This is a genomic window from Pseudoselenomonas caprae (assembly GCF_008271345.1).
Taxonomy (GTDB): domain Bacteria; phylum Bacillota; class Negativicutes; order Selenomonadales; family Selenomonadaceae; genus Selenomonas_A; species Selenomonas_A caprae.
Window position 1 is genome coordinate 1 of sequence record NZ_VTOZ01000006.1, and the last position, 57,671, is coordinate 57,671.

The window sequence follows — 57,671 nt, forward strand, 5'->3', positions numbered from 1 at the left end:
TCAAATATTTAAGAAAACCTTGTTAAAATGGGCTCATTACGCGCATGAGAAAGGACGAAGTTATGCAAATGACAAATAAGACGCGCTTGTGGCTGACGGTGTTTCTGGGCATCATGTCGGCAATGGCGCCGCTTTCGACCGATATGTACCTGCCAGCCCTGCCGACCGTGCAGACTGACTTGGGGATTTCGGCTTCGCTGGCACAGCTGACGCTGACGATGACCATCATCGGCATGGCCATCGGCCAGATCTTCACGGGGCCGCTCAGTGACCGCTATGGGCGGCGGGGGCCGCTGTTCATCGGCATGATCCTGTTCATCCTGGCAACGGCGGGCTGCGTCTGGGCGCAGGATATCCGGCTGTTCCTGCTCTGCCGCTTCCTGGCCGGCTTTGCAGGGGCCAGCGGCATCGTCATCGCGCGCGCGATTGCCCGCGATGTCTGCGAGGGCGCAGAGCTCACGCGCTTCTTTGCCCTGTTGATGATGGTGAATGGCCTGGCCCCGATCATTGCACCGGTGCTGGGCGGCCAGATCCTCCTGTTCACGAGCTGGCGCGGCGTGTTCGTGGTGCTGGTGTTCATCGGTATCTTGCAGGCGCTGGCCACGCTGGCCTACAAGGAGACTTTGCCGAAGGAGCAGCGGCTCAAGGGCCTCAGCGAATCGTTCCGCAAATACCCGCAGCTGTTGCGCGACCGCTATTTCCTTGGTCATTGCCTGCTGCAGTGTTTTGTCTTCGGCGCCTTCTTTTCGTATCTGGCCGGCTCGTCGTTTGTCTTCCAGAATATCTATCAGGTTTCGCCGCAGACCTTCAGCTTGATCTTTGGCTTCATCGGTCTCGGGCTGATGCTGGCCGGACTGCTGCCGGCACGCCTGGCAGGCCGGGTGCCTGATGAAAAGCTATTAAAGGCGGGAGTATTGCTTCCGCTGGCAGGTTCGCTTTTCCTGCTGGTGGGCTTCGTGCTGGATGCGCCCATTGGCTATACGGTGGCGGTACTGTTTGTCACGGTCGTGCCGCTTTCTGTCATGGGCTCGGCGAGCTTTTCGCTGGCGCTCTCAAGGCAGGGGCAGAATGCCGGCAGTGCCAGTGCTCTCGTGGGCTTCTTCTCGATGATCCTCGGCGCTTGCATGATGCCGGTGGTCGGCATCATGGGCGACCATACGGCCATCCCGATGAGCCTCCTCATGGTGGCTGGCTACGGGCTCGGCGTCCTGTGCTTCTACACGATGATTGTGCCAGAGCATAAATAAGAAAGAAAAAAGAGGTGTGACAAAATGCTTCCGCATTTGTCACACCTCTTTGCCATCTGCAAGGGGCTTATTTTTATTTTCCGCCCTTTCTCCACGGGCATACGCCGTCCTTGCAGCCATCATCACTTTGCTGATAATTGCTGCCAGTGGGCGTATCGCTCGCTGCGGCCATGGCCGGAACTGCTGCCGCCATAACCAGCAACGCCAGCAGCAGGGCACAGAATTTCTGCTTCATACGCATACCTCCTATATCCTGATTCAAGCATCTGCAGCAGGCTTAGCTGCCGGTGCCTTGATACCCAGATGCAGGGCCTTTTGCGGACAGGCTTCCACACATTGGCCGCACATGATGCACTCCGGGGAATGGAGCTGCGCCACCGGGTCGATGTCCATGGGGCAGCTCTTGTGGCACCGGCCGCAGGACACACAGCGCGTTTTGTCCAGATGCAGCCGGCAGATGCTGATGGCGTTCAGCAGGCCGTAGGCTGCTCCTAGCGGACATAGCATCTTGCAGAAGAACCGGCTGATGAACAGGCAGCCAATGACCACAGCGGCCAGGATAATGGCTTTCCAGACAAACAGCCCGCCGGCGGCCTGCCGGTATTCTGGATGTGTCAGCAGCAGCGGTACAGCAGCCTCCAGTGTACCTGCCGGGCAGATGTACTCGCAAAAGGCCGGCGCTCCGATGCCATTGATCATGAGGAGCAGCACGGGCAATAGCAGGACAAAGACCACCAGCAGCAGGTATTTCACATAGCGCAGCGGCGGAAACAAGCGCCGTTTCGGCACGGGCAGCTTGCTCAGCAGGTCCTGCAGCAGGCCGAAGGGACAGAGAAAGCCACAGGCCAGTCGTCCCCAGAGCACGCCCAGCAGCAGCAGGAAACCGCCAGCATAAAAGCTGAAACCATAGCCGGCTGTCCCGCCGGCGGCCTGCAGGGCGCCTAGCGGGCAGGATAAGGTGGCTGCCGGGCAGGAGTAACAATTAAGTCCTGGCGCACACAGATTCTTGGCACTGCCCTTGTAGAGCTTGCCGGAGGTGAGATTCAGCAATTCCTGATTGGTGATCACGGCTGCCAGCAGCTGCACGAAGCGGCGGTTGAAGGAACGGGTGATATCCATCGTCTCACCCCAATCCGATACATTCCATGCAAACGCGCACGGCCTTATGGAAAATGATACGGGCCTCACCGCGCCACAGTCCCCACAGTATGCAGCCGGCCGCCAGAGCCAGCAGCAGGCTGCGGAGCTGGGCAAGCCGGGTCATTTGAGATACCCCTTGACCTGCTGTTTGTACTTAGCGACATCGGCACCGATGACCTTTTCCCCGATGATGTTGCCATCAGAATCCACAAAGATGGTCGTGGGGACGGCGTCGATGCTTTCCAGATACTTCAGCAGATTGTCGTCCGGCAGGATATTCACAAAGCTGGCATTGGCATCCTTCAAGATCTTGACAGCAGCTGCCGTTGTTTCTTTATCGCTGGGGCCGATGGCATCGCATACGAGGCCGATGATCTGCGCATCCTGCGGCATTTCCCGGGCCCATTTCCCCAGTTCCGGCATCTCTTCGATGCAGGGCGGGCAGAAGGTGCCCCAGATATTCACGACAGTGATTTTCTTCCCTTTGAAAATATCCTGCGTGACAGGATTACCAGCTACATCTACCGTCTGGAATGCCGGGAACTTATTGCTATTTGCCGTTTCCTGGGCAGGTTTGCCAGTTTCTGCCGAACAGCCTGTGGCCAGGAAAATGGCCGAAAAAGCTACCATTGACATCAATAGGGCCTTGAACAGTTTGTGCATACCGATTCCTCCTCTTTCTTACCAGCAAGATCCTCTCATCCTGAAAAATACCTTCTATCCATTATTATCGACGAAAAAATTTTTTCCTTAAAAAAAACAGGCAGCCAACAAGCCTTGCGGTGCCGGCTGCCTGAGCAGATCGATCAGCTGTCTGTTCTTTATATCCCGCAACTGCGAAAAGTGTGTAGGGGAATATAAAGTTTTTTCAGTACGTTATCCTTTTTCTGCCTTGCCTAGGATATTTCAGGAAAGAGAACCAGCAGGAGCTGGGGATTCGAGCTTGCCTTTGAGGTCGTGGTCGGTCATGGCGCAGACCGAAGAGTCGGACCAGACGTTTTCTGCCGTCTCGATCATGTCGATGATCGTGTAGATGGGCAGGATGACACCCATAAGGCCAATCGGTGCTCCGATGGAGCTCATGAGCGAGAGCGTCAGGAAGTAGCAGCCCATCGGCACACCTGCGTTGCCGACAGCCGCGAGGACGGCGATGAAGAGCCAGGAGACCATCGTGCCGAGCGTGAGCTCGATGCCGGCATTCTGCATGACGAACAGGGAGGTCACGAGGATGAAGGCCGCGCAGCCATTCATATTGATGGTCGTGCAGATCGGCAGGACGAAGCGTGATACGCGCGTATCCGCCTGGAGATTCTGTTCAGCGGAAGCCAGCGTCACGGGCAAGGTGCCGGCCGAGCTTTTGGTGAACAGGGCGACGGCTATCGCCGGGCTCATCTTCTTGAAGACGTCGATGGGGTTCAGGCCGCGCAGCAGCAGGAACAGCGGCAGCACGACGAAGAACTGGATGGCGTTGCCGCCGAGGACGACGGCAACGTATTTGCCAAGGGCGCCGACGATGACACCTGCCTGGATCTGGGCGGCGAGCTGGCCGGAGAAGGCCAGGATGCCGGCAGGCAGGGCCCAGAGAATCGCCTTGATCAGCGTGAACAGCAATTCCTGTATTCCGTAGAGCCCTTTGATCAGGACGGCGCGGTTCTCAGTCTGGGGCATAAAGGCCAGGGCCAAACCCACGGACGCCGCGATGATCATGACCGAGAGGACATTGCCGGCCAGGAAGGGCTGCAGGATATTGTTCGGGATGACCGAGAGGATATGGTCATAGTAGGAAAGGGAGCCGACCTTGTCGAGGGGGACGGCGGCTGTGCCGGCGCCGACTACTTCGGCGGGCAGGTTGCCCGGGGCGATCCAGAGGTAGAGCGCGAGGCCGACTGCGGCGGCGGAAAAGGTCGTCAGCAGGGTATAAGTCACTGCATGGGCGAAGATCGTCTTGGTTTCCCGCTTGCCGCCGAGGGCCGAGAGCGTCGTGATGACGGCAAGTGCGATGGTCGGCACGGCAATGAACTGGAACAGCCGCGTGAAGACCGTGGCGATGAAATCAAACAGTTCATTCAAAGGAGCCAGCCCGAGGGAGCCGAGGATGCCACCGAGGATCAGCGCACCGAACCAGAGGATCATCTGCTGGCGGCTGGCGCCGGGATTGTGCTGGCGCAAAGCCTCTTCGCGGGCCTGGTCGACCCGGTTATGTTGTTCGTTTGCCATAAGGATACCTTCTTTCCTGCATTGATGATTGATAAATCATACATGTTTAATATGTTTACATTATATCCGCCAGCAAGGCATATGTCAATATGAATTGTAAAAATAATAGTTGTGTGGACGGGAAGTGTATAAGAAAAACTTATACATTTTATAAGTATAAAAGAATAGTGCGCTTTTTTTTGCAATGGTACAATAAAATTGATATAATAGAAATCTATCATTTTAGGAGGTGCGAGAAATGGGATTATTTGATAATTTGAAGGTAGCTTACAAGCTGATGCTTATCGTGGCGGTCGCTGCGATTGCCATGCTGGGTATCAGCTTTACGGGGTATCGTTCCCTGAGCAATGCTGACCATGCGATGAACAGCATGTACCAGCATGAGATGAAGGGGGTGCAGCATTTGGGAACTGCTGTCGAGTACAGCCGTGTCATGATGGTCAAGACGCTGCAGATGATAACACTCCACGACAATGCCGACCGCTTGAAGACGGTGTCGAAGCAGCAGAAGGAAGCTGCGGACAACGTTGAGAAGGCTCTGGCTGAGTACAAGGAAACCGTCAAGGGCATGCCGATCGAGGATACCAGCGAGATCGATGCGCAGTGGGCGAACTACAAGAAGGTCATGACGCATGTCATCGAGCTGTCGAATCAGGGCAAGGCGGCCGACGCCTTGGCTTATTATGAGAAAGAAGGCTCGCCGGCAACGCGCGGCCTGCGCGATGCTTTCCATGGCCAGCAGCAGCGCGTCAACGAGCAGGCGGAGGCCAGAGAGCAGGCCAGCCGCGATGCGAACAGCAGTGCCTTGATGCTCATCATGATCGTCACGCTGGTCGCACTGGTGGTGCAGGCCGGCGGCAGCCTGATGACGGCGCGTAATATCACGTCGGCCCTCGATTCGATGCGCGCAGTCTGCGAGAAGCTCCGCGATGGTGATTTCCGCGGCTCGGCGATGGCTCTGGACCGTGGCGATGAGTTCGGTCATCTCTCCGGTGTCCTGGCTGACATGCAGCATAAGCTGGCTGCTTATATGAAGGGTGTCTATAAGTCCATCCAGGATATCAGCGACTCCTCGGGCAACCTCAAGGAGGCTTCGCTGCAGTCGGCCCAGGCTTCGGTGCAGTCGGCTGAGGCTGTTGGCGAGGCAGCGCATATCGTCATCGAGCAGGAGGAGAAGCTCAAGGCCAGCCAGGAACTGCTGGACAAGGTGAATGCTTCCATCCAGACGATGCGCGCCCATGCTGGCGAGGTATCGGAAAACTCCCTGACGGCTGCTGGTGAGGCAGCACAGGGCAACAAGGCACTGGCTGACTCGGTGCGTGAGATCCGCGATGTCGAGTCCACGGTCAGCAGCACGGCTGAGATGGTCAGCCGTCTGGGCAGCCGCTCGGGCGAAATCGGGGCTATCGTCGATACAATCTCGGAGATTGCCAGCCAGACGAACCTGCTGGCACTCAATGCCGCCATCGAGGCAGCGCGTGCTGGTGAGCAGGGCCGCGGCTTCTCCGTCGTAGCGGAGGAGGTCCGCAAGCTGGCTGAGCAGTCCGAAGAGGCAGCCCAGAAGATTGCCGGCCTTATCAATGCGATGCAGCAGGATACGGCTGAGGCTGTCGATTCGATGAAGCAGGGCTGCGACGCTGTCGTCACCGGTGCGAAGTCGGTCGAGGAGCTGCAGGCAGTATTCGAGCGCATCCATGATCTCGTGCAGTCCGGTGCGGCCAAGACCAAGGAAATGGATGCGGCCATCCGTCAGGTCAATGCGGATGCGCAGAACATCTCCGATTCGGTGGCGGAAATCAACGCCAAGGGCCGTGAGATTTCGGAGCATATGGAGTCGGTTTCGGCAGCTACCGAGGAGCAGTCCGCTTCGTCGGAGGAAATCGCCTCGGCCAGCGACACGCTTTCGCATATGGCTGCAGAGCAGAAACAGGCACTTAAGCAGTTTAATTTTTAATCATAAATGAAAAACGAGCATGATCGCATAGCGATTGTGCTCGTTTTTCATTAGCGGTACGGGAGGTTTTTTGCTTATTTTATCAAATAAGGCACTTCTTTTAACACCAAGGCATTTTTAGGGCAGACAAAAGAGCAGACATCACAGTACCAGCAATCATCTCGATGTTTCATATACGGGACGCCATTATCGTCTTTAGCCAGCACATCCCTGGGGCAATAATTGACACAGATTCCACAATGTACGCATTTCCCGGGGTCTATTTTTATCCACTGATAATCATTTTTCTTATTGATACTCATGCGATTGCTCCTCCGTTTGGTACAATTCGTTTAGGCGTTTGCATTCCCTCGCGCTTCACTTTTTCGTTAATCCAGGGATCAAGTACACCATTTTGGGGATGTTCATAGCCATGACCGATATCAAGGTGTAATGACGGATACTCATATTCTAAACGCGCATGGAATCGCCATCTTGGTGCGGGAACTTTTTCTTTATGGAGCTCCATTTCCCCCGATTGCTGATTTTTACGGACAACTACCCATTTATCATCCCATTCTTTATCCCGTTTCGGATAGGAAAGACGATAATGGCATAATCCCCATCGGCTTTCTGTACGGTAAAGGGATGCTTTCGCAGCCATTTCTGCACAATCCAGGATACTTTTGACTTCTGTAACCTTGATCAGATCATGGTAATCATCTACTTTGATACGAGGAATATCTTCTTGGCGAATCCGCTTGATCCACCAGAGAAGTTTTTTCATCAAAGGATCGCTCTTTGGCGGTGTAAGATACTGACTGATACGAGAACGGATTTTGAATTCTACTTCCTCTACGGTAAGCCCTTCTGCGCGTTGTAATGGGGCAACTATTTCAGCAACAACCTGCTTTATGTCAACATCTGTTGCTGGTGCTGGATTCTTTTTGGCGTATTCTACTGCCTTTTCGCCGGCAATACTGCCAAAAACGAAGGCTCCAGTTAAATACTGATGGGGAACAGCGGCACAATCTCCAGCGGCATAAAGACCCGGCACGGTAGTTTCGGTATCCTTATTGACTTTTATGCCAGACATACTATGTCCACTGCAAAGCGTAATTTCTTCCATACCTTGCTCTACAGAGTCCCATTTACGATAATTTTCGCCACGTGCTTTATGGAATAGTCCTCGCGAAGTACGCTCTGTTCCCCAAAGGACTTTTTCCAAGCCTTCGACCGTTTCTTCTGGCAGATGATCCATTTTGAGGAATACTGGTCCTCTGCCTTCCTGCAGTTCACGCCAAACGGCTAAGAACATATCTCCAGACCAATACCCATGAGACCAATAACGATCTCCTTCCGCATTGACGCCATATCCGCCACGTGGGATAACAACATAACCGCAAGCCGGACCATTGAAATCTTTCATCAGTAAGTTTGTCTGGAAACATTCCAAATTGATGAGTTCTGCACCAGCATGGTAGGCCATGGCAAATCCTTCGCCCGTATTGCCTGGAAATTCATAGATTCCGCTAAGATAGCCGTCTCGCGGCAAGCCGAATTTTCCAACGGCTCCAGCTGTCAGGATAACCGTAGGTGTTTTGATGAAATAGAATTTTCCTGTGCGGATATTGAAAGCCAGGATTGCGGATACACGTCCTTTTTTTGTGAAGAGACGGACTGCTGGGGTGAAGTCAAGAACCGTGGTTCCCAAATTGCGCACCCTCTTGGCCAAAGCACGTTTGATGTCTTCTCCATCCATTGCCAGATAAAGGGGATGGTCTACTGGATGCAGATAGCTCGTTTTATAGTTTCCGTTCTCATCGATAGGGAATAGATCTCCCGGTTCCCGGCCGGTGTAATCTTCTAAGTCTTTGACCACCTGAATGCTATTCTTGCCTAAAACATAGGCTGTTTCCTGATCAAGGATACCCTCGGTAACTTTGGTCAACGCCTCGACCACATCTTCGGGCGTTGAATAGCCAGGAGATGCCATGATATTCAACGCATCCATACCTCTTCCGATAGCACCGGAAGTTTCAATCGGGCCTTTATCCAGAACTACCACTTCGGCTTCGGGATTCTTTTCTTTGGCCTTGATTGCCGCAATAGTGCCAGCACTGCCACCACCTAAGATAACAACATCCGCTTTCAGTTCATGTATAGCCATAGGGCCCTCCTATTTTAAATATAATATTCAACTGCATACTCATTCACTAAAGAAAACTCTTTATATACTTTGTCCCGATAAAAATTGAAATCCGGGCCGGTTCTGTGTCGTGGTTTGCCCACAGGGATTTCTACTATAGAGTGGACTTTTCCAGGATTTGGTGTCATGATGACTACCTTATCGCCTAGAAAGATAGCTTCATCGATGTCATGGGTAACAAAAACGATGGTTGGCCGTTTAGCCTGCCATATTTTTACAAGCTCTGACTGGAGTTCCATTCTGGTAAAAGCATCTAAGGCACCGAAGGGTTCATCCATCAGGAGGATGTCTGGCTGCTGTACCAAAGCTCTGGCAATGGCTACACGCTGACGCATGCCTCCGGACAGTTGATGAATGTAAGCATCGGCAAATTTTTCCAAATGCACAAGTTTTAAATATTCCTGTGCTTTTTCTTCGCGATCCTTGCGGGAAACATGGGCAAGTTCCAAGGGAAATGCAACATTTTCCCGGACCGTCCGCCAGGGAAGCAGGGCATAATCCTGAAAAACTACAGCCCGTTCTCGGCCTGGACCATTGACTTTTGTTCCATCAATCTCTAGCGTGCCTTCATCAGGTCTTTCCAAGCCGGATAATATTTTTAGCAGAGTGCTCTTGCCGCAGCCCGATGGTCCCAAGAGGCAAACGAATTCATGGCTGGCTATATGGAGATCCACATGGCGGATGGCATGAACATTTTTATCTGGTAAATGGTATGTCCTGGTCACATTGGTTATATCAATGCTCATGATTATCCCTCCAAACGCCAACGCAACAGGTATTTTTCCACTCGCTGGATAAAAGTAAAGCAGAGGATTCCCATTACGCCAATGGTAATCATTCCAACAATCGTCTCGGAATATGCCATTAATGTGTAGGAAGTCCAAGTGTAGTAGCCGATTCCATATTTGCCAGAAATCATCTCTGCTGCAATTACGCTCATCCAGGAAATGCCGACACCTACGGAAAAACCCGTCAGGATATTGGGAATTGCATCGGGCAAATAGATTTTCGTTAGCATCTGCCACTTCGTTGCCCCCATGCTTCTGGCAGCTAGAATATAGGAAGGATTTACCTCGCGAATACCAGCTATGGTGTTAACCAATATGGGGAAAAAGGCTCCTAAAAAAGTGATGAATATAATGCTGCCCTCAACTGAGGGAAATAGCAAAATAGCTACCGGAATCCAAGAAATTTGAGGGATTGGACGCAGTGAATCAAGTATTGGCAAGATAAAATCCTCAGCCCATGCTGTTCTGCCAATCAGTATCCCCAATAATACGGCCAACGGCAATGCCAATGTACTGCCAATGAAAATGCGCACAAAACTCGCTGCAATATGATAATAAAAAGTTGTTTCGCCTAATGCCTTAATCAAGGTTTTTCCGACATCCACCGGTGAGGGCAGATTTCCAAACATTAACGGCACCATGACATTGTTTGTTACCAATGCGTGCCAAATGGCCAAAAATATAAGAAAGGCGGTGGTTTTTCTTATCCATCTTATTCCGCTGTTCATTGGTATGCGCCTCACTTCAATGGCAACCATTCGCCTTGTAGTTCCTGATCCGAAGGATATTCTTTCTTCAGTTCGCTGAATGCTTTTTTCAGATAGGAGTCATCCACGAACTTATCGAGATCGATCTCTTTGAGTTTATCAATCTTTTTCAGGAAATCACGGCTGCCTGCCAACGTATTGATATCTTTGCGATAAATGACCGAATCGAATCGTACGTTCTTGACGATTGCTTTTGTTACCTCCAATGGATACTGTGTTTCCTCTGCGAAAATCTGTGCAGCTTCCTCTGGATTCTGGCGGATAAATTCATGAGCTTCAAGCAGAGCTTTTAAGAAAGCCACCGTGTATTCCGGATTCGCTTCAACCCATTTACGATCTGCTACAACGCCATCAAGATAGTCTACGCCTGTATCACTGCCATCCAGCAATACTTTGCCTGTTTTTTTGCTAAGAATCAAAGAGGGATATGGTTCCCAAGTAGCATGAGCATCTATTTTATCCTGCTCAATATTAGTCATGCCAACGGTTACATCCTGATTGACAATATTCACCTGATCCGTAATCCCACGTTTGTCCAGGGCTTCTAACAGCATACGGTGTGCGCTAGAGCCTAACGGCGTAGATACTGTTTTCCCTTTGAGATCATCAATCGTCAGCGTACTGTTTTCTGGAGCCATGATCGCTTGATTATGGCCTGATTTTCCTTTGCCATCGAAGGCAAGAAATACCGATTGATAATTTTTGGCTTTTTGGCCTTGTTCGCCATTGATTAGAATGGGCATGTCGCCCATTAAGGCAATCTGAAGCTTTCCTGCTACCATGTTATTGGTAAGTGGCGGGCCAGATGGAGAATTAGACCATTCTATTTCAAAATCCTTATCAGGAGCAGCCGCTTTCAAATGTTTTTCAAAAAGATGTTTATTTTTTACAATGAGAACACCCCAGGTTTGTGCGGTTGGAATTTGATATCCAATGCCAATAGTTACCTTATCTTGTCCACTGTTGGCAGCTGTGGTTTGGGCAATATCATCTTTTCCGCAACCTGTAACGAAAAGACTGAGTATTAAAGTTAAAATTGCCAAAAGATTCCATCTTTTTCTCATAATACATGCACTCCTTTTTAGCAGTATAAATGTATATATAAAAAAGGCTGAGCAAATAAAATGCCCAGCCTTTATGTTGTCATAATCAGCTATTCAAAGAATCTATGTCGTTGTCGTTGAAGCAATAAACAAAAATCTCTCTATCAAGTAATCTTGTTTATTCATATAATTTTTATATGAATAATATACTAAATTAAAATATGGTTTTTGTCAATAGCTTTTTTATGAATTTTATTTTTTTTGTATACTAGCACCGGGGCCGTCACTGGCGACGGCTACTTTTGTTTCCGCGAAGGTGCGCATGCCGTTCAGCATATGCATGGCCGCTTCGGTGATGCCAAGGCCGAGGCTGGCGATGATGCCGCCGGGCAATGTGATGCCGGTCTGCAGCATTGCTGGCTGGACATGCAGGATATAGGGGCGCACAGCGGGGCATAAGAGCTCGGTGTAGCGTGCGATGATTTCTGTGGCTTCGTCGTCTAGCAGGATAAAGCTGCTGTTATGCGCGGCGGCGATTATCGCACCGATTATGGCGCTGACTGCAGGCTGATATGTTTCCGGTGTTTGCTGCAGGAACTCGTCAGCAGCGTAGCGCAGGCTGCCGTCTTCCTTGAGCAGCGCGGCGCGCAGCTCGCTGGCAGCCGTACCGAAGGGCGCATCCTCGTCGATCTCGGTCAGCGACAGGCCGAGCAGCGGATAGGACAGGGAGAGGAGCTCGGCGTGCTCACGGCCGAAGTCAAAGGCCGCGGTGGGCGGCAGGCCATCGCGCAGATGGGCCAGGGTGACTTCGGCACCGGCATGGGTGGCAAAGGCAGCAGTGAGCTGCGACTGCAGCGGGCTCGTGTGCCGGCCGGTGAAGACCAGCAAGGCCCTGTCCATGCCGCATTCGGGCAGTTCGTCGCCAATGATGCCGGCGAGCTCGACGGCAATCTGCTCAAGGTAGCCGAGGCTGTAGATGGGCTTGGCGAGGTTGTCGATGCGCTGCTGGCAGAGCTCCATCGCGTCCCGGTCGAGATCCTGCATCGTGCGCAGGTAGAAGTCGAAGGTCTTATCCGTGATCTTCGGGGCTGCATGGCGCATGTATTCCTGATGGAACGGTGTCTCGATCGGGTCCTGGGGCAGCTTGTCGAGTACATCCCAAGCCGTGAGCACGGCGTCGAGCATGGTGGCCGCCAGGCTTGAGCCGCAGGCTTCGCCGAGCTTGAGGTCGAGGTCCATGAGCGGCTCCAGTCCGAGCTTCTTGAGACTGTGGACATGGGATTTTTCTGCGCCTTGATGGGAGGCGAGCAGGTAGTCCACACAGTCGGGCGCAAGTGCCTGGGCGATGAGCGCGGCGGCTGCGGTGTTGGCACCGTCGAGGATGACGGTGCGCTGGCGGGCGGCTGCGCCGAGGATCATCCCGGCGATAGCGCCGAGCTCGAAGCCGCCGACTTTCGCGAGGATATCGAGGCCGTCATGCGGCTGGGGCTGGTTGAGGGCCAGCGCCTGTTCGATGATTCTTGTTTTTTTCTGCAGGCGTTCGTCGGAGATATTCGTGCCGCGCCCGGCGACGTCGGGCGCGGCCAGGCCGCAGCAGACGGCCGTGATGGCTGCACTGGCCGTGGTATTGGCGATGCCCATCTCGCCGGGCAGCAGGCAATCGAAGCCTTCGTCGATGACCTGATTGGCAATGTCGATGCCCGTCTCGATGGCCTGACGGGCCTGCTCGCGCGTCATCGCCGGCCCCTGGGCCATGTTGGCTGTGCCGCTGGCGATGCGGGCGTCGATAAGATCGGGGATGTCGCTGGTGTCAGCGGCGATGCCCATATCGACCACGAGGAGCTCGGCCCCGCAGTAGTCGGCAAAGGCGTTGGCGGCTCCGCCGCGGCTGATGAGGTAGTTGCGCGTCATCTGCACGGTCGTTTCGGCCGGATAGGCACTGACCCCCTCGGCGGCGACCCCGTGGTCGGCGCAGGCGATGATCGTGCATTTCTCGGGGGCCTGGGGATGGCGCTCTCCGGTTATGGCCAGATAGCGCAGCAGCAGGCTGCGCAGGCGGCCCAGGGCGGTATCGTCTCCCTCGAGCACCTGTTGGAGGCGGGTGGCGGCGGCGCTGGCGGTCTCATGGCTGGCCGGGCGGATGATGGCGATGGTTTGTTCAAGCAGGCTCATCCGATCTGTGCCTCCTTTGGTACTTGTTTGAGCGATAAGCCGATGCGGTTGCGCTTCTCATCGATGCTGATGACCATGACGTTTATGACATCGCCGATGGAGAGCACATCGAGCGGATGCTTGACGCGTTTCTTGGACAGCTCGGAGATATGGATGAGGCCGTCCTGATGCAGGCCGATATCGACAAAGGCGCCGAAGTCTGTGATGTTGCGCACGGTGCCGCGCATGATGGTGCCCGGCTGGATGTCGGAGAGCTTGACGATGGCCTGCCGCGTCAGCGGGGCCGGCAGATCCTCGCGCGGATCGCGGCCTGGCTTGACAAGGGCCGCGAGGATATCCTTGACCGTCGGCTCGCCGGCGTCGAGTTCCTTGGCGAGCTTGGCACAGTCGACGAGCTTGCTCTTGGCGGCGAGCAGGGCGAGCTGGTCTTTGTCGCCCAGGTCGCTCAGGGCAAAGCCGAGCTTGGCCAGGATGGCCTCGGCGAGCTGGTAGGACTCGGGATGGACCGGCGTGTTGTCAAGGGGGGACTTGCCGCTGGCGATGCGCAGGAAGCCGGCGCACTGCGTGAAGGCCGCAGGGCCGAGACGTGGCACCTTGAGCAGCTGGCGGCGGGTGCCAAAGCTGCCGTTTTCGTTGCGGTAGGCGACGATGTTCTTGGCAATCGTCGCGTTGATGCCAGCGATGTGCTTCAAGAGGGCGGCCGAAGCTGTATTGAGATCGACGCCGACATGGTTGACGGCACTTTCGATGGTCGCATCCAGGGTATGGGAGAGCTCCTTCTGGTTGACATCGTGCTGGTACTGGCCGACTCCGATGGCCTTCGGGTCGATCTTGACGAGCTCTGCGAGGGGGTCCTGCACGCGGCGGGCGATCGATACCGCACCGCGGATGACGACGTCGTATTCGGGCAGCTCTTCCTTGGCCAGTGCCGAAGCTGAGTATACCGAAGCGCCGGCTTCGTTGGCGATGATATAGTGGACATCGCGGAGAGCATTTTCGCGGATGAGCTCTGCGGTGAACTGCTCCGTCTCATAGGAGGCGGTGCCATTGCCGATGGAAATCAGCGTGACGTGGTGCTTCCGGATGGAGGTGAGCACGGTCTGGGCTGCGGCGGCCTTGGCGCGGTCGCTCTGGGTGATCTGCAGCACACCGTAGTCGAGCACCTGTCCCGTGGCGTCGACGACGGCCATCTTGCAGCCGTTGCGGTAGCCAGGATCGAGGCCCATGACCGTGTGTCCGGCAAGGGGGGCCTGCAGCAGGAGCTGGCGCAGGTTCGCGCCGAAGACCTTGATGGCTTGGGCTTCGGCTGCTTCGGTGAGCTGGCTGCGGATCTCGCGCTCGAGGGCGGGCAGCAGCAGGCGCTTGTAGCCGTCGGCGATGGCCGCTTGCAGGCATTCCTCCCAGATGGAAGGCTGGCGGTGGATGCTGTCATAGATGCGGCGGCAGTTCTCCTCGTGGCTGGTTTCGAGCTTGACCTTGAGGGCGCCCTTCTTCTCGCCGCGGTTGATGGCGAGGATGCGGTGGGAGGGCAAAGTATGTACAGGCTCGCGGTACTCGGCGTACATCTCGAGCACCTGCTTGTCCTCTTCAGCGGCATCGTCGGCAAGGCTGGTCGTCAGGACGGCCATGTTCCAGAGCCGGGTGCGCATCTTCTTGCGCAGGGCCGCATCTTCCATCGTGGTTTCGGCGACGATATCCATGGCGCCAGCCAGTGCGGCGTCCGCTGTCTCGATGCCCTTGGCGGCGTCGATGAACTTGGCAGCCTCAGCGAGGGCAGTGCCCTTGGCCTGGGCCTGCAGCATCATGGCATTCGCGAGGGGCTCGAGGCCTGCCTCGCGGGCAATCTGGGCGCGCGTGCGTTTTTTCTGCTTGTAGGGCAGGTAAAGGTCCTCGAGGTCCTGCAGCTTCGTGGTCTTCTCGATGGCCGTGCGCAGCTCGTCCGTGAGCTTGCCCTGCTCCTCGATCTTGCCGAGGATCTCCTCCTGGCGCTTGACGAGGTTGCGCAGATAGGCAAGGCGCTCTTCGAGCACGCGCAGCTGCTCGTCTTCGAGTGAGCCCGTGGCTTCCTTGCGGTAGCGGGCGATGAAGGGCACCGTGTTGCCGTCATCGAGCAGCTCGATGGCCGCCGTGACCTGTTTCGGGCGGACGTTCAATTCTTTCGCGATGACCGCGCTGATATCGTTTGTAAGCATAGCGTAACTACCAACTTTCTGTCGTAATGTCTTCATTATAACACAAATAACGTGGCGGCCGATGGCAGGTTTTTGGCAGGGCGATGTCGAATTAAAGAGCAAACACCGAGAGGATAGTCTATGCGGCCAATGAGGTGGAGCTATGAAAACGATAAGGATGATTTTGGCTGCTGTCCTGGCCGGGCTGTTCAGCCTGCTGGCCGTGGATGCATCCCTGGCAGCAGCCAAGGGAAAATTGCTATTTGTCCCCTACGATAACTGCGCGCTGGCAGATCAGGCGGCGGTGGAGCGCCTCCGCGCCCGCGGCTATGAAGTCCTGCTGCCACCGGCTGAGCTCCTGAGCGATGGCGCTGCTTGTCCGGGGCAGCCGGATAAGCTCTGGGCCTGGGTGCGGGCAAACATCGGCACCGCCGATGCCGCGATGGTGTCTGCCGATGCCCTGCTCTACGGCGGCCTGGTACCGTCGCGCCGCCATGAGCTGCCAGAGCCCTTGCTGGCGGCGCGCGTAGCGCAGTTTGCCGTGCTGCACCAGAAGTATCCGGACATCCGGTTCTATGTGTTCGGGTCCCTCATGCGGACGTCGGAGGATGCTGCGGCAGGCCGCGGCGGTCCCGACTACTATCTGGAGTACGGGGATGATATCGTTGCGGCTACGGCGCTGGTGGACAAGCAGGAGACCCAGGGGCTGACCCGGGCCGAGCAGGCCGAGCTCAGCCGGCACATGAATGCCGTTCCGCCGGATGTCTGGCAGGACTGGCAGGCGCGCCGCGACAAGAATCTGTCGATGAACCGCTGCCTGATCGACTATACGCGCAAGGGGGTAGTGCGCCATTTCGTCATCGGGCAGGATGATACGGCACCACTGTCGCAGACCCAGCGCGAAGGACGTATCCTCACGGCCTATGCCCAGGGATTGCCAGCGGGGAAATTCCAGCTGCTGGCGGGTGATGCGCCGGTGGATGCGGTGCTCGTATGCCGGGCCGTCCAGGATCTTGCCGGCAGCAAGCCGGCCAGATGCCTATGCTTGCCGGCTGTTTCCATTACTGAATTTTATCGTGACAATACTTTTGAAACATGATAAAATAACTCCAAAGTCAGGGAGACTTATTCATAGGGATTTATACGTACATATTGTGAACATGGAGGGATTGCGATGAAGAAGATGAGGAAGAGCATCAACTGGAATCATGACTATGTTTGCTATGAGCGCAAGGTACAGACGCGGCGGGCCGAATGGCTGATGCGTCGTGCGGCCGCAGTAGAGACTGGTCAGGTTGAGCGCAAGAAGACGAAAGTTGCATAAAACACAAGGGAGCTGCGGCGCGCGGCTCTCTTTTCTTTTGCCTGGATATTGACAAGGCGTGCGGAGATAAGATAGAATAAATACAAATAGATAATCATTATTTGTTAGTTCGTGAGCAAGAAAGGATTTTGTCATGAAGGCGATGCTCAAACCCCAGGAAGTGACGGCGCTGCTCCGCGAGCGCGGCTTCAAGGTCACACCCCAGCGGCTGGCTGTCTATCGGGCGCTTTCGCATACCACGGCGCATCCGAATGCCGAGATGCTCTACCGGGAGCTGCAGCCTTACTATCCGACGATGAGCCTGGCGACGGTCTATAAGGCCTTGGCGATCCTCTGCGAGGTCGGGCTGGCGCAGGAGCTCAATGTGGGCGAGGATGCTTTCCGCTATGATGCCAATACGGCGGCCCATCCGCATGTGCGTTGCACCTGCTGCGGCCGCGTCGACGATATCATGGGGGATCTGGATGCGGCAGGCGTCGAGCAGCAGGCGGCTGCTGCGACGGGCTATGACATCACGGCGCATCAGCTGTACTTCTTCGGACTCTGCCCTGCCTGCCAGAATGCGAAGAAACACTGATCGGTGATGGATTTTCCCTTGCATCCACTGTTTCTGCGTGATATAATATTCCAGTACTGGACGTACTGACGTCTGGTTCCAAGTCAAAAACTTGACTGGCTTTACCCCGACGGGGAGCTAGGTCTAAACCAAGCTTGCGCATAGCTTGCTTGTATCAATTCCCAGTTTCTTGGGGTGAAAGCGAGGTGTAATAATGAAACAGGGTATTCATCCGGAATACTTCGAGGCTAAGGTAACTTGCGGCTGCGGCAACACGTTCACGACGGGTTCCACGGTTCAGGAGCTTCGCGTCGATGTCTGCTCCAAATGCCATCCGTTCTTTACGGGTCGTCAGCGTGACGTACAGGCAGGCGGTCGTATCGAGAAGTTCAACAAGCGTCTGGCCAAGAAATAATCGCACGAACGGTAAAGCAGAGCAGAGCAATCTGTTCTGCTTTCTTTTATTATGCGGCTACTATGAGGCAATTCATAATATTGAAATAATCGGTATTCCCGAAAAAAGGAGGAAGTACCATTGAGTGATAGATTGATGGTTGGCGGCCAGGCCGTCATCGAAGGAGTCATGATGCGCGGGCCCAAGCTGACGGCGACGGCTGTGCGCGACCCGAATGGTAGGATACAGGTGGATGTGAATCCCGTCCATTCGATCACGGAGCGGTTCCCCATCTTGAAGCGTCCTATGCTGCGCGGTTCGGTAGCGCTTATCGAGTCGCTGGTCATCGGCATGAAGTCGCTGTCCTATTCGGCCCAGATGGCCGGCGATGAGGACGAGAAGCTCTCGGACCGGGAGATGGCAGGTACTATCGTGTTCGCGCTGGTGCTGGCGAGCATCCTGTTCATCGCCATTCCGACCGGGGCGGCAAAATTTTTCCATGACATCACCAGCGACCCGTTTTGCCTGAATCTGCTCGAAGGGTTCCTGCGGCTGGCGATTTTCCTGCTGTATATCTGGGGGATTTCGCGTATGAAGGATATCCGCCGTGTGTTCCAGTATCATGGGGCTGAGCATAAGACCATCCATTGCTACGAGGCAGGGCTGCCGCTGACGGTGGAGAATGTGCAGCAGTTTTCGCGGCTGCACCCGCGCTGCGGGACGAATTTCCTGCTGATTGTCATGCTCGTGTCGATTTTCGTGTTTGCGTTTTTGGGCTGGCCGTCGCTTATTGAGCGCATCGCGAGCCGCATCCTGCTGCTGCCAGTGGTCGCAGGCATCTCGTATGAGCTCATCCGGCTGGCCGGCCGCAGCCAGAATGCCATCATCCAGACGGCCATCAAGCCGGGCCTGTGGCTGCAATATCTGACGACGCGGCCGCCGGAGGATGATATGGTCGAGGTGGCCATCGAGTCGTTGAAGGCCGTGCTGCCTGCCGAAGAGATCATGGCGGGGACCGGCGAATATATCAGAGTAGAGGGAGAATGTTGTGCTGAGTAAACTTCAGGCTGTTGAGGACAAATATTTGGAGCTCGAGTCGCTGATCAGCGATCCTGACACCATCCAGGACATCGACCGCTGGCAGCGATACAGCAAGGAACACGCGAGCCTGACACCGGTCGTCGAGAAGTTCCGCGAATACAAGCGCGTGGTCACAGGCATCGCTGAGGACAAGGCGATGTTTGACGAGCCCCTTGACGATGAGATGCGCAAGATGGTCGAGGAGGAACTGGCGGAGCTCACGGCCCAGAAGGAAGTCCTGGATCAGGAGCTGCCCATCCTGCTACTGCCGAAGGACCCGAACGATGACAAGAATGTCATCGTCGAGATCCGCGGCGGTGTTGGCGGGGAGGAAGCGGCCTTGTTTGCCGGCGACCTGTTCCGCATGTATTCGCGCTACGCGGAGAAGCAGGGCTGGCGCACGGAGCTCATCGATGCGAATGCGACCGAGATCGGCGGTTTCAAGGAAGTCTCGTTCATGGTGACGGGCTTTGGGGCGTACAGCCGTCTCAAGTATGAGAGCGGCACCCATCGCGTGCAGCGCGTGCCGGTCACGGAGTCGGGAGGGCGCATCCATACCTCGGCGGTCACGGTGGCTGTGCTGCCCGAGGTCGAGGATGTCGAAATCGACATCAACCCGAATGACCTGCGCATCGATACCTACTGCGCTTCCGGGGCAGGCGGCCAGTACGTAAACCGTACGGAGACGGCCATCCGCATCACCCATCTGCCGACGGGCATCGTCGTCCAGTGCCAGGATGAGAAGTCCCAGCTCAAGAACAAGGAGAAGGCGATGAAGGTGCTGCGCGCGCGCATCCTCGACCAGGCACGCCAGCAGCAGGAGGATGCCGTGGCCGCTGACCGCCGCAGCCAGGTGGGGTCGGGCGACCGCAGCGAGCGCATCCGTACATATAATTTTCCGCAGGGCCGCGTGACCGATCATCGCATCGGCCTGACCCTGCATAAAATCGATGCCGTGCTCGGCGGTGAGCTGGATGAGATATTGAATGCGCTCATCACGGCGGATCAGGCTGAGCGGCTGAAACAGGTGAAGTAATGGCAGACAGCAATCAGATATGGACCATTGGCAGAATCCTCAAATGGACGGAGCAGTACTTTGAGCAGAAGGGCGTGGAATCTCCGCGCCTCGATGCGGAGGTACTGCTTTCCCATCTGCTGGACAAGCAGCGCATCTATCTCTACGTGCATTTCGATGAGCCGCTGCAGGCAGAGGAACTGGCCGCGTATCGCGAGATGGTGAAGCAGCGTGTGAATCATGTGCCGGTGGCGTACATCATCGGCGAGCGCGAATTCATGGGGCTGACGTTCAAGGTGACGCCGGATACGCTCGTCCCGCGCCCGGATACGGAGATACTGGTGCAGGCGGCCGTCGAGCGGCTCAAGGCTATGCCGGCAGGCGAGGTGCGCTTTGCCGACATCGGTACCGGGACAGGCGCAGTCTGCCTGTCGGTGCTGAACTTCACGCCGCTGGCCAAGGCGGATACCGTCGACATCAGCCCTGCGGCGCGGGCCGTGGCTGAAGAGAATGCCGCAGCCCTCGGGCTGGCAGACCGCATCGTCTTCCATACGGGCGACCTGCTGGCCCCCATCAAGGAAAACAGCTATGCGGCGATTCTGTCCAACCCGCCCTATATCCCCGAGGCAGACATTGCGGGGCTGGCTCCGGAGGTCCGCTGCAAGGAGCCGCTGACGGCCCTGTCTGGCGGTACGGATGGGCTGGATTTCTACCGCCGTCTCTGCCAAGAGGCACCGGCGATGCTCGTGGACGGCGGATTCATGGCCTTCGAGGTCGGCATCCATCAGGCACAGGATGTCGCGGCTCTGGCCGCAGCGAACCCGCTGATCGGCAGGACAGAGATCATCAAGGACTACGCCGGCATCGAGCGCGTGGTCGTAGCATGGAGACAAGCGGAATAAGGAGCGCCCATCCCTGGAGCGGGACGAGCGCCGGCTTGGTAAGCGAGGTGTGGCATTTTGGATACGAGAATTGTGAAGATAGAAGATGTGAAGGCGCAGAAGGCCACTTTGCAGCAGGCAGGCGAAATCCTGCGGCAGGGCGGTCTTGTGGCCTTCCCGACGGAGACGGTCTACGGGCTCGGCGCCAATGGCCTTGACGGTGATGCCTGTGGGCGGATTTATGATGCCAAGGGGCGTCCGTCGGATAATCCGCTGATCCTGCATGTGGCGAACCGTTCGATGGTCGATCAGGTCGCCGTGCAGGTGACGCCACTGGCGGAGAAGCTGCTCGCGGCCTTCTGCCCCGGGCCTATCACGCTGATCTTGAAGCGCCGCGCCCTCGTACCGGACCGCATCACCGGCGGCCTTGACACGGTAGGCGTCCGCATGCCCGAAAACGATGTTGCCCGGGCGATGATAAAGGAGGCTGGCGTGCCGGTCGCTGCGCCCTCGGCCAACATCTCAGGCCGGCCCAGCCCGACGACTGCTGCGGCCGTGGCCCGCGATATGGATGGGCGGATCCCGCTGATCCTCGATGGCGGCGCCTGCCGCTTCGGTGTCGAATCGACAATCGTTGATTGCACGGGCAGCAAGGCCGTCATCCTGCGCCCTGGCGCGGTGACGCGCGAGATGCTCGCCGAGCTTATCGGCGAGGAGGCTGTCGCTCTCGACCCTGCGCTTGTCGGGGCAGACGCAGTGCCCAAGGCGCCGGGCATGAAGTATACGCATTATGCGCCCAAGGCTCCGCTGACTCTTATCGAGGGCATGCCGACGCGCATGGCCCGCGCCTTCCAGCGGGAAATCGGGCGCCTGCAGGCCGAGGGCCATACGGTGGGGGTCATCGCGAGCCACGAGGTCCTGCAGGAGCTTTATGATCTGGTGCCGGCAGATCTCATGGCCGACTATGGTCATCAGCAGGATTTGCCGGCCATTGCGGCCAATATCTATGAAGCTTTACGCAGCTTTGATGATAAACCAGCCGATGTCCTGCTTGGCGAAGGTACGACGGAAGACGGGCTGGGACTTGCCATAATGAACCGGCTGCACAAGGCCAGCGGTTTCCGTACGCTTATGGCATGATGCGATTTTTAGGAGGAGAGCAGGAACAGCCCTCCTTTTTGTCGTATATAAAAAATGGAAGAGAGTAAATGGGATTCTGGGAAAGGAGCCTGACGATGGGGAAAATCAAATATATAATCGTTGCGATACTGGTCCTGGCTGTAGCTAGTGGCGGCGGCTATCTAATGGCTATCCACTATCATCAGACGCGGGAGATTGTGCAGGCCGAGAAAGATAAGCAGGAGGCAGCAAAGGAGGCAGCCCGCCAGGAAAAGGAAGCCAAGGAGGCCGCGCTGCGGGAGAAGGCGCGCAAGAAGCAGGAACTTCTCGATAAGCGGCTGGGCCGTGCCGAGGAGCCGGATCAGGTCATCCGCGGGCTGACGGCCGATATGGAGATCTCCCAGGGGGAGGATGGTGCGACGTATTATCGCTATGCAGACCCGACGGAGGATGGTATCTTCTTCCAGCCCTATCTGGTGCGGGGCGCAGACGGCGTAGCTGTCCTGCATGTCATCCTGCGTCATCGCGGCCACCGGCCGATGGGCTTTCAGGGGGTAGACCTCCAGCCGACGGCTGATGCGATCTATCATATCCGGGCTCAGGTGCCTGTCGCGACGACCCAGACGGAAAGCGGCATCATGGAATGGTGCGACCAGCCCGTCGATGCGGAGACCGGCAAGGCCATGCGTGAGATCAGCGATGTGCTGGCGGCAAAGATCACGATGCCTGGCGTCGAGGGCGGCTCGAACGACGACCGCATGCTGACGGCGACCGAGGCGAAACGCATCCGGAACATCCTGGAGCTGGCTGACCGCCTGAACGGCAAAGAGTAAATGCGTGCAGCAGAAAGGAAGCAGCAGTTATGGAGTTATTTCCACCACTTGTGGCTGGTGTATTGATTGTATTGATCGGCGTGCTGAGCGTGGTATCGCTGGTCGGTGTGGCGTATAACTGGTCGGTCATCATCAGCGGCCGTAAGCAGTTCAACAAGATCGCCGAACTGGAAAAAGAGGTGGCAGCCCTCAAGCAGGATGTCAAGGTGCTCAAGGCGCGCTTGTCCGCTGAGGCGACGGCAGCGCAGGCCGAGGCCGAAGCCAAAGAAGCGGAACAGGCGCTGGAGCAGGAGGCTATCCTGGCTGAGAAGCAGAAGGAAGTCTGGCATGCGTTCCTCGCAGACTACAACAATCTGGCGGCCAGCATGGATGTGCCCAAGGCGCAGCAGGCCTGCGAGGCCTTCGTCAAGACCAATGAGCTGGAGGTCTTCGTCTGCACCGACCATGCGGCGCAGGAGAATGGGCAGGCCATGCCGCAGTTCGCGGCCGTCGAGGATATCGCCCAGAGCACCTATTGGGCGTGGCCGGTTCCTGAGGCTGTCGGGGCCTATATCGTCGTGCCGAATCCCCTGCATCCGTATGATCAGCAGCTGCATAACGAGGGTGGCATGAAGGAGACCTTCGCCTCGAATTACGAGCAAGGAGAGTGCCGGGAAATACAGGTCCGCCTGCCGGCGAAATTCCAGAAGCGCAACGGGCAATGGAAGATCATCCAGCCTGGCGTTATCCGCATCAAATGAAGAATAGCGGAATAGAAAGGGAGCCAGTGCAATCTATCGCTAGATTGCACTGGCTCCTTTTTTGCCTATATGATTTTCAGCTGCGCTGCACATTTGCCAGCTTGATGGTGGGGATGTGCTCGATGAGATTCATCTGGTGCGCGAGGTCGTAGAAGGTGCGCAGGCCGTCGAGGTATTCCTCGGTGAGCTCCCAGCGGATGGTCGGGCCGAGGTAGTCGTCGAGCTGCTCGTAGGTGAATGGCTTGCCGGCAAGGATCGACTCGATGGCCTCGCGCTTGTGGGCAAGACCGTTCTGGAAGGCATGGTGGATGCGGTCGTAGACGAGCTGGAGCAGCGCGGGATTTTGCGCTGCAAAATCCTTGTTGGCGACCCAGAGTGCATAGACCATCTTCTTGCCTGTCATCTGCTTCCATTCGTGGCCGAGATCGTAGTAGTAGAGGTCTGGCTGCTGATGGTGGTAGAGCCAGAGCGCGTCATCGCCGATCAGCAGCGATGCGGCTGCATCCTCGGGAATCGGATCCTCGGGCGTTATATGGCGCACGTAGTAGTTCGGGATGGCACCATAGGCACCGCGCAGGATGATTTTGAGCAGGCAGTGGGAGGTGGCCGATTTGGCCGTCAGGATGATCTTGTCATCGCGCAGGTCGCCGATCGGCTTGCGCGAGACGAGCAGGATGCTCTGCACGTCGCCATCGCTGCTCACGCAGACATCCGGCAGGACGACGAGCTCCTCGCTGTCACGGGCATAGATGATGGAGGAGACATTGCTGACGTCGAGCCGGTGATTGACGATATCGTTGTTGAGGACTGCCGGTACGCCGCGGGTGATGGCAAGGCCCTGGTCAGCACCGTGTGCGTAGCTCCAGGTCAGCGGCAGGACATTCAGGAAATTGATATGTCCGACTCGTGGGCAAGTCATAGACGTTCCTCCTTGCTGATGGCGGATCTGTTGTTCTGATCGCGCGGTTTGCCGCGTTCGATCAAGTAGAGCGGCCGGCGCTTCGTCTCTTCGTAGGTGCGGCCGAGGTACTCGCCGATGAGCCCGAGAACCAACAGCTGCATACCGCCGAAGAACAGGATGCAGGCCATGATGCTCGGCCAGCCGGCTACGGTAGCTTCCTGCACGAATGTCTCATAGAGGACGTGCAGGATGAGCAGGAAGCTGGCAAACATGGAGGCCACGCCGGCGTAGAGGCCAATGCGCAATGGGAAGGTCGAGCAGGTAAAGACGCCGTCGACGGCCAGCCGCAGCATTTTCTTGGGCGAGAATTTCGATACGCCAGCAAAGCGCGGCGGGGCCGTGAAATGTACCTGTATCTGATTGAAGCCCATAGAACCGATGATGCCGCGGATGAAACGGGCGTGTTCGCGGTAGTGACGGAAAGCGACAACGGCCTGATGATCCATGAGCCGGAAGTCAGAGCCGCCAGGCTGGACCGGAACCTCGGAAATGATATTGAGCAATTTGTAGTATCCGGCGGAGGTCAATTTCTTGAGCCAGGAGGCATCCTCGGTGGCTTCGCGGATGGTCTGGACGATGTCATAGCCCTGATTCCAGTAATCCAGAAGCGTCGGGATCAGCGCTGGCGGGTGCTGCATGTCGCCATCCATCGTGATGACGGCATCGCCGTCCGCGTGGTCAAGACCGCAGGTGAGAGCCAGCTGGTGGCCGGAATTCTTGGCCAGGAAAATCGGTTGGACATGGCTGTCCTGCTGTTCGAGTTCGAGCAGGATTTCCTTGCTGTTATCGGTGGAGCCATCGTTCACGAAGATGAGCTCCCAATCGTAGTCGAGCTTTGCCATTTCCTCGCAGATCGCTGCATGGAAATGACGCAGGTTGTCCGATTCATTATATACGGGCACTACGATAGACAAACTGCTGCCTCTCATCATTTATCATTGCTTCCTTTCTGTTTGGCTGCTTCGTCGGGGATGATCATTTCGACGATGCTATAGGTGTCGAGGGTGCGCAGCGTGCGCAGTTCGGCTTGAGGTAAGGCATGCTTGAGCTGGTCGGCTCGGGAGTTTTGCACGGTGACGATGATAGGCTCGTCCGTGGGCAAATCCTCGAAGGCCAGGAATGGCATGACGTTTTTAGCATCCCAGGACATGCCGCCGGGGCGTGTGGTCTCGATGATCTCTCTGGGAGCCAGCTGAGTTACCTTGTCATGCGAATAAAATACGAGGGAAGTTGGGTAGTCGCCATAGTTGGAAACAGGACGCTGGCTGGGATTGACTTCCTTGAGTGCCTCTGACGTCAGGCGGCCAGAACGATGATCGCAGAGCGGTACGGCACCGGCGAAGGTCAGGATCATATAGAGCACCCAGGCACCAGCGGCGACCTTCTTGACCATCGTGAGGCGCTCGCTGAGCAGGACGCCGGCGAGGATGGCCAGCGGCAGGAACGACGGCTGCGTGTAGGTCAGGTATTTCGTCGCCATCATTTGGAACAGGAAATTGACCATGAACGCCCAGAGCAGCAGGAATACGGTGCTCTCGCTGACCGAACGGGCGCGTACCTTCTCGCGCAGCTCGTGCCAGCGTTTCTTGATCTGGTAGAGCATGATGAAGGACCAGGGGCAGAAGCCGAGCAGGAAGATCAGCGTGTAGTAGTACCAGACGTCGTCGCGGCTGTGTTCCGCCACCGTAGCGCGCAGGAAGTTATGCACGCCGAAGAAGTTGAGGATGAAGTCCTGGCCGTGCAGCTGGTACATCTGATAGTACCAGTAGCCGCCGACGGCACAGAAGATGGCAAGCCCTGGCAGCCACATCATGCGGAGCAGTTCGCCTGGACGCTTGCGGATGCAGAGGAAAATCAGCAGGATAAGGCCCGGCATCAGGATGCCGATTGGGCCCTTGGTCAGCGTGGCCAGCCCCGCAAAGAAGAAGGAGCCCAGATAGAGGCGGCGGTTGCCGCTGCGATAGGCTAAGTAGAAGGTGACCAGCACGGCGTTGAAGAAAAAGACAAAGGCCATGTCGGTAATGACAGCGCGCGACAGGTAGAAGAAGCCTGTCGTCGTGGCAAAGACGAGGGCCGAGCAGATAGCAGTCTTGGCGCTATAAAGCTTCTTGGCAAACCAGTAGACGAGGCCGACATTGAGGAACGCGAAGACCGCCGGGAAGAAGCGGGCGGCGAATTCGTTGACGCCGAACAGCTTGAAGGCGAGGATGAGTTCCCAGTAGAAGAAAATCGGTTTATCGTACCAGTAGTTGCCGTAGATGCGCGGCGAGATGAAGTCGCCGGCTTCGAGCATCTCACGCGCGGTCAGCGCGTAGTTTGATTCTACCGGATCGGTGATGGCCAGCCAGGCATTGCCCGCGAGCAGCAGGATGATAAGGGCCAGCACAGACAGCCGGAATTCTTTCTGATTCATTATATTTCATGTACCTCCTAAATGCGTACTCTCTCGAAAGTTTAGTTTAGCAAATCTTAATATATCTAGCAAGTATATATATATTAAGGTCGGATTAATAAGCCTTATATGATTGACTTTTATTATCATTTTTAGTAAAATTATTTGATAAAGTCAACAACATACAAACCTTATTATATACTACGGAGTGGTGGGAGGAATACGTTTATGGATGATTATGTAAATGTGGGACGCTGGTTTTCTATCCTGCATCGGCGATCGCAGCTGTTTGTGGTGGAGGCCTGCCAGAAACTTGACCTTACCTTTTCGGAATACATCATGCTGATCCGCATCTTCGATCATGAGGGCGCAAAGCAGGATGAGCTGGCGAGCATGCTGTACCTGGACAAGGCTGTTGTCACGCGGACGGTAAACCTGCTGGAGGGCAAAGGTTTCATCTATCGGGAAGTCGATCCGGCCGATCGCCGTGTCAAACATATCTTCCTGACTTCGTATGGCAAGGAGCAGCATCAATTCTTGCGCAATATCATTCAGGGCTGGGTGGACTATCTGGTCCGCGATATGAATCCCAACGAGATCCATACCCTGTTCAATGGATTTAACGAGCTTGTCACGCGTGCCTGCGCGGCGAACATCGTGGATTTAGCCAAGAAAGTGCCGACAGGAGGCGAGGCTCATGAAAGGCTATAAGCTATGTGCGGCGGTTTGCCTGCTGGCAATGATGAATCTGGTATTTGCTGGCTGCGGCAGCAAGGAGCAGGAGCAGGAGCGGGCACCACTGGTCAAGACCCAGCAGGCGGATAGCAGTTCGCTGGCGGATAACAGCTCATATTCGGGGACTGTCCGCGGCAGGTATGAGACGAATATGTCGTTTCAGGTCGGCGGGCAGATCATCAGCCGCAATGTGCAGGTGGGCTCGTCTGTACGCGCCGGCGATGTGCTCATGACGATCGACAGCCGTGATGTCGTGCAGAAGTCCAATCAGGGGGATGCCCAGGTGGCTCAGGCGCGGGCCCAGCTTGACCTTGCGCAACGCAATCTTTCCCGCTACAGCCAGCTGTATCAGGAAAATGCTGTGGCTGCGGCGACGCTTGACCAGTATCAGGCTAATTACGATGCGGCGTTTGCAGCCTATCAGAATGCACTGGCCCAGGCGGCGCAGGGACATAATGCCATGGGCTATACGAATCTCACCGCCGGGGCAAATGGCGTCGTATCATCCATCACAGCCGAGGAAGGGCAGGTGGTAGGCGCAGGCCAGACCGTGCTGACGCTCGTACAGACAAACGAGCTGGAGATTGAAATCCAGGTGCCGGAGAACCGCGTGGCCGGGATTGCCGTAGGTGACCGGGCGGTTGTCAAGTTCTGGGCGATCCATGACCGGGCTGAAGGTGTAGTGCGTGAAATCGCGCCGATGGCGGATAGCGCGTCCCGCACCTATCGCGTGCGCGTGTCAGTGCCGGAGCCGCCAGCTGGCATGCAGCTTGGCATGACGGCCAATGTTGCCCTGACGCCGAAATCTGCTGATGATGCGGGCAGTGCGGGCACGGCGCTTTTGCCGTTGTCGGCCATCTATCAGGATGGCGATACGCCGCAGGTCTGGGTGGTCGGTGATGATCATACGGTCAGCCTCAAGCCGGTTACTGTCGAGAACTTCGGGGATAATCAAGTCCTGGTACAGGGACTGGCGCCTACGGATCTGGTGGTCACGGCTGGCGTGCATAAGCTGCGTGCAGGGCAGAGTGTGCGGACGGAGGCGGCTGACTGATGACGAATCTGACAGAAATATCGCTGAAGCATCGGGCGCTGGTCTGGTACTTCATCATCATGACGGCCATCGGCGGCGTGGCAGCGTATTTTCAGCTGGGCCGCATGGAGGACCCGCAGTTCACCATCCGGCAGATGGTCATCACGGCGGCCTGGCCCGGCGCGACGGCGGAACAGATGCAGGAACAGGTAACGGATAAGCTTGAGAAGAAGTTCCAGGATGTGCCGGGCCTTGACCATATCAACAGCGAGACGCGGGCGGGCCAGACGGTCATCTATGTGGCCTTGAAGCCCGAGGTGTCCAAGGATCAGATCCGGCCCATCTGGCGCGACGTCCACAATTTCGGCGAGGCGGTCAAGAAAGACTTGCCGGAGGGCGTCTATGGTCCGTATTACAATGACCGCTTCGACGATGTCTACGGCTCGATCTATGCCGTGACCGGCGATGGCTACAGCTATGAGGAGTTGCGCCAGTATGCGGAGAAAACGCGCCGGGATCTTTTGCGCATCCCGAGCGTGCAGAAGGTAGAGCTCATTGGCGAGCAGCCGGATGTCGTGTATGTCGAGCTGCAGCGCGATAAGATTGCTGAGCTGGGCATCAATCCGCAGATTATCGCCAATGCGCTCAAGACGCAGAATAATATGACGGCGACTGGTGAGGTGGAGACGAGTACCAACGATGTCTTCCTGCGTGTCAGCGGTGTTTTCGATGATATCGATGCCATCCGGGAGATGCCGATCAATGCCAATGGCAAGGTGCTTCGCCTCGGCGATATCGCCCGCGTGCAGCGCCAGTCCATCGATCCGGCGAAACCAAAGATGTATTTCAATGGCGAACCGGCCATCGGCATAGCTGTGTCGATGGAGGAGGGTGGCAATATCCTGGAGCTCGGCGAGCAGCTGCGGCAGGAGATCGGCAAGATCCAGCAGGAAGTGCCGGTGGGTCTGGAGATCCATCAGGTTTCCGATCAGCCGAAGGTCGTCGATGGCTCCATCCATGACTTCGTCAAGACATTGGTCGAAGCCATCGTCATCGTGCTCGCGGTAAGCTTCTTGTCGCTGGGCGTGCGTACGGGCATGGTAGTTGCCGGCTGCATCCCGCTGGTGCTCTGCGGCGTCTTCTGTGTCATGTATATGGCAGGCATCGACCTGCACAAGGTGTCGCTGGGCGCGCTGATCATTGCGCTGGGCTTGCTGGTCGATGATGCCATCATTGCCGTGGAGATGATGAGCGTCAAGCTGGAGATGGGGCTGAACCGATTTGATGCGGCCTGCTATGCGTTCCGGGCAACGGCCAAGCCGATGCTCACCGGCACGCTGATCACCTGCGCCGGCTTTATCCCCGTGGCTTTTTCGGAGGGCCTGGCCAGCGAGTTCTGCCGGGCACTGTTCCCAGTCATTGCTACGGCGCTGCTGCTGTCGTGGCTGGTGTCAGTCATGATTGCCCCGCTGTTTGGCTATCACCTGATACAGGTCGAGGTCAAGACGGATGAGGCTGGTAAGTTCGATCCCTATCAGAGCAAGTTCTACCGCTGGTTCCGTGAGGTGCTGGTCTGGTTCCTGGACCATCGCCGGCTGGTGCTGGGGGTCACGGCAGTCCTATTCCTCGTATCGGTGGGAATGCTGAAATTTGTCAAACAGGAATTCTTCCCGACGTCGACCCGTCCGGAGGTGCTCATCGAGCTCAAGCTGCCCGAAGGCTCCTCGATGGCGGCCACGCAGGAGGTCTGCGACCGCATGTCAGACTGGCTGCAGGCGCGGCAGGACTTGCTGGCTAACTATTCGTATTATGTTGGCCGCTATGCGCCGCGTTTCGTGCTGACCATCGACCCGAAGGCAGAACGCGATAATGCCGCGCAATTCGTGCTCGTGGCAAAGGATACAGAGGCACGTGAAAAGCTGACGGAGCAGCTGAATAAGGCCTTTGCCGATGATTTTGCCGATGTCCGGGCGAAGATGCAGTTCATCCAGACGGGGCCGCCGGCGGCCTATCCGGTCATGCTGCGCGTGACGGGCTATACGTCAGATCAGGCCAAGGAACTGGCGCGCAAGGTCGCAGATATCGTCGCCGAGGACCCGAACAATTATAACGTCAATATGAGCTGGGGCGATAAGAGCAAGGTCATGCATTTAGAACTCGACCAGGATAAATTGAACTCGCTCGGCGTCAGCAGCCAGGCTGTTTCCCAGCAGCTCTATACGGCAATTACCGGTGCAACGGCAGCACAGTTCTATGCTGGCGACCGCACCATCGATATCAAGCTGCGTCTGGCAAGCGAAGACCGGCAGGATCTGTCGAAAATAAAAAGCCTGCCGATTTATCTCGGTCAGGCGGGCTATGTGCCGCTGGAGCAGCTCGCAAAGATTTCGTATGAGGCAGAGGACGGCTATATCGAACGCCGTGACCTGATGCCAACGGTTACGGTGCAGGCTGAAATCCATGCCGGGACGGCGAACGATGCGACGCAAAAAGCTTTTGACGCAACCAAAGAGCTGCGTGAAGATTTGCCGTTTGGCTGCCGCATCGAGCCAGCTGGTGCCTTGGCTGACAGCAAGGATAGTGCAGGGTACTTGATGAAGCCTATACCGATGATGATATTCATCATTATGACGCTGCTGATGTTCCAGCTTGGCAGTGTCAAGCAGATGGTACTGACGGTGCTTACTGCGCCGCTGGGCATCATCGGCGTCAGCTGGGGCATGCTGCTGACGAACTCGGCCATGGGATTCGTGGCCGAGCTCGGCATCCTGGCGCTTTCCGGCATGATCATCCGCAACTCGGTCATACTGATCGACCAGATCCAGAAGCATCTGGCTGATGGCGAGACGCCGTGGGATGCCGTGGTGGATTCGGCCATCCTGCGCTTCCGTCCCATTATGCTGACGGCGGCGGCGGCCATCCTCGGCATGCTGCCACTGATGTTCAGCCGCTTCTGGGGGCCGATGGCAGTAGCGATTGCCAGCGGCCTGCTCGTGGCGACGGTGCTGACGTTGCTGGTGCTGCCGGCGATGTATGCCGTGGCGTATAAGGTCAAAAGAGAATAGAAGGGGATTGCCCTGTCATAAATGGAGGAGGTCCGCTGACACAACGATGTCAGCGGACCTCCTCCATTTGTGTGACCAAGCGATAACTTGCAGTTTGACTGTCCGTGCGTGGTTAAAATAAACTCGTTACAGCTCAGCTTGGGTGGGGGCGGGTGCACTTTTTCTCCGCTCCCGCTAAATGACCCGCGCGGTTGCTTTAGTACGTATCCAGATACATGTGCCGGGCAGGCCGGCGGCACGCCAATACATCGAATTGTTCTAGGAAGTACGTACTGCGGGCCATCCCTCACTGCGTTCGGGCAAATCGCTCCCGCTGCGAAGAAAGTGTACCCGCCCCCGCCCTCTGTATCGTTTGGATAATTCTGCACTGTTCCGGCGATAGGGAACGAATTACATCGATGTGCTTGTAACGGGAGCAACGGTTCGTACAAATCTGCGCATGCGGATGAAGGGGGCGAACGGGGTAGTGCTTCTTTCTGTCTGGAGCGACTGTCCTGCGCAGCAGGACTGGGCCGTAAGCGCATAAGCTAGACTCCGATGTGTACGCCGCGACCTGGTGACGGGAGCAGGTAACTAAGTCCGTAGTTCTGGTCGTACGGTCCATTTAGCGGAAACAGAAAAAGTACTACCCCGTGAACCCCGAGCAGCGTACTATCGGGATTCCGTTCCGCACGAACCAACCGACAAACTGCAATTTTATAGCATTAGCCGCATTTTTTGCAGGCTGCGCCGATGGATTTTGCTGATGGCTTGGTGGGTGCTGTGGAGGCGGGCGGCGATGGTGGTTTGGGGCAGGCCGTAGAGGTAGATAAGGCAAAGGACTGCTTTTTCTTTGGCAGTCAGGCAATGGATGGCCTGGCGCAGCTGCTGGCGGCGGCATAGCTGGGCCTCGGGAATGGGGGCGCTGTCCGGGAGCAAGTCCCATAGGGAGCCGTCGGCAGTGCGATCCTGATCGGGGTGCGAGGTACGTCTAAGATAGCGGCGCAGGCGGCAGAAGGCGGTGTAGAGTGCCATCTTTACGCGGTGCTGCAGGAAGGCGGCGAAGTGGACGCCGCGGGTGGCGTCGTAGGCGGCGATGGCTTCGGTGAAGGCCAGGCCTGCGATGCCCTCGGCTTCGTCCCGGAGACCTGCTGCGGCGAGGTACCGCTGGTGTGCTTCCTTGGCGAGCAGGGCGTGGTAATAGTGGTAGAGCTGGTGGCTGGCCGCAGCATCGTGGCGGGCGGCGCGGGCAATCAGCGCATCTTCGGCGGCTTTATCCAGATGGTTGCAGAGATTCATCATCCATCACTCCTTTCATGGCCTATTGTAGCGGGAGGCCAGCTGTCAATCGAATGATGATTTGCCGGTAAAAGGATGAAAAAATGTTGTTTTTTGACGGTTCGTGCTATAATATGGCATGAACAAGGGGGCGTTTTGTATGCGATTGGAAGAAATCATCAACCGTCATAGGAATGAGCTGAATGACACGGACATGGCCATCTGGAAGTATATCCTCCAGCATCGGGCTGAGGCGCGGCATATCTCGATCCACGAGCTGGCCCGCGCCTGTGCCGTATCGAGCACGACGATTGTCCGCTTTGCGCAGAAGCTCGGCTTTGATGGCTTTGGTGAGCTCAAGGCCGTCATGAAAATGGAGGAACCGGCCAAGGCGTTTTATCGTGAGGATGTCCTCAAGGATCTGCAGGGCTTCTACTCGCAGACGGCGGCCAAGGTATTCAAGCGCAACTTCGACAGTGCGAGCCGCCTGATGCACGAGTCGAACCGCGTCTTTGCCTTTGCCTCTGGCTACGTGCAGAACAATGTCGTGCAGGAGCTGAAGCGGCTGTTCTTCTACGACAATGTATTGATCTATGAGATCAACGGCCATGAAGAATTCCGCTCCATTGCGCGGACGTTGACGAAGGATGATCTCTTCGTCTTCGTGTCGCTGTCGGGAGAGACGCCGCAGGTCGTGGAGTTTGCACGGCAGCTGCAGCTTCTGGACGTGCCGTTCATCTCCATCACGAAGCTGCATGACAATACGCTGGCGAGCTTGTCGACCGTCAATCTCTACGTGTCGCCAGCACGCTTCCAGCTCTATAACCATGACGATGAGCATACGGCCTTCCAGTCGATGATGCCGTACTTCATGCTCGTGGAGGTCTGGTATGTCAAGTACCGCATGTATATCAATCGTCAGACTGGCCAGTAAGTGTACCAAAGTACGCCTGATGTACCATGGTACGCCTTGACGACAAAGTGCCGAAAGCCCGCGAACCTATTGCGTTCGCGGGCTTTTTTGCGTATGATTTAGATACAAGATATCTTACAGAGAACAGCGGCAGGATGCCAACGGGATCTGAATGGGAACCGCATTTATTGGGTATGTATCGATGTGACAAGACGTTCGTAGGAGAACTGGAGGGAATGAAAAATGACACTAAGCAAAGATCGTGTCATGCAGGGAATGCAGCGGTTTGGCGGTGCGATGTACACGCCGGTCGTATTGTTTGCATTCTTTGGTCTCACGGTAGCATTGGCCATCATTTGCAAGAATGAAGGCATTCTCGGTGCTCTGGCAGCGAAGGGTACGCTGTGGTATGATTTCTGGTTTGTCGTGGAACAGGGAGCCTGGACAGTATTTTCGCAGATGCCGATCCTGTTCGCCATCGCAGTGCCGATTGGTTTTGCCAAGAAGGAACCGGCACGGTGCGCGATGGAAGCCTTTGTCATCTACATGGTATTCAATTATTTCATCTCGGGCTTTCTGACGCTCCACGGTGCGTTCTTCGGCGTTGACTACAGCCAGAACGCCGGCGCGGGCACGGGCCTGGCGATGATTGCCAACATCAAGACCCTCGACATGGGCATGCTCGGTGCTATCTTCATCGCCTGTGTGACGGCCTGGCTGCACAACCGCTTCTACGATACGGATATCCCTGAGTGGCTCGGCATCTTCAAGGGCCCGGCCTTCGTCGTAGCTGTCGGCTTTGCCGTGATGATCCCGCTGGCCTTCCTCTTCTGCTTGATCTGGCCGGCCATCCAGCATGGCATCATGAATTTCCAGGGCTTCCTCAAGACCAGCGGTCTTCTGGGCGTCTGGGCTTACACTTTCTCGGAGCGCATCCTGCTGCCGGCAGGCCTGCACCACTTCATCTATCTGCCGTTCATCTTCGGCCCGGCCGTCTGTGATGGCGGTATCCAGGCATACTGGCTGCAGCATATCAACGACTTTGCGACGAGCGCGCAGAGCCTCAAGGACATGTTCCCGGAGGGCGGCTTCGCCCTGCATGGCAGCTCGAAGGTCTTTGGCCTGCCGGGCGCAGCACTGGCTATCTACATGTGCGCGAAACCGGAGAAGAAAAAGAAGACGGCAGCTCTGCTGATTCCGGCTACGCTGACCGCTGTGATCTGCGGCATCACCGAGCCGCTGGAGTTCACGTTCCTGTTCGTAGCGCCGCTTCTGTATCTCGTTCATTCCATTTTGGCCGCAACGCTGTCGGCTACGCTTTATTTCTTCGGTCTGGCCGGTAACTTCGGTGGCGGCCTTATCGACTGCTTCGTGCAGAACTGGATTCCGCTGTTCGCTTATCATTCCGGCACGTATATCATGCAGATTGTCATCGGTCTCTGCTTTACGGCCATCTATTTCTTCACGTTCCGTTTCATGATCCTGAAGTTCGACTATGCAACGCCGGGCCGCACGGCTGACGACGTTGAGGATAAGCTGTTCTCGAAAGACGAGTACAAAGCCAAGAAAGAAATGGAAGACATGGGCCTTGCAGGCAATGCTATGGCCATCAAGGCGAAAGTATTCCTGGACTGCCTGGGCGGCCCGGAGAACATCAAAGAGGTCACGAACTGTGCGACGCGCCTGCGTGTCACGGTTGGCGATCCCGATAAAGTAAAACCGGTATCGAAATTCACGAAGGCGGGTGCCTATGGCCTCGTCAAGAACGGTCATGCCGTGCAGGTAATCGTCGGCCTTTCCGTACCGCAGGTGCGCGGCTACTTCGATGCGCTGCTGAAGGGCGAATCCATCGCACCGGGTGAGGGGGAGGATACCTCTGCCAAGACGGCTGCTGCTGTGGATCTTTCCATGAAACTCGATGCCTGCATTTCAGGACAGCTCATCGATATGTCCGAAGTCAAGGATGATATGTTCTCGCAGAAGATGATGGGCGATGGCGTAGCTATCGAGCCGACGGGCGATACGGTCGTAGCACCGGCCGATGCTGAGGTCACGATGGTCATGGAGGAGAGCCTGCATGCTATCGGCTTGCGTTTTGCCAATGGTGCAGAGCTTCTGATCCATATCGGCATCGATACGGTCAAGCTCAACGGCCGTGGCTTCCAGCTGCTGACGGAGCAGGGGGCGCATGTCAAGCAGGGCGAGCCGCTTATCCGCTTCGACCCGCAGGTCATCCGTGATGCCGGCTATCAGACGACGGTCATCATGGCAGTGACGAACTCGGCAGATTATCCGCAGATGAAGAAGAAGCCGAACCAGACGGTTGCGGCAAGTGAAACCCCGGTCCTGACATTCTGACCGGCAATGACCCATAAAGGAAAGATTTATCATGAAAGATTTGCAATGGTGGCAGAAGACCGTCGTCTACCAGGTCTATCCCAAAAGCTTTCTCGATACGACTGGCAGCGGCCAGGGCGATATCCCTGGCATCACGCGGAAACTCGACTACCTGAAGACACTCGGCGTCGGTGCCATCTGGCTCACGCCGGTCTATTCCTCACCGATGGTGGACAACGGCTATGACATCGCCGACTATACGGCTATCGACCCGTCGTATGGCACGATGGCCGATATGGAGGAGCTTATCGCTGCGGCGAAGAAACGCGATATCCGCATTGTCATGGACTTGGTCTATAACCACACGTCGGACAAGCATGCGTGGTTTATCGAGTCGAAGTCCAGCCGTGACAACAGCAAGGCCGACTGGTATATCTGGCGCGATGCCAAGCCGGATGGCTCTGCACCGACCAACTGGCGCTCCATTTTTGGCGGCAGTGCCTGGACCTGGTGCGAGGAGCGGCAGCAGTACTATCTGCATACCTTCGCTGCAGCCCAGCCGGATCTCAACTGGGAAAATCCTGCGGTCCGGCAGGCCCTCTATGAGGCTGCCAATTTCTGGCTCGACAAGGGTGTAGGCGGCTTCCGCATCGATGCCATCGTCTACATCAAGAAGCCGGCGGTTTTCGCCGACGGCGAGCCGGACAGCAGTGACGGCATGGTCAATGTGCATTCGATGATTGCCAATACGCCGGGAATCCTCGATTTCCTGCAGGAATTCCGACGTGAGGTGTTTGACGGGCACGATATCTTCACCGTCGCTGAGGCCAATGGCGTCGGCCCGGAGGAGCTCAAGGACTGGGTCGGAGAGCAAGGGGCATTTGATATGCTCTTCGAGTTCAGCCATGTGAACCTGGAATTCCCTAATGGCGAGATCTGGTGCCGCGGTACGGGCTGGAAGCCGGAGCTCATTCCTGAGCTCAAGCGGAGCCTCACGGCCAGCCAGCTGGCCACCGCGGAGAACGGCTGGTATCCGGTCTTCTTCGAGAATCACGACCAGCTCCGCTGCGTGCGCCATTTCTTCCCCGATGACGCTGATCCGCAGGTCACGGCCAAAGCCATCGCGACGCTGCTGTTCACCCTGCGGGGTACGCCGTTCATCTACGAGGGCCAGGAGCTGGGCATGGACAATGTGGCCTGGGGCTCGATTGCAGATTATGATGATATTTCTTCCCAGGGGCAGTATGAACTGGCATTGGCCGAGGGCCGCAGCGAAAGCGATGCGCTGCGCCTGGTCCACCGGTACAGCCGTGACAATGCACGCACGCCGATGCAGTGGACGCGCGGCCGTCAGGCCGGCTTCACGGAGGGGCAGCCCTGGCTGCCTGTCCATGAAGACTATGCGCGCTGCTGCGTCGAAAGCGAGGCCGAAGACGAAGACTCGGTGCTGTCCTTCTACCGCCGGATCAGCCGTCTGCGCCGTGAGGGCGCTGCGGCGCAGGTGTTGCAGCAGGGCAGCTATGAGGAAGTCCTGACGGAGCGGGAGGATGTCTATGCCTTCCGCCGCCGCTGGGGCGGGCAGGAAGTGCTTACCGTGGTGAACTTCACTGGCAAGGAGACAGCCTATGCGGCAGAACTGCCAGAGGAAGCACGGGTGATCATAGAAACACAGCCGGACAGCAAGAGAGGCAAGCTGCGCCCTTATGAGGCAGTCTGCTATCTGGGCCGTACGGCACGAAAGGAGGGGCAGGGCCAATGAAGATTGCTGCCAGTGATTACGACGGAACCTTATTCCGCAATGAAGAGATTTCGCGCGCGGACGCCGAGGGCGTTCGCCGCTGGCGGGCAGCCGGCAACAAGTTTGGTGTAGTCACGGGGCGTGACTACGGCATGCTGGCGCCGCAGCTCAAATACTACGGCATCGAGTCGGATTACGCGGTCTGCAACAATGGCGGCCTGATCTGCCGTGCCGATGGCACGCCGCTCTGGCAGGGGGATATCCCCCTGCCGGTGCTGGCGGAGATGGTCAAGGATCCTGGCGTCTGCCGCTCCTTCCACTTCGCCTTTTCGGCGGCCGATACGACCTATCTTTACCATGAAAGCGAAGGCTCCTGGATTTCGCGGGAGGCGAAGCAGTGGGATTTTGCCATCGTGGAAATCACGGAGGACGATATCCTGAGCCTGCCGCAAATCCACCAGTTCTCGCTGGGCTACCCTGAGGCCGGCGAGGCGCTGGAGGTCAGCAAGAAGCTCAATGCGCGCTTTGGTGATGTGGTGCATGCCTATCCCAACCGCTGCAGCGTGGATGTCACCCCGAAGGGCATCAGCAAGGAGCAGGGTATCCGCAAGCTCATCGATTTGATGGGCTGGGCGGAGCCGGAGGTCTTCTCCATCGGCGATGAGATCAACGACCTGCCGATGATTGAAGCGTTCAATGGTTTTACTGTGGATACGGCGCGCGAGGCCATCCAGGCCAAGGCACGCAAGGTCTATCAAGGCGTCGGCATGATGCTTGAGGCCAACCTCTGAATTCGTTTCCCCTGAGGAGGGAGCTTCCCCGGCTCCCCTATACCCTCATATTCCTACATATGAACATATGAAGAGGCTTTACCCCAAAGCCTCTTCCCCTTAATCGATAATTGTGTGAAAATTCAAGAACCGCAGAATATACTGCGGAATAATGCAATGTGATGCGAAAGGAAGTTTTTGGACAATGAAACTCAACAAGAATACTGCAGCAATCCTCGCCGGCATGATGATGAGCACAGCTTTTGGCGGCACGGCACTAGCCGCGACAGCTGACAGCTTCACGGATGTGCCGAAGGATCATTGGGCCTATGAAGCCTTGGACTATCTGGCAAAAGATGGCATCATCGAGGGCATGGGCGACAATACCTTCCAAGGCGGGCGGACGATGACGCGCTACGAGATGGCGGCGATTGTTGCGAAGGCCATGCAGAAATCCGGTGGATCGGTTGCTGACAAGGCCGTTCTTGAGAAACTTGAGGCGGAGTACGGCGGCGAGCTGGCGACGCTTCGTAAGCAGGTTGAGGCCAACACGGCCCAGATCGAGAAAAACAAGCAGGCGATCGAGCGCGTGAACCTGCATGGTTTTGTGCGCACGCAATGGGATAGCGATAACATCCGGGATGCAGACCAGAAGGACCGCAACCGCTTCTATATGAACTTGCTCGGTGATTTCAAGGTGTCCGATAACTGGACCGCCAAGTTCCAGCTGGAGACCAACCGCCACTATGCGCGCAATACGCAGACGGGAACCACCCATTCGGGTTCGGATGGCACGGATACCGGCCGCATCCAGCGCGTCTGGGCTGATGGCTGGTTCCCGGACCAGAAGCTCTGGGTCAGCGTCGGCCGCACCTGGCGCGGGCTCGGCTTCCAGAATATCCTCTATGGTGCTGAGGCCGATGGCGTCCAGGCCGGTATTGCCGTCAACAAGCAGGGCTTGCAGGTCAGCCCGTTCTACATGGCACCGACCTGGAATGGCTGCGACTTCAGTCTGGGCGGCCTGGCAGTATTCGGCCCGGTCGGCCATAACTGCGACATCAACGTGGCCTATGCGCGCTCGAATAAGGAGAAGTGGTTCGGCAACTACGGCTGGGTCGTCAGTGCTGCTACGAATCTGACCAAGGATCTGCGTCTGACCGGTGACTATGTCCGCACGGGGGCCGAGGACAACAATTCCTCCAAGGCGGTGCGTCTCGATTACAAGAAGACCGACCTCAACAAGCGGGGCTCCTATTCCCTGTATGCGCGTTATATCGACTTTGGTGCAATCGGCGATATCAGCCACGATGATGAGTGGGGATCGCTGCAGTCTGACAGCCGCGGGTGGATTCTTGGCGTCAGGTATGTGCCCTGGAAGAATGTTGAGTGGGAGACACTCTATGAACAGGCTAAGACAAATCATAGCACGGATAAGGAATATACGCGCAAGCTCTTCCGTACGCAGATGGACTTCCATTTCTGAGAGGTGTGAATATGAATCGCAAACAATTCTTGCGGCGGGCCATCGGCACGTCGCTGACGCTGGGCTTGCTCCTGGCTCCGTGTGCGGCGCCTGACGCTGGGGAGCTGCTGTTCTGGCAGCCGGCTTTCGCAGCTGCGGCCGCGCAGCGTGATGTCGTCCTGGTCGGCGACCTGCAGGTGGTGGGCGGTGCCGCTGCGAAGTGGGCACCGTCGGATATGGCGACGAAGATGACGCCGCTGGGCCATGATTTTTATGCGCTGACCATCAAGGACATGCCGGCGGGCACCTATAACTACAAGGTCGCAATCAACGGCAGCTGGGCTGAGAACTATGGCTTGAATGGCATCGCGGACGGTGCCAATGTCTCCTTGACCCTTGAGAAGCCCGGGACGGTCACCTTCTACTATAACGATAAGACGCATCGCATCGCTGACAGCCAGAACTACAAGATGCTGGCGGAAAACGAGCTGCCGGTGATTTCCGGGATTGCGGACGCAGGCGGCACGATGCATGACCTGATGCTGGCGGGCCTTTATCAGATGGAAGCCAAGGTCGCAGCTGGCGACTACACGGTCAAGGTCGCTCAGGCCGGCCAGTCACCGGTCACGCAGACCATCCATATCGAAAAGCCTGCATGGGTCACGTTCTACTACGATGCGGCGAAAAAGCGCATCATCGCCGATGATGGCAGCATCCGCGCAGATAAAGTCTCCCATGACAGCTGGAACAAGGAGGAGCGCGGCCCCTTGGGCGCGGTGGAAGAAGGGACGCCCGTGACGCTTAAACTCCGCACGGGAGCCGGTGATGTGTCTGGGGTGAAGATCATGGTCACCAAGGCCGCGATGACGGCCAAGGGTGGCGATGAGTACAACCCGGACTACGAGGCGGGGCAAACGGCCTATTATCCCATGCGGAAAATCGGTACCAAGGATGGACAGGATATCTGGCAGGGCAGCTTTACGCCGCAGAGCTATGGCATCTATGGCTACAAATTCGTGCTCAACGATACGAAAGAGTATGGCGATGATACCAAGACGGGCGGTACGGGGGAGCTGAAGCTCACAGGGACGAAATACTTCCAGGTAACGGCCTATAAGAAGGGCTTTGAGACGCCGGCCTGGGCCAAGGAAGCCGTTTGCTACCAGATCTTCCCCGACCGCTTCTTCGATGGGGACCCGTCCATCGACAACGCGCGCACGACGGCCCGTGGCAGTCAGCCCGTGCAGCATCGCGCCTGGACGGACTTGCCAGCCAATTCCGGGGCCGGGGCAGCCGATGGTGATGCGTGGGATTGCAACGATTTCTTTGGCGGCGACATTGCCGGCATCACCAAGAAGCTCGATTATCTCAAGGGGCTGGGCATCACGGCCATCTATCTGAATCCGGTTTATGCTGCTTCGTCGAACCATCGCTACGATGCGCGTGACTACAATGCCATCGATCCGCTGCTGGGCGATTTCACGGCCCTGCAGACGCTGACGGCTGAGATGAAGAAGCGCGGCATGCACCTTATCATGGATGGTGTCTACAATCATGTGGGCGATGACTCGGTATACTTTGACCGCTATGGCAAGTATCCGACCGTCGGCGCTTATGAGTATTGGAGCCGCATCTATGACTTGCAGAATAAGCAGGGGCTCTCGCTGGAGGCGGCTAAGGCCGAGGCCCAAAAGCAGCTGGAGGCTGAGGGGCAGGTATTTTCTCCTTATCACTGGGAGGATTGGTTTGATATCCGCAATGTAAAAGGCCGTGACGAGATGGGCGCGAAGTACGACTACCATTGCTGGCAGGGCTTCTCGAGTCTCGCGCCGTTCCGCGACAAGGACTATCCGGGCTATGATGCGAAGACGCCTGCCCACACGGACCTGGGGGACTATCTGCTCTATGGCCGTGCGGGCGACAAAGGCGTCATGATCAAGTGGTTCGACTACGGCCTGTCGGGCTGGCGGCTCGATGTGGCCAAGGAGGTACCGCCGGGCTTCTGGGCCAAGACCCGCGCGGCGGTCAAAGCGGTGAAGACGCAGACTGGCGATACACCGCTGCTCCTGGCCGAGATCTGGCAGGATGGCTCGCAGTTCTTCCTGGGGGATACGATGGATTCGGTCATGAACTACAAGCTGTCGGATGCTATCGGCCAGTTCGTGATGGGTGGCAAGGCGCAGGATGCCGATGACGTGCTCACGCAGCTGCGGCAGAACTATCCGCAGGAGGCCCTTTACAACCTGATGAATATCGTCGATTCGCACGATACGGCACGGGCCATCTATCTCTATGGAAATGGCAAGGACAATGTGCTCCAGCCGACGCGGCGCGATTTTGACTATGCGCTGGGCAAGGCGCGGCTCAAGATGGCGGCGGCTTTCGAGCTCGGCTATCCGGGCATGCCGACCATTTACTACGGCGATGAAGCCGGAAGTTTCGGCTCCAAAGACCCCGATTGCCGTCGTACGTTCCCGTGGGGCAAAGAGGATAAGGACTTGCAGGCCTTCTATAAGAAAGCCATTGCAGCCCGCAACAACAACAAGAACGTCTTTGCCCTCGGCGGCATTGCAACCCTTGCCGCCAAGGACAACATCTATGCGTATCAGCGCACGGCCGTCGATGGCTCGGGCAAGATTGGTGTCGTAGCACTGAACAATGGCAAAGCCCAGCAAGTGACCTTCAAAGTGGCAGCCCCAGAGGGTACGGTGCTCAAAGACCAGCTTTCCGGTCTGCAGGCAACCGTCAAAAAGGGGGAACTGTCCTTCCGGCTCGGCGAGAATCAGGCGGTCATGCTGGTCAGTTGAATAAAACGAATATTTTCTTTGCGAAATTTGTATAATGGCGTTATAATGGACATAGTAAAAGGCTACCGGTGACGGTCAGCCCTACAGAGTTAACAACGAGTAAGAATCGCCGCCTTCTGATTGGACGTCTTCAGGCGGCTTTTCTTATGACTTTATGGTTAGTACAAGCGCCAGAACTAGAATCAGTATCAGATAAAATTCATATCTACTCATGGTTCAGCGCCCCTTCCCAGGGCCATAGATTTACCGCCACCGTTCGGTAGCCATGACGAGAGTATACTATAAGTGTTATTGGAATAGCAATAACCTCATATGTTGCTGTATACATGATTTATAGATAGAAGTCTGCGAGAAAAATCGCAGACTTCTATTTTTTTCGGTGGGCTTATGATACAATAAAAGTTAGTATGTAAGAAAGGTGGAGGGTAAGCATGAAAATTACCATCGGCAGTGATCACGGCGCTGTCCAGCTCAAAGAAGAAGTCAAGATGGTCCTCAAGGAATACGGCGACATTGAGGTGACAGATGTCGGTACCTTCGGCACGGAGTCGGTCGACTATCCCGATATCGCCGAGAAGATTTGCGCGGATGTCGTCTCGGGAAAATCCGACCGTGGCATTGCGCTTTGCGGTACGGGCATCGGCATCAGCATTGCCTGCAACAAGGTCAAGGGAATCCGCTGCGCACTTTGCAGCGATGTCTACTCGGCTAAGATGTCGCGCCAGCACAACAATGCCAATGTGCTCGCGATGGGCGGCCGCGTCACGGGCTTTGGTCCGGCTGGCGAGATCGTCCGCGCCTGGGTTGAGACGGAGTTCGAGGGCGGCCGTCATGAGCGCCGCGTGAACAAGATCATGGCCCTGGAGCAGAACTGACTGCTGTCTATTCCCAATAAAATATAAGCAAGTGTCCGCATTCATCTGTCTTTTTTAGGAGGTTCTCCCTATGAGTCTTATGGAAACACTGAAGAAATCCGATCCGGAAATCGCCGCCCAGCTCGATAATGAGCTGAGACGCCAGCGCACGAAGCTCGAGCTTATCGCTTCGGAAAATATCGTGAGCAAGGCGGTGCTTGAGGCCCAGGGCAGCGTGCTGACCAACAAGTACGCCGAAGGCTACCCGGGCAAGCGCTACTATGGCGGCTGCGAATTCGTGGATGAGGTGGAGACACTGGCCATCGAGCGGGCCAAGAAGCTCTTTGGTGCGGAGTATGCCAACGTGCAGCCGCACTCGGGCGCACAGGCCAATATGGCGGTGTTCTTTGCCCTGCTGCAGCCGGGCGATACGGTCATGGGCATGAACCTCACGGATGGCGGACATCTGACCCATGGCAGCCCGGTCAACATGTCGGGCAAGTACTTCAACATCGTGCCGTACGGTGTTACGAAGGAGACGGAGACGATCGACTACGATGCGCTTGAGAAGCAGGCGGAGGAGTGCCAGCCGAAGCTCATCGTCGCCGGTGCATCGGCCTATGCGCGTGTCATCGACTTCCCGCGCCTGTCTGAGATCGCGAAGAAAGTCGGCGCCTATCTGATGGTCGACATCGCGCACATCGCCGGCCTGGTCGCTGCCGGGGAGCATCCGAGCCCGATCCCGTATGCCGATGTCGTCACGACGACGACCCATAAGACGCTGCGCGGCCCGCGTGGTGGCATGATCCTTTGCCGTGATGCGGAGTTCGGCAAGCAGTTCAACAAGGCCGTATTCCCTGGCATCCAGGGCGGCCCGCTTATGCACGTCATCGCTGCCAAGGCCGTCGCGCTGGGCGAGGCTCTGCGTCCGGAGTTTAAGGAGTACGCCAAGCAGCTCAAGAAGAATGCCAAGGCACTTGCTGATACGCTGTCTGCTGACGGTTTCCGCATCGTCTCGGGCGGCACGGACAACCATCTGATGCTGGTCGATTTGACGAGCAAGGGCATCACGGGTAAGGAAGCCCAGTTCGTCCTCGACGAGGTCAATATCACGGCCAATCGCAACACGATTCCGTTCGAGCCGTTGTCGCCGTTTGTCACGAGCGGTATCCGTCTCGGCTCTCCGGCACTTACGACGCGCGGATTCAAGGAAGAGGATATGGTAGAAGTAGGGAATATCATAGCCATGGTCCTTAGCGATCCGCAGAACGAAGACGTCAAGGCAGCAGCCCGCAAGCGCGTAGCTGCTCTTTGCGAAAAATATCCGCTTTATGAATAAGAGAAACTGAAGGAGAAGAAAGAAAATGTCTGAAGATATGAAAGTAACCGTAATCGATCATCCGCTGATCCAGCACAAGCTCACGCTGATGCGCCAGAAGGACACGGGCACTAAGGACTTCCGTGAGCTTTTAGAGGAGATCGCGATGCTCATGGCCTATGAGATCACGCGTGATTTCCCGCTCAAGGAGATCGAGATCGAGACGCCGGTCACGAAATGCAAGGCTAAGGTGCTGGCTGGCAAGAAAGTCGGTGTCGTACCTATCCTGCGTGCTGGACTCGGCATGCTCAACGGCGTTGTCAACATGATTCCGGCTGCCCGCGTCGGCCATGTCGGCATGTACCGTGACCCGAAGACGCTCAAGCCGGTCGAGTACTACTGCAAGCTGCCGAACGATGTCGCTGAGCGCACGCTGATCGTTGTCGATCCGATGCTCGCAACGGGCGGCAGTGCGGCTGCAGCCCTGTCGCTGCTCAAGGAGAAAGGCGCAAAATCCATGATCCTCATGTGCCTGGTCGCAGCGCCGGAAGGCATCAAGGTCATCAACGAAGAGCATCCGGATGTACCGCTTTACGTAGCGGCTATCGATGAGAAGCTCAACGAGAAGGGCTACATCGTCCCAGGCCTCGGCGACGCCGGCGACCGTATCTTCGGCACGCTGTAATATACAAGCCTTACCTGCAAGGGAACCCATGAAAAGGGTAAACGAGGTGTAGGATATGAAGGCATATCCTCTTCAATTTCGCCGGCAGAAACCAATAGGTGATTATATTTTGGATTTTTATTGTTCGCGTGCCGGATTAGCAGTAGAATTAGATGGCGGTCAGCATTATGAAAGCGAGGCAATTGCTTATGATGCGGCACGGACGCAGTATCTCCAGACGGTTGGGATTCGCGTGCTGCGCTTCTCGAATCGGGATATATGGGAGAATTTTACTGCTGTTTGTTCGGCTATAAGCCTAGCGGCAGAAGCTGGACAGGAAAAATGAGGTGTCAGGCAAAGTTCGGGAGCAGGCCTTCCCCTTAGGGGAAGGTGGCCCCGAAGGGGTCGGATGAGGTGGTACGATACGCGGAACCTCATCCGCCTCACGCTGTTCGGCACCTTCCCCTTAGGGGAAGGCTTATTTAGTAGGTTAAAGGAGTAAGTATTTTGAGTAATTTAGAAGTAGGTATTGTCGGCCTGCCAAATGTCGGCAAGAGCACTTTGTTCAATGCAATCACGAAGGCTGGTGCTGAGGCAGCTAACTTCCCGTTCTGCACGATCGAGCCGAATGTCGGCGTCGTCGCAGTGCCGGATGAGCGCCTCAAGGTGCTGCATGAGATGTACGATTCCAAGAAGACGACGCCGGCTTCGGTGCGCTTCGTCGATATCGCTGGGCTTGTCAAGGGGGCTTCGAAAGGCGAGGGCCTGGGCAACAAGTTCCTCGAGCATATCCGTCAGGTCGATGCAGTCGCGCATGTCGTACGCTGCTTCGATGACCAGAACATCACGCATGTCGAGGGCGGCATCGATCCGCTGCGCGACATCGACATCATCCAGACCGAGCTTTGCCTCGCGGATCTCGAGGTCGTCGAGAAGCGCATCATGAAGGTGGCCAAGCTCGCGAAATCCGGTGCCAAAGAAGCCCGCGTGGAGGATGAAATCCTGCGCCGTATCAAGGAGGCTCTGGATGAAGCCAAACCGGCCCGCCAGGTTGACTTGAGTGCAGACGACCTTGAGGTCATCAAGGATATGAACCTCATCACGCTGAAGCCGACGCTCTACGTCACGAACGTAGCCGAGGATGAAGTCGCTACGGCCTTCGACGAGAATGCCTATGTGCAGAAGGTCAAGGAATTCGCCGCGCAGGAAGGGGCAGAGGTCGTTGCCATCTCGGCCAAAGTCGAGTCGGAAATCGCTGAGCTCGACGAGGAAGAAGCCAAGGCGTTCCTCGAGGATCTCGGCGAGACCGAAAGCGGTCTTGACCGTCTGATCAAGGCAGCCTTTGACCTTCTGGGGCTCCAGACGTTCCTGACGGCTGGCCCGGACGAGTGCCGTGCCTGGACGATTGTCAAAGGGACGACAGCACCGAAGGCTGCGGGCAAGATCCATACGGATTTCGAGCGTGGCTTTATCCGTGCTGAAATCGTCAACTATGATGACCTTGTCGCCAATGGCAGTGTCGCAGCTGCACGCGAAAAAGGACAGGTCCGCGTCGAAGGCAAGGACTACGTCATGCAGGATGGCGATGTCGTAAACTTCCGCTTTAACGTATAAGTACAATAGCTATAGCAAAAAGCCGTCCATTTGGTCTTGGACGGCTTTTCTCCCTCTACGGCTGACTTTTGCCCGAGGTATTTGCTGATGGCTGTGCTATTTCATCAGCACGGTGAACAGATAGTTGGCTACCATTCCTGCAAGTAAAGAAAGCAAGAAGTCACGCAACAAAGGTAAATATCGCATGAACTACCCTCCCTTCCGCTGAGAGGTGCACAGCAAAATGATTATAGCATTTTTTGTAGTTGTGTGCTACAATATGGGTAAGGTAAATGTCGTATGAACAACGACAAGCGTTGCTGGTTGACTGCCTGCGACGCAGGAGTCCGCTATTCGGACAATAAAAGCCATCCTTTTGGTCAAGGATGGCTTTTTGTGTGCAGATTTTGTGGCAGGTTTTTACATTATTTTGCCCGGATATTCACGAAGACATCGTAGAGGGCGACGCCGGGGGCACCGGTGCTCAGCGTGCCTAGGTCGGTGGCGCGGCCGCCGTTGAGAGCGTTTAGCCTGCCTCGGCGGCTGCTGCCCTGATAGCTCAGCAGGACGTCGGGAGACAGGTACTCGTCATAGTGGATGGTAGCGGTAATCTTACCGTACTCGTTCCAGAGAATGACCGGCTGCCCCTCAGATAGGCGGCGTTTTTGGGCAGCGGCGGGATGGATATAGACGCGGGGGTATTCGGGCAGTTCGTGCAGCTGCGTGTGGATTTGCCCGTTGATGTTCTGCTGGGCGTGCGGGGTGATGAAGTGGAAGGGATAGGCTGGTGTCGGCAGGAGCAGCTCGATGTTTTCGGGCAGATCGCAGCAGTGGAATTTGCCGTCATCTGTCGCAAAGTGGCCGCCTTCCCAGGCAATGGATGATGCGCGCACCTTGATGGCACCCGCGCATAAGTCGCGCCAGCCGTTGATGCCAAGCTGCTCGCAGACAGCTGGCGTGAACTCAGCATCGAGGAACTCTTCATCGGTTTGTCCGGCGGGGAAATCGCTGGTGCCAGGCGCAAGCTCGTTTAGGCGGCGCGTCAGCAGACGTGCGATCTCGAGGTCGCTTTTCGTCTCGCCGCGCGGGGCGATGGCGGGCTCGTTGACGCCGAGCCAGTGCTGGAAATAGCCGGTATAGACGTCAAGGCTCTCAAATTCCGTAGTGACGGGCAAAACGATATCCGCCATCTCGGCGGTCTGGGTCAGGAACTTATCAGCGACGACGACGAGCTCGAGATCCTGCCAGCAGGCCCGCAGCTTATGCGGGGCGACGTCCTGGCCGATTAGATTGCGGCAGGCCACCCAGAGCAGGCGGACGGGCGGCTCCTGCAGGGAGCTTAGCCGCTGGGCGAACTGGTTGATATTGATGTAGCGGGTGTCTTTCCGTGCTCGCTTGGTGGCGTGCGGGAAGGGGACGCCGGCACGCTCGGCAAAGTTGACGCCGCCGCCGGCGATGCCGATATTGCCCGTCAGCATAGAGAGGGCGTCGATGAGCCGGATCGTAAGGCCGCCCTGGATGTGACGCTGCATGCCAAAACCGCACCAGATATGCATGGGATGGTGTGTGGCGATAAGGTCTGTCAGCATTTCGATGGTCGCTTCGTCCTGATCGATGGCTGCATAGAGAGCTTTGGTATCAAGGCGGCGAATCTTTCGCAGCAGCGGTGCAGCGCCTAGGATGCGCGGGTCGTCAGCCTTTAGTGCGCCGCGGGCGGCAAGGTTTTTCAGCAGCAGCAGCACCAGGGCGGCGTCGCTGCCCGGGCGCGTTTGGATATAGTAGTCAGCTTTGCGGGCCGTCTCCGTATAGACGGGATCGATGACGACGATCTTGGCCCCGTGATCCCGGGCGGTGTATAGGGCTGGCAGCGAGTGGATGGAGGTCCAGGCTGGATTCACGCCCCAAAGGATGATGAGTTGCGAGTGGACGAGGTCGTGGATCGCGGACGTGACATTGCCGCCGAAGTCGAGCTTTTGGGCATCGATGCCGGAGGAAAAGCAAGGCGTGCCAGTTGTCTGCGTCGTTGGCCCGAGGCTGTTGAACATGCCCTCACAGGCATAGTGGAGCAGGCCGAAATTGCCGGAATACTTATTGAGGCACAAAGGCAGCGTGGAGCTGTAACGTTCCTTGAGTTCCAGGATTTTGCGGGCGATGATGTCGATGGCGGTATCCCAGCTGATGCGCTGCCAGCGTCCCGTGCCGCGTCCTGCCTGGCGCAGCGGGAACAGCAGCCGCTGTGGGTGCTCGACCGTGCCGAGAATCCAGCTGGACTTGGAGCAGAGCTGGAAGAAGGCCGGATCGGTGCTGCCATCGCCAACCAGCTTCTCGATGCGGCCGCCCCGTGTATAGGCGAGCATCGGGCAGGAGTCGTAGCAGTTGCGCGGGCAGGTATGGTGCGTGACTTGATAGCCGTCCTCGTTATACATGGGGGCCACATCCTTTCGCTTCGGTGGAGAGGGTCAGGGCTTCATGCGGGCAGTTGCCCGTGCAGACCGCGCAGGCCGTGCAGCGCAGCGGGGAAAACTGGACTTTCTTGCCGCTGGCACTAGAGGCGTCCTCCGTGATGGTGATGGCCTTTTCGGGGCATAGCATCGCGCAGAGCCCGCAGAAATTGCAGCTGCCGCTGACCGTCAAGGCGGGGAAAAGATTACAGGTCTCAGTCTGTTGTTTTTCAAGCCAGATGACCGGATCGAAGGCATATAAGCGCTCGGTCTGGGCGGCGGTGAAGTCAGCGACGCCCTGGGCGGTAGCCGATAGCAGCGAGCGGAAGAAGGAGCGGCGGGCGACTTTAGGCTTTGACGGGGCTGCTTCGCGGACATGGACGAGGCGGATGGACGCTTTGCCCGCCTTTTCCAGCGCCTGATTGCAGGCAGCGATTTCCTGATCGAGCCATTGGCTGACCGCAGGGTTGCAGGCGGCGCAACGCGACGTGTCGATGGCGAGCGGGCGGCGGCTGGCAAGAGCCCAGAGCAGCTGACGGGTAAGTGCGCCCAGGCATTGCATGCCGTGTGCACTCACTTGGGCACACATGAGTACCTGCGGCTCAAGCGCAGTCGTCTGGCTGAGACAGCTGTCGTAATCGACGCAGCTTTGTACGGCACCTGTGGGGCAGACCGCCGTGCAGAGCCCGCAGTCATCGCAGCGGTCCGCATCGACGACGCGATTCTTGACGGCCTGCTGTGGGCAGACTGTCTCGCAGCGGTTGCAGCTTACGTTGGTATAGTGGAACAGGCACCGGTTCAGATCGATTTCGCGTTTGGCCATATTTCGAAACACCTTTCTTTTCGTACGATTCGAATCTGTGGTATAATTGTATGATGTAATTATACCATAGTTTGAAATTTCGCCAAAACATAGAAGAACTTGGCGGGTAGTGTAAGGAGGGGCGTCATGCGGCCGCATCAACTAGGATTCCAGGTGGACTTATCGCGCTGTGTCGGCTGCCGTGCCTGTGAGCTGGCCTGCCAGTACCAGCATCCGGGGACGCCGGGGGGCTTCCGCCATTTGGAGCGGCTGCATGCCGATGTGCGGGCGCAGGGCTTGCTCTCGCTGGCCTGCAATCATTGCGCGGTGCCGGAGTGCCTGCGGGTGTGTCCGGAGCATTGCTACGATAAGCTGCGCAATGGCATTGTGCGCCATCATAGCGAGAAGTGTGTCGGCTGTGGCCGCTGTGTCGGGGCCTGTCCGTTTGAGGCGCCCAGGATCAATCCGCAGACGCGGAAGGCGGAGAAGTGCGATCTCTGCGCCGACAGGCAGGCGGCAGGCCAGCTGCCTGCCTGTGTCGAGGCTTGTCCTGTAAAGGCGCTGCGCCTGATTGAGATGGATGAGGATGAAGAAGCAGATGCGAATCTGCTTGGCTCTCCCTTGCTTCGGTATACCCAGCCATCCATCCGCTTTATCGCGGCACGGCAGCCGAGGTGTTTTTGGCGTAAGGAGGCCGGTGGTCATGAACCAAAAGATGAATAAGGAAGACCTTTGGCAGCAGACGACCTTGCAAGGGAAATTGCGGCTGGCCGCTGAAAGGACAGGGCTGGAGCTGGCGGTTATCGATCAGGCAGGCGAGCTGGTGCAGCGGACCGCAGGTTTTGCCGAGGGGGAGCTGTCGCGGCTGCGCAATCGCCGGCAGGCATTGCTGCAGCAGGATATGACGCCCTTTGCCGGCTTGTTCCTGGTGCCAATAAGTTATGGGACGCAGTCATTGGGTTGGCTGGTGACAGCGCTTGGTGAGGAGAATTTGACCAGCGGGCGGGAAATGATGCTCAAGGAGTTATCCCGCCATCTTTCATTCCTGCTCTGGCATGAGGAGGAGATGCGGCAGGAGACGCGGCGCCATCGGGAGCAGTTCCTCTACGATGTGTTCTATCATAACTTCGAATCATCGGAGGAAGTCATCTATATCGGTACGTTCTGGAATATGGATCTCGACCGGCCCCATTATGTGGTGGTGGCTGAGTTCGACCAGCCTCTGTTGGGCGGGCGCTCGAAGCAGTGGCTCGATGATCTCGAACATGGCTGGCAGCGCGTGCTGCTTTACCGTTTTACGCAGCCGATCACCATGCAGCTGAGCAACCAAGTCATCCTGCTGCTGCCCGTGCTGGCGGTATCCGGCATCCGGCAGGCCAGTGCCCCGCAGCAGCTGCAGCATGCTGCTGAGCTGATACGCAAGGCGCAGCCGCAGCTGCCGCCTTTCTCGCTGGGCATCGGCCGCGTCTATCCGGCTGTGGCTGACATCTGCCGCAGCCTGCAGGAGGCACGGCAGGCGGTGAGCCTTGGCCGCTTCCATCATCCGGAAAACGGTGTCACCTGCTATGAGGAGCTGGGCGTCCTGAAGCTGCTCTCCCATATCCGTACCGAGGAGCTCGACGATTTTGTGCAGGACATCCTCGGGCCGCTCATGGCCTATGATGACGCCAACAAGACGGACTATCTGCGGACGCTCGAGATCTATTTCCAGGAGAATGAGTCTCTGCCGCAGGCAGCAGAGCGCATGTTCATCCATGCCAATACGCTGCGCAATCGCCTGAAGAAGATACAGGACGTGCTCGGTGTCGACCTGGGCAGGGCTGACAGGCGTGTGCGTTTCTATGTAGCTTGCCAGGCGATGCGCATCATCCAGCGGCAATAAGCGTGAGGCACAAAATGTTCCTGTGTAAAATTTTATAAGTATTGCGGGAATGTTTGGATAAGTTCACAGTTTATTGCGGGCAATTTTTTATTACAATGGAAAAATAGGACTTAATGAGTATGATAAAATTTACTTATGAGAGCGTGGAATGGATATGTATGAGCATGAATCTAGGGATAGGTTGCTGAAAAAAGCGGAAATCTATCGGGAACTTTCGGAGTACTATTCTGGAGTGCTGTATTCCGGCAAATCGGCAGTCCGGCATATCGGCAAGCTGCTGGCTATCCGGCTGGCAGTGCCAGGGATTGTCGCGGGTACAGCGGATGATTACAATCGGCTGTTTATCGCGCCACATACGCGGCTGGCACCGCCGCTGGCGGATGTCTATTGTGAGGAGCGGCCGCTGGCGATGCGGCTCGAGAGCCTGCGGGTACGGCAGATCTGTGAGGAAGCAGGTCTGGATATGCTGCAGCAGGAAGAGTCTGGTGACCACTTGCACTATGCTTTGGCGTATATGAGCTGCCTTCTTGAGGCCTTGGGCCGCCGGCATCTCGATATGCAGCTGGCAGACCGCCTTTGGGATGCGTACCAGCTGTTCCTGCGGGACCATCTGCTGAGCTGGGTGTTCGAGCATCTCGACGATGTCCGTCGCCGCAGTGAGTCGGTGTTCTGCCAGAGCGTGGCTGCAGCTGCCTGCTCTTTCCTGCAGACCGAGCAGGAAGCCATGTACTTTGAAGTACGCGAAGCCTGAATAGGATATAGAAGTGAGATCGGGAGGTCTTGCTTGCAATAGAACAGCCCGCTGACATCGCAGTCAGCGGGCTGTTCGTGCATGGGATGTGATTGAAATATGATAACTTATATGTTATCGTATTTTTGAGCTTTACTCCGCATCGGCGCGTTTTACGATGGCACGCACCATTTTTTCGAATTTGGGGCGCGGCAGCATGACGAGATGGCCGCAGCCCTGGCATTTGAGCCGGAAGTCCATGCCGACGCGCAGGATTTCCCATTCGCTGCTGCCGCAGGGATGCGGTTTTTTCATGCGGACGATATCGCCGAGTTTGTATTGTTGCTTTTCCATTGTTTGTCCCCCTTGTGAGGTAATAGTCTATGAAAGTTGCTGTACTGCAGATGGAGGTCGCGTTTGGCGCGCCTGAAAAGAATATCGCGAATTTCTACCGGCTGACTGAGCAGGCTATGGCGCAGCGTCCCGATGTTCTGCTGCTGCCGGAGCTTTGGCGGCTTGGCTTCTATCCGCGGCCCATCCTTGACTATGCCGATGCGGATGGCGCGCAGACGCGGCGGGCGCTTGCCGAGCTTTCGGCGCGGTATCAGGTCAACATCGTTGGCGGGACGGTGGCCAATGCCATTGGCCGGCAGGTATTCAATACCTGCTACGTCTTTGACCGCACAGGCCGGCTGACGACGACCTATCATAAGACGCATCTCTTCACGCCCAGCGGCGAGAAGGATGACTTCCAGCCTGGCGACAGCGTCGTGACCTTTACGCTCGACGGGGTCAAGTGCGGGCTGGCGGTCTGCTATGATATCCGCTTCCCCGAGCTCGCCCGCCGTCTGGCCCTTGAGGGTGTGGCTGTGCTGTTCGTACCGGCCGCCTGGCCGCTGGCACGGCTCATCCATTGGCAGACTTTGATCCGGGCCCGCGCCATCGAGAACCAGATTTTCGTCGTAGCCTGCAACGAGTCCGGCACGGGAGCTGGCGATCTGCAGCTGGCCGGCCACTCGGCCATCATCGATCCCTGGGGCGAGATCCTCGCGCAGGCAGGTGAGCAGGAGACGATCCTGCAAAGCACCCTGCGGCTGGCCGTGCGCCAGCAAATCAAGGAAAATATGGATGTCTTTTCCGATCGGCGCGAGCGGCTCTACCTGCCGAAGATACCTATATCATAGCATAGTGGGGGCATAGCGGAAAGCACGCTGTTTTATAAATGTGTAATTTCTTTTCTTGCTATATGGATATACCCGATTGGATAGGGCAGGCAGATTTTTGAAATCATACATATGAGCCGCAGTGCCTGAGCAGGTAAGCAGCGTCGGAATGTTGGAACCGGCGCTGCTTTTTCGTTGATGCAGTGGGGCGTCTTTTTTTATAGTTGACTTAGAAAACTATCTAATCAAATCATAACGAAAGAATAATGGTTCGTTAATTGTAATTGACTTAGTCAAGTATTATACTGAAAGTGTCCTAAGGGAAAGGGGCACGGATAGATGAGCACTGAGGAAACAAGGAAACTCATGAGCTCCGCCGGACTTCCCCAGGATAGAAGATTTTATTTCTTTTCGTTTAACGAAATGGAGGAGATTATCATGAAAAAGACTATTGTTTCGGCTCTGACTACGGCACTGGTTGTCGGCGCTGCTTCGACTACTTTTGCTGCCACGAACCCGTTCTCGGATGTCCCATCTGATCACTGGGCTTACGATGCTGTATCCCAGCTGGCTGCTGATGGCATCATCGAAGGCTACGGCGATGACACCTTCAAGGGCGACAAGAACATCACGCGTTATGAGATGGCGCAGATGGTCGCCAAGGCCATGGCCAAGAACCCATCGGGTGCCGACAAGGCCCTCGTCGACAAGCTCGCTGCTGAGTTTGCCGATGAGCTCAACACGATGGGCGTCCGCGTCAGCAACCTCGAGCGCAACGCCGACAAGGTAAAATGGAATGGCGAGGCTCGCTACACCTACACGAATACGGACGTTGCTAAGGAAAAGACCGACAGCAATGACCTGCTGCTCCGCCTCGAGCCGAGCGCTGAGGTCAACGATAACTGGCATGTCAATGCCCGTCTCGATGCAGACCTTGATGTCAGTGGCGATGGCGAGAGCACTGTCGACCTCAAGCGCATCTGGGCGCAGGGCGACTACGACAACTTCAGCATCAAAGCTGGTAAACTGCCGATGCAGGTCGATGGCAACTCGATCCTCGATAGCCAGATGTCTGGTGCAGCCCTGACCGCTGGCAAGGATCTGAAGTTCACGGTCCAGGGCGGCCGCTGGAAACTCAACGATGCCAACAACGTAAATGCTAACATCGCCGGTGCTGGCAACGAGACGGCCTCGGTCGGCAGTGCTGGCCTGCAGTACGACAAGGATAAGCTGTCCCTGGGTGCAGGCTACCACTACATCGGCACGGATGCCTTCAAGGCAGCCGCTGGCTATGGCGACCATGACTCGGCTGGCATCTGGACAGCTAATGCGAAGTATAAATTCGACAACAACGTAGCCCTCGGCGGCATGTATGCGCAGAATACGCAGGCCGATAAATACGCCAAAGCTGGCTCGGTCGAGCTCGACTACAAGGGAGCAACGCCGGAGAATGCTGGCTCCTGGGGCGCCTATGTGGCCTATCGCAACCTCGGCCAAAACGTAGCCCTCGCTCCGACCTATGATGGCGCTTGGGCTGGCACGAAAGGCTGGGAGGTCGGCACGAACTATGCGGTTGCCAAGAATACGGTAGCCAGCCTCAAATACTTCAACGGCAAGACGATTGCAGGCGATAATGATGCATCGAAAGTCTTCGGCCGCGTCCAGTTCATGTTCTAAAAACAATTTTAATAAAAAAATAATTTAACCAAAGGTCTCGTGGTGCAATTGCCGCGAGGCCTTATTTTATGCGGTTTCGTCGTATTTGATTATGAAAAATAGATTAAAATCGGATTTTAGCGGGAACTATTCTCAATTAGAGGGCTTGTTCCTAAAAGTTATTTATGCTACGATAAGGCCAGTTCAGAAACGCATCAGAGGATGAGACTGAGGAAACATGGATACTCATGAGGACTCCTGTGATGTGGGCTGGACAGTCCAATTCATTCTATTTTACAGAAGGAGGAGTTTCTCATGAAGAAGACTCTCGTATCCGCTCTGACGACCGCACTGGTTGTTGGCGCAGCTAGCACGACGTTTGCTGCTGCAAATCCGTTCTCCGATGTACCGGCTGACCACTGGGCATACGATGCTGTTGCTCAGCTCGCAGCTGACGGTGTAATCGAAGGTTATGGCGATTCCACGTTCAAAGGCGACCGCAACATCACGCGTTATGAGATGGCTCAGATGGTAGCAAAAGCTATGGCAAAGAGCACGTCCGGCGCTGACAAAGCTCTCGTTGACAAACTCGCTGCTGAGTTCGCTGATGAGCTGAATAACCTCGGTGTTCGCGTTGCTAACCTCGAGCGCAATGCTGACATGGTTAAATGGAACGGTAAAGCTGAGTACACGTTCCAGAACTTCCATCATGAGGCTAAGACGGCTGCAGAGGATAGAGATGACAGAACGAATCAGGTACTGTTCCGTCTCGAGCCGTCCGCTGAGGTCAACAGCAACTGGCATGTAAAGGCTCGTCTTGATGCTAAGGATAACCTGAGCGATGATGAGACGACGAATGTTGCACTCAAACGCGTATGGGCACAGGGCGACTATGACAACTTCCAGGTTAGAGCTGGTAAGTTCGGCAACAAGATTGCTAGCGATGTTATCTTTGATGACACGTTCTCCGGCGTTGATGTAACGTTTGGTAACCAGCTGAAAGCTACGCTGGCTGCTGGTCGTGTAAGCAACGAGACGCTTCTCGATATCCCGTCTGCATTGGCTGATTGCACTGCAAAGCAGGCAACTGTTTTCGGGGCTAAAACGGACTACTATGGTATCGGTCTGAACTATGACGGCGGCAGCAAGTTGACGGCTCGTGCTGGTTATCAGCATTTCGGCATTCATCAGCATCATCGTGTGTTGGATGCTAAGACGATTAAGGACAACGTTTGGTCCGTTGGTGCCAACTACAAGTTCGATAAGAACGTTAACATTGATGCAGTCTATGCTCGTGGCAGCGTTGATAAGCAGTATGAGGAGAACAAGACGGCCTTTGCTTATACGCTGAACTACAAAGGCGCACAGCCGGAGAACAAAGGCTCCTGGGGTGCTTGGGTAGGCTATCGTTACCTCGGTGAGGGCGCAGCTCTCCATCCGACGTACGATGTCGTTGAGCGTGGCTACAA

51 protein-coding genes (1 of these 51 running past the window's edge) are annotated in these 57,671 nt (G+C 56.5%); 32 read left to right on the top strand and 19 right to left on the bottom strand.

Going from position 1 to position 57,671, the window contains the following annotated elements; genetic code table 11:
- The first annotated feature begins 62 nt into the window (after positions 1–62).
- Positions 63–1,247, top strand: a complete 1,185-nt coding sequence (locus tag FZ041_RS03960) for a multidrug effflux MFS transporter (protein WP_149188599.1) — start codon at positions 63–65, stop codon at positions 1,245–1,247.
- A 73-nt stretch (positions 1,248–1,320) separates the two neighbouring features.
- Here FZ041_RS03960 and FZ041_RS14415 read toward each other — a convergent pair whose 3' ends face one another.
- The 5 genes from FZ041_RS14415 to FZ041_RS03980 form a co-directional block, all read right to left on the bottom strand.
- Complete coding sequence (locus FZ041_RS14415) at positions 1,321–1,482, bottom strand: hypothetical protein (RefSeq protein ID WP_187626301.1); 162 nt, start codon at positions 1,480–1,482, stop codon at positions 1,321–1,323.
- 23 nt (positions 1,483–1,505) lie between these two features.
- A complete protein-coding gene (locus FZ041_RS03965; RefSeq protein WP_149188600.1) occupies positions 1,506–2,366 on the bottom strand; it encodes a 4Fe-4S binding protein in 861 nt (286 codons plus the stop codon).
- 4 nt (positions 2,367–2,370) lie between these two features.
- Entirely contained in the window at positions 2,371–2,511 is a 141-nt protein-coding gene (locus tag FZ041_RS03970; RefSeq protein WP_149188601.1) for a CD1871A family CXXC motif-containing protein, read from the bottom strand.
- On the bottom strand, positions 2,508–3,050 hold the full coding sequence (locus FZ041_RS03975) for a TlpA family protein disulfide reductase (RefSeq protein ID WP_149188602.1): 543 nt from the start codon (positions 3,048–3,050) through the stop codon (positions 2,508–2,510). Before FZ041_RS03975 ends, FZ041_RS03970 begins: the two co-directional genes overlap by 4 nt.
- A 243-nt stretch (positions 3,051–3,293) precedes the next feature.
- A complete protein-coding gene (locus FZ041_RS03980) occupies positions 3,294–4,604 on the bottom strand; it encodes a dicarboxylate/amino acid:cation symporter (RefSeq protein ID WP_149188603.1) in 1,311 nt (436 codons plus the stop codon).
- A gap of 238 nt (positions 4,605–4,842) precedes the next feature.
- Here FZ041_RS03980 and FZ041_RS03985 point away from each other — a divergent pair, with 238 nt between their 5' ends.
- Positions 4,843–6,558, top strand: coding sequence for a methyl-accepting chemotaxis protein (locus FZ041_RS03985; RefSeq protein ID WP_149188604.1), 1,716 nt, complete (start codon positions 4,843–4,845; stop codon positions 6,556–6,558).
- Between the two features lie 74 nt (positions 6,559–6,632).
- Here FZ041_RS03985 and FZ041_RS03990 read toward each other — a convergent pair whose 3' ends face one another.
- The 7 genes from FZ041_RS03990 to FZ041_RS04020 form a co-directional block, all read right to left on the bottom strand.
- Positions 6,633–6,860 (bottom strand): 4Fe-4S dicluster domain-containing protein, encoded by a 228-nt coding sequence (locus FZ041_RS03990; protein ID WP_149188605.1) that lies wholly within the window; start codon positions 6,858–6,860, stop codon positions 6,633–6,635.
- Positions 6,857–8,707 (bottom strand): fumarate reductase/succinate dehydrogenase flavoprotein subunit, encoded by a 1,851-nt coding sequence (locus FZ041_RS03995; protein ID WP_149188606.1) that lies wholly within the window; start codon positions 8,705–8,707, stop codon positions 6,857–6,859. Before FZ041_RS03995 ends, FZ041_RS03990 begins: the two co-directional genes overlap by 4 nt.
- Positions 8,708–8,721: 14 nt before the next feature.
- Positions 8,722–9,492, bottom strand: coding sequence for an ABC transporter ATP-binding protein (locus tag FZ041_RS04000; protein ID WP_149188607.1), 771 nt, complete (start codon positions 9,490–9,492; stop codon positions 8,722–8,724).
- A 2-nt stretch (positions 9,493–9,494) separates the two neighbouring features.
- A complete protein-coding gene (locus FZ041_RS04005) occupies positions 9,495–10,292 on the bottom strand; it encodes an ABC transporter permease (RefSeq protein ID WP_222931132.1) in 798 nt (265 codons plus the stop codon).
- Positions 10,274–11,365: an ABC transporter substrate-binding protein gene (locus FZ041_RS04010; protein ID WP_149188608.1), complete on the bottom strand. Its 1,092-nt coding sequence runs from the start codon at positions 11,363–11,365 to the stop codon at positions 10,274–10,276. The genes FZ041_RS04005 and FZ041_RS04010 overlap by 19 nt, the downstream gene beginning before the upstream one ends.
- 231 nt (positions 11,366–11,596) lie before the next feature.
- A complete protein-coding gene (gene cobT, locus FZ041_RS04015; RefSeq protein WP_149188609.1) occupies positions 11,597–13,516 on the bottom strand; it encodes a nicotinate-nucleotide--dimethylbenzimidazole phosphoribosyltransferase in 1,920 nt (639 codons plus the stop codon).
- Positions 13,513–15,708 carry a Tex family protein gene (locus FZ041_RS04020; protein ID WP_149188610.1) on the bottom strand — a complete coding sequence of 732 codons (2,196 nt, stop codon included), beginning with the start codon at positions 15,706–15,708 and terminating at the stop codon, positions 13,513–13,515. Before FZ041_RS04020 ends, cobT begins: the two co-directional genes overlap by 4 nt.
- Before the next feature lie 142 nt (positions 15,709–15,850).
- Between FZ041_RS04020 and FZ041_RS04025 the strand changes: the two genes are divergently transcribed.
- The 10 genes from FZ041_RS04025 to FZ041_RS04065 all read left to right on the top strand — a co-directional run bounded on the left by FZ041_RS04025 (position 15,851) and on the right by FZ041_RS04065 (position 23,629).
- Complete coding sequence (locus FZ041_RS04025) at positions 15,851–16,786, top strand: DUF4127 family protein (RefSeq protein ID WP_149188611.1); 936 nt, start codon at positions 15,851–15,853, stop codon at positions 16,784–16,786.
- A gap of 75 nt (positions 16,787–16,861) precedes the next feature.
- Positions 16,862–17,011, top strand: coding sequence for a hypothetical protein (locus FZ041_RS14420; RefSeq protein ID WP_187626302.1), 150 nt, complete (start codon positions 16,862–16,864; stop codon positions 17,009–17,011).
- A gap of 142 nt (positions 17,012–17,153) precedes the next feature.
- Complete coding sequence (perR, locus tag FZ041_RS04030) at positions 17,154–17,588, top strand: transcriptional regulator PerR (protein WP_149188688.1); 435 nt, start codon at positions 17,154–17,156, stop codon at positions 17,586–17,588.
- Positions 17,589–17,781: 193 nt separating this feature from the next.
- Complete coding sequence (rpmE, locus tag FZ041_RS04035) at positions 17,782–17,982, top strand: 50S ribosomal protein L31 (protein WP_075430831.1); 201 nt, start codon at positions 17,782–17,784, stop codon at positions 17,980–17,982.
- Positions 17,983–18,117: 135 nt separating this feature from the next.
- A complete protein-coding gene (locus FZ041_RS04040) occupies positions 18,118–19,020 on the top strand; it encodes a DUF1385 domain-containing protein (protein ID WP_149188689.1) in 903 nt (300 codons plus the stop codon).
- Positions 19,010–20,077 (top strand): peptide chain release factor 1, encoded by a 1,068-nt coding sequence (prfA, locus tag FZ041_RS04045; RefSeq protein ID WP_075445673.1) that lies wholly within the window; start codon positions 19,010–19,012, stop codon positions 20,075–20,077. Before FZ041_RS04040 ends, prfA begins: the two co-directional genes overlap by 11 nt.
- The gene (gene prmC / locus FZ041_RS04050) at positions 20,077–20,958 is read left to right on the top strand and encodes a peptide chain release factor N(5)-glutamine methyltransferase (protein WP_075445672.1); all 882 of its coding nucleotides are present in this window, start codon (positions 20,077–20,079) and stop codon (positions 20,956–20,958) included. The genes prfA and prmC overlap by 1 nt, the downstream gene beginning before the upstream one ends.
- A 57-nt stretch (positions 20,959–21,015) precedes the next feature.
- Positions 21,016–22,077 (top strand): L-threonylcarbamoyladenylate synthase, encoded by a 1,062-nt coding sequence (locus FZ041_RS04055; protein ID WP_075445671.1) that lies wholly within the window; start codon positions 21,016–21,018, stop codon positions 22,075–22,077.
- A 95-nt stretch (positions 22,078–22,172) separates the two neighbouring features.
- Positions 22,173–22,889 (top strand): hypothetical protein, encoded by a 717-nt coding sequence (locus tag FZ041_RS04060; protein ID WP_149188612.1) that lies wholly within the window; start codon positions 22,173–22,175, stop codon positions 22,887–22,889.
- Between the two features lie 29 nt (positions 22,890–22,918).
- The gene (locus FZ041_RS04065; RefSeq protein WP_075445669.1) at positions 22,919–23,629 is read left to right on the top strand and encodes a hypothetical protein; all 711 of its coding nucleotides are present in this window, start codon (positions 22,919–22,921) and stop codon (positions 23,627–23,629) included.
- A 76-nt stretch (positions 23,630–23,705) separates the two neighbouring features.
- On the opposite strand, the gene FZ041_RS04070 is transcribed toward FZ041_RS04065, so the two are convergent.
- From FZ041_RS04070 to FZ041_RS04080, 3 genes are read right to left on the bottom strand one after another with little or no spacing between them, the layout of a single operon-like run.
- Positions 23,706–24,548, bottom strand: coding sequence for a menaquinone biosynthetic enzyme MqnA/MqnD family protein (locus FZ041_RS04070; protein ID WP_149188613.1), 843 nt, complete (start codon positions 24,546–24,548; stop codon positions 23,706–23,708).
- A complete protein-coding gene (locus tag FZ041_RS04075; RefSeq protein WP_149188690.1) occupies positions 24,545–25,519 on the bottom strand; it encodes a glycosyltransferase family 2 protein in 975 nt (324 codons plus the stop codon). The genes FZ041_RS04070 and FZ041_RS04075 overlap by 4 nt, the downstream gene beginning before the upstream one ends.
- Entirely contained in the window at positions 25,519–27,003 is a 1,485-nt protein-coding gene (locus tag FZ041_RS04080; protein ID WP_149188614.1) for an ArnT family glycosyltransferase, read from the bottom strand. Before FZ041_RS04080 ends, FZ041_RS04075 begins: the two co-directional genes overlap by 1 nt.
- Before the next feature lie 207 nt (positions 27,004–27,210).
- Here FZ041_RS04080 and FZ041_RS04085 point away from each other — a divergent pair, with 207 nt between their 5' ends.
- The 3 genes from FZ041_RS04085 to FZ041_RS04095 are packed head-to-tail and all read left to right on the top strand — an operon-like array spanning position 27,211 to position 31,815.
- The gene (locus tag FZ041_RS04085) at positions 27,211–27,693 is read left to right on the top strand and encodes a MarR family winged helix-turn-helix transcriptional regulator (RefSeq protein WP_149188615.1); all 483 of its coding nucleotides are present in this window, start codon (positions 27,211–27,213) and stop codon (positions 27,691–27,693) included.
- Entirely contained in the window at positions 27,680–28,771 is a 1,092-nt protein-coding gene (locus FZ041_RS04090) for an efflux RND transporter periplasmic adaptor subunit (protein ID WP_149188616.1), read from the top strand. Before FZ041_RS04085 ends, FZ041_RS04090 begins: the two co-directional genes overlap by 14 nt.
- A complete protein-coding gene (locus tag FZ041_RS04095; RefSeq protein WP_149188617.1) occupies positions 28,771–31,815 on the top strand; it encodes an efflux RND transporter permease subunit in 3,045 nt (1,014 codons plus the stop codon). Before FZ041_RS04090 ends, FZ041_RS04095 begins: the two co-directional genes overlap by 1 nt.
- Positions 31,816–32,511: 696 nt before the next feature.
- Here the strand turns inward: FZ041_RS04095 and FZ041_RS14935 are convergent.
- Positions 32,512–33,096, bottom strand: a complete 585-nt coding sequence (locus FZ041_RS14935) for a sigma-70 family RNA polymerase sigma factor (RefSeq protein WP_149188618.1) — start codon at positions 33,094–33,096, stop codon at positions 32,512–32,514.
- Positions 33,097–33,232: 136 nt separating this feature from the next.
- Between FZ041_RS14935 and FZ041_RS04105 the strand changes: the two genes are divergently transcribed.
- The 11 genes from FZ041_RS04105 to ychF all read left to right on the top strand — a co-directional run bounded on the left by FZ041_RS04105 (position 33,233) and on the right by ychF (position 47,549).
- Positions 33,233–34,006, top strand: coding sequence for a MurR/RpiR family transcriptional regulator (locus FZ041_RS04105; RefSeq protein WP_149188619.1), 774 nt, complete (start codon positions 33,233–33,235; stop codon positions 34,004–34,006).
- Between the two features lie 222 nt (positions 34,007–34,228).
- Positions 34,229–36,343 (top strand): alpha-glucoside-specific PTS transporter subunit IIBC, encoded by a 2,115-nt coding sequence (locus tag FZ041_RS04110; RefSeq protein ID WP_149188620.1) that lies wholly within the window; start codon positions 34,229–34,231, stop codon positions 36,341–36,343.
- Positions 36,344–36,374: 31 nt separating this feature from the next.
- The gene (locus FZ041_RS04115) at positions 36,375–38,081 is read left to right on the top strand and encodes a glycoside hydrolase family 13 protein (protein WP_149188621.1); all 1,707 of its coding nucleotides are present in this window, start codon (positions 36,375–36,377) and stop codon (positions 38,079–38,081) included.
- Positions 38,078–38,851 (top strand): HAD-IIB family hydrolase, encoded by a 774-nt coding sequence (locus tag FZ041_RS04120; RefSeq protein ID WP_149188622.1) that lies wholly within the window; start codon positions 38,078–38,080, stop codon positions 38,849–38,851. Before FZ041_RS04115 ends, FZ041_RS04120 begins: the two co-directional genes overlap by 4 nt.
- A gap of 184 nt (positions 38,852–39,035) precedes the next feature.
- Positions 39,036–40,313: an S-layer homology domain-containing protein gene (locus FZ041_RS04125; RefSeq protein ID WP_149188623.1), complete on the top strand. Its 1,278-nt coding sequence runs from the start codon at positions 39,036–39,038 to the stop codon at positions 40,311–40,313.
- An 11-nt stretch (positions 40,314–40,324) separates the two neighbouring features.
- On the top strand, positions 40,325–43,099 hold the full coding sequence (locus FZ041_RS04130) for an alpha-amylase family glycosyl hydrolase (protein WP_149188624.1): 2,775 nt from the start codon (positions 40,325–40,327) through the stop codon (positions 43,097–43,099).
- 431 nt (positions 43,100–43,530) lie between these two features.
- Positions 43,531–43,974, top strand: a complete 444-nt coding sequence (rpiB, locus tag FZ041_RS04135) for a ribose 5-phosphate isomerase B (RefSeq protein ID WP_075443299.1) — start codon at positions 43,531–43,533, stop codon at positions 43,972–43,974.
- A 70-nt stretch (positions 43,975–44,044) separates the two neighbouring features.
- Positions 44,045–45,292, top strand: coding sequence for a serine hydroxymethyltransferase (glyA, locus tag FZ041_RS04140; RefSeq protein ID WP_075443297.1), 1,248 nt, complete (start codon positions 44,045–44,047; stop codon positions 45,290–45,292).
- A gap of 25 nt (positions 45,293–45,317) precedes the next feature.
- On the top strand, positions 45,318–45,956 hold the full coding sequence (upp, locus tag FZ041_RS04145) for a uracil phosphoribosyltransferase (RefSeq protein WP_173433097.1): 639 nt from the start codon (positions 45,318–45,320) through the stop codon (positions 45,954–45,956).
- 55 nt (positions 45,957–46,011) lie between these two features.
- Complete coding sequence (locus FZ041_RS04150) at positions 46,012–46,281, top strand: endonuclease domain-containing protein (RefSeq protein ID WP_149188625.1); 270 nt, start codon at positions 46,012–46,014, stop codon at positions 46,279–46,281.
- A 161-nt stretch (positions 46,282–46,442) separates the two neighbouring features.
- Entirely contained in the window at positions 46,443–47,549 is a 1,107-nt protein-coding gene (gene ychF, locus FZ041_RS04155; protein WP_075443295.1) for a redox-regulated ATPase YchF, read from the top strand.
- Positions 47,550–47,953: 404 nt separating this feature from the next.
- Here ychF and FZ041_RS04160 read toward each other — a convergent pair whose 3' ends face one another.
- On the bottom strand, positions 47,954–49,954 hold the full coding sequence (locus FZ041_RS04160; RefSeq protein WP_149188626.1) for a molybdopterin-dependent oxidoreductase: 2,001 nt from the start codon (positions 49,952–49,954) through the stop codon (positions 47,954–47,956).
- The gene (locus FZ041_RS04165; protein WP_187626303.1) at positions 49,947–50,792 is read right to left on the bottom strand and encodes an ATP-binding protein; all 846 of its coding nucleotides are present in this window, start codon (positions 50,790–50,792) and stop codon (positions 49,947–49,949) included. Before FZ041_RS04165 ends, FZ041_RS04160 begins: the two co-directional genes overlap by 8 nt.
- Before the next feature lie 126 nt (positions 50,793–50,918).
- On the opposite strand from FZ041_RS04165, the gene FZ041_RS04170 reads away from it, so the two are divergent.
- The 3 genes from FZ041_RS04170 (at position 50,919) to FZ041_RS04180 (ending at position 53,404) form a co-directional block, all read left to right on the top strand.
- Complete coding sequence (locus FZ041_RS04170) at positions 50,919–51,494, top strand: 4Fe-4S dicluster domain-containing protein (RefSeq protein ID WP_149188691.1); 576 nt, start codon at positions 50,919–50,921, stop codon at positions 51,492–51,494.
- Positions 51,475–52,653 carry a PucR family transcriptional regulator gene (locus FZ041_RS04175; protein WP_149188628.1) on the top strand — a complete coding sequence of 393 codons (1,179 nt, stop codon included), beginning with the start codon at positions 51,475–51,477 and terminating at the stop codon, positions 52,651–52,653. Before FZ041_RS04170 ends, FZ041_RS04175 begins: the two co-directional genes overlap by 20 nt.
- A gap of 148 nt (positions 52,654–52,801) precedes the next feature.
- On the top strand, positions 52,802–53,404 hold the full coding sequence (locus tag FZ041_RS04180) for a TorD/DmsD family molecular chaperone (RefSeq protein WP_149188629.1): 603 nt from the start codon (positions 52,802–52,804) through the stop codon (positions 53,402–53,404).
- Positions 53,405–53,536: 132 nt separating this feature from the next.
- Here FZ041_RS04180 and FZ041_RS04185 read toward each other — a convergent pair whose 3' ends face one another.
- Positions 53,537–53,737 (bottom strand): DUF951 domain-containing protein, encoded by a 201-nt coding sequence (locus FZ041_RS04185; protein WP_149188630.1) that lies wholly within the window; start codon positions 53,735–53,737, stop codon positions 53,537–53,539.
- 29 nt (positions 53,738–53,766) lie between these two features.
- Between FZ041_RS04185 and FZ041_RS04190 the strand changes: the two genes are divergently transcribed.
- The 3 genes from FZ041_RS04190 to FZ041_RS04200 all read left to right on the top strand — a co-directional run.
- The gene (locus tag FZ041_RS04190; RefSeq protein WP_149188631.1) at positions 53,767–54,567 is read left to right on the top strand and encodes a carbon-nitrogen family hydrolase; all 801 of its coding nucleotides are present in this window, start codon (positions 53,767–53,769) and stop codon (positions 54,565–54,567) included.
- A gap of 417 nt (positions 54,568–54,984) precedes the next feature.
- Entirely contained in the window at positions 54,985–56,223 is a 1,239-nt protein-coding gene (locus FZ041_RS04195; RefSeq protein WP_149188632.1) for an S-layer homology domain-containing protein, read from the top strand.
- Between the two features lie 294 nt (positions 56,224–56,517).
- Positions 56,518–57,671: the 5' portion of an S-layer homology domain-containing protein gene (locus tag FZ041_RS04200; RefSeq protein WP_149188633.1), read on the top strand. It continues 139 nt past the right edge of the window; only the first 1,154 of its 1,293 coding nucleotides appear in the window; it begins with the start codon at positions 56,518–56,520; the stop codon falls past the right edge of the window.

Coding starts and splice junctions, on each gene's coding strand:
- perR (WP_149188688.1), top strand. CDS start 17,154: ATGCTCAAACCCCAGGAAGTGACGGCGCTGCTCCGCGAGCGCGGCTTC.
- FZ041_RS04000 (WP_149188607.1), bottom strand. CDS start 9,492: ATGAGCATTGATATAACCAATGTGACCAGGACATACCATTTACCAGAT.
- rpiB (WP_075443299.1), top strand. CDS start 43,531: ATGAAAATTACCATCGGCAGTGATCACGGCGCTGTCCAGCTCAAAGAA.
- rpmE (WP_075430831.1), top strand. CDS start 17,782: ATGAAACAGGGTATTCATCCGGAATACTTCGAGGCTAAGGTAACTTGC.
- FZ041_RS03980 (WP_149188603.1), bottom strand. CDS start 4,604: ATGGCAAACGAACAACATAACCGGGTCGACCAGGCCCGCGAAGAGGCT.
- FZ041_RS14935 (WP_149188618.1), bottom strand. CDS start 33,096: ATGATGAATCTCTGCAACCATCTGGATAAAGCCGCCGAAGATGCGCTG.
- FZ041_RS04010 (WP_149188608.1), bottom strand. CDS start 11,365: ATGAGAAAAAGATGGAATCTTTTGGCAATTTTAACTTTAATACTCAGT.
- FZ041_RS04120 (WP_149188622.1), top strand. CDS start 38,078: ATGAAGATTGCTGCCAGTGATTACGACGGAACCTTATTCCGCAATGAA.
- FZ041_RS04130 (WP_149188624.1), top strand. CDS start 40,325: ATGAATCGCAAACAATTCTTGCGGCGGGCCATCGGCACGTCGCTGACG.
- FZ041_RS04110 (WP_149188620.1), top strand. CDS start 34,229: ATGACACTAAGCAAAGATCGTGTCATGCAGGGAATGCAGCGGTTTGGC.
- FZ041_RS04005 (WP_222931132.1), bottom strand. CDS start 10,292: ATGGTTGCCATTGAAGTGAGGCGCATACCAATGAACAGCGGAATAAGA.
- upp (WP_173433097.1), top strand. CDS start 45,318: ATGTCTGAAGATATGAAAGTAACCGTAATCGATCATCCGCTGATCCAG.
- FZ041_RS04195 (WP_149188632.1), top strand. CDS start 54,985: ATGAAAAAGACTATTGTTTCGGCTCTGACTACGGCACTGGTTGTCGGC.
- FZ041_RS03970 (WP_149188601.1), bottom strand. CDS start 2,511: ATGACCCGGCTTGCCCAGCTCCGCAGCCTGCTGCTGGCTCTGGCGGCC.
- FZ041_RS03990 (WP_149188605.1), bottom strand. CDS start 6,860: ATGAGTATCAATAAGAAAAATGATTATCAGTGGATAAAAATAGACCCC.
- prmC (WP_075445672.1), top strand. CDS start 20,077: ATGGCAGACAGCAATCAGATATGGACCATTGGCAGAATCCTCAAATGG.
- FZ041_RS04160 (WP_149188626.1), bottom strand. CDS start 49,954: ATGTATAACGAGGACGGCTATCAAGTCACGCACCATACCTGCCCGCGC.
- FZ041_RS03995 (WP_149188606.1), bottom strand. CDS start 8,707: ATGGCTATACATGAACTGAAAGCGGATGTTGTTATCTTAGGTGGTGGC.
- FZ041_RS04040 (WP_149188689.1), top strand. CDS start 18,118: ATGGTTGGCGGCCAGGCCGTCATCGAAGGAGTCATGATGCGCGGGCCC.
- FZ041_RS04065 (WP_075445669.1), top strand. CDS start 22,919: ATGGAGTTATTTCCACCACTTGTGGCTGGTGTATTGATTGTATTGATC.
- FZ041_RS03985 (WP_149188604.1), top strand. CDS start 4,843: ATGGGATTATTTGATAATTTGAAGGTAGCTTACAAGCTGATGCTTATC.
- FZ041_RS04020 (WP_149188610.1), bottom strand. CDS start 15,708: ATGCTTACAAACGATATCAGCGCGGTCATCGCGAAAGAATTGAACGTC.
- FZ041_RS03965 (WP_149188600.1), bottom strand. CDS start 2,366: ATGGATATCACCCGTTCCTTCAACCGCCGCTTCGTGCAGCTGCTGGCA.
- FZ041_RS03960 (WP_149188599.1), top strand. CDS start 63: ATGCAAATGACAAATAAGACGCGCTTGTGGCTGACGGTGTTTCTGGGC.
- FZ041_RS04075 (WP_149188690.1), bottom strand. CDS start 25,519: ATGAGAGGCAGCAGTTTGTCTATCGTAGTGCCCGTATATAATGAATCG.
- FZ041_RS04060 (WP_149188612.1), top strand. CDS start 22,173: ATGGGGAAAATCAAATATATAATCGTTGCGATACTGGTCCTGGCTGTA.
- FZ041_RS04190 (WP_149188631.1), top strand. CDS start 53,767: ATGAAAGTTGCTGTACTGCAGATGGAGGTCGCGTTTGGCGCGCCTGAA.
- FZ041_RS04180 (WP_149188629.1), top strand. CDS start 52,802: ATGGATATGTATGAGCATGAATCTAGGGATAGGTTGCTGAAAAAAGCG.
- glyA (WP_075443297.1), top strand. CDS start 44,045: ATGAGTCTTATGGAAACACTGAAGAAATCCGATCCGGAAATCGCCGCC.
- FZ041_RS04080 (WP_149188614.1), bottom strand. CDS start 27,003: ATGAATCAGAAAGAATTCCGGCTGTCTGTGCTGGCCCTTATCATCCTG.
- FZ041_RS04125 (WP_149188623.1), top strand. CDS start 39,036: ATGAAACTCAACAAGAATACTGCAGCAATCCTCGCCGGCATGATGATG.
- FZ041_RS04115 (WP_149188621.1), top strand. CDS start 36,375: ATGAAAGATTTGCAATGGTGGCAGAAGACCGTCGTCTACCAGGTCTAT.
- FZ041_RS04095 (WP_149188617.1), top strand. CDS start 28,771: ATGACGAATCTGACAGAAATATCGCTGAAGCATCGGGCGCTGGTCTGG.
- FZ041_RS04150 (WP_149188625.1), top strand. CDS start 46,012: ATGAAGGCATATCCTCTTCAATTTCGCCGGCAGAAACCAATAGGTGAT.
- FZ041_RS04175 (WP_149188628.1), top strand. CDS start 51,475: ATGAACCAAAAGATGAATAAGGAAGACCTTTGGCAGCAGACGACCTTG.
- FZ041_RS04170 (WP_149188691.1), top strand. CDS start 50,919: ATGCGGCCGCATCAACTAGGATTCCAGGTGGACTTATCGCGCTGTGTC.
- FZ041_RS04085 (WP_149188615.1), top strand. CDS start 27,211: ATGGATGATTATGTAAATGTGGGACGCTGGTTTTCTATCCTGCATCGG.
- cobT (WP_149188609.1), bottom strand. CDS start 13,516: ATGAGCCTGCTTGAACAAACCATCGCCATCATCCGCCCGGCCAGCCAT.
- FZ041_RS04185 (WP_149188630.1), bottom strand. CDS start 53,737: ATGGAAAAGCAACAATACAAACTCGGCGATATCGTCCGCATGAAAAAA.
- FZ041_RS03975 (WP_149188602.1), bottom strand. CDS start 3,050: ATGCACAAACTGTTCAAGGCCCTATTGATGTCAATGGTAGCTTTTTCG.
- FZ041_RS04105 (WP_149188619.1), top strand. CDS start 33,233: ATGCGATTGGAAGAAATCATCAACCGTCATAGGAATGAGCTGAATGAC.
- FZ041_RS14415 (WP_187626301.1), bottom strand. CDS start 1,482: ATGAAGCAGAAATTCTGTGCCCTGCTGCTGGCGTTGCTGGTTATGGCG.
- FZ041_RS14420 (WP_187626302.1), top strand. CDS start 16,862: ATGAAGAAGATGAGGAAGAGCATCAACTGGAATCATGACTATGTTTGC.
- FZ041_RS04165 (WP_187626303.1), bottom strand. CDS start 50,792: ATGGCCAAACGCGAAATCGATCTGAACCGGTGCCTGTTCCACTATACC.
- FZ041_RS04090 (WP_149188616.1), top strand. CDS start 27,680: ATGAAAGGCTATAAGCTATGTGCGGCGGTTTGCCTGCTGGCAATGATG.
- FZ041_RS04025 (WP_149188611.1), top strand. CDS start 15,851: ATGAAAACGATAAGGATGATTTTGGCTGCTGTCCTGGCCGGGCTGTTC.
- FZ041_RS04070 (WP_149188613.1), bottom strand. CDS start 24,548: ATGACTTGCCCACGAGTCGGACATATCAATTTCCTGAATGTCCTGCCG.